52 protein-coding genes (1 of these 52 running past the window's edge) are annotated in these 57671 nt (G+C 56.9%); 40 read left to right on the top strand and 12 right to left on the bottom strand.

Annotated features, from left to right (window positions below; all coding sequences use genetic code 11):
* The 4 genes from gltB to EDB94_RS19020 all read left to right on the top strand — a co-directional run.
* Positions 1–1807, top strand: partial view of a glutamate synthase large subunit gene (gene gltB / locus EDB94_RS19035; RefSeq protein WP_108019248.1) — the final stretch only. 2642 nt of this gene lie to the left of the window's left edge; 1807 of the gene's 4449 nt are visible here — the last part of the coding sequence; the start codon falls outside the window, past its left edge; it ends in the stop codon at positions 1805–1807.
* 72 nt (positions 1808–1879) lie between these two features.
* Positions 1880–3298 (top strand): FAD-dependent oxidoreductase, encoded by a 1419-nt coding sequence (locus tag EDB94_RS19030; protein WP_008170781.1) that lies wholly within the window; start codon positions 1880–1882, stop codon positions 3296–3298.
* A 126-nt stretch (positions 3299–3424) separates the two neighbouring features.
* A complete protein-coding gene (gene hemE / locus EDB94_RS19025; protein WP_108019247.1) occupies positions 3425–4489 on the top strand; it encodes a uroporphyrinogen decarboxylase in 1065 nt (354 codons plus the stop codon).
* Positions 4490–4758: 269 nt separating this feature from the next.
* Positions 4759–5127 (top strand): PilZ domain-containing protein, encoded by a 369-nt coding sequence (locus EDB94_RS19020; RefSeq protein WP_108019246.1) that lies wholly within the window; start codon positions 4759–4761, stop codon positions 5125–5127.
* Positions 5128–5379: 252 nt separating this feature from the next.
* On the opposite strand, the gene radA is transcribed toward EDB94_RS19020, so the two are convergent.
* Both radA and ettA read right to left on the bottom strand, forming a co-directional pair.
* Positions 5380–6756: a DNA repair protein RadA gene (gene radA / locus EDB94_RS19015; RefSeq protein ID WP_062786491.1), complete on the bottom strand. Its 1377-nt coding sequence runs from the start codon at positions 6754–6756 to the stop codon at positions 5380–5382.
* Positions 6756–8417, bottom strand: coding sequence for an energy-dependent translational throttle protein EttA (gene ettA, locus EDB94_RS19010; protein WP_108019245.1), 1662 nt, complete (start codon positions 8415–8417; stop codon positions 6756–6758). The genes radA and ettA overlap by 1 nt, the downstream gene beginning before the upstream one ends.
* Positions 8418–8685: 268 nt before the next feature.
* Here ettA and glyA point away from each other — a divergent pair, with 268 nt between their 5' ends.
* From glyA to EDB94_RS18970, 8 genes are all read left to right on the top strand, one after another.
* On the top strand, positions 8686–9939 hold the full coding sequence (gene glyA, locus EDB94_RS19005) for a serine hydroxymethyltransferase (protein WP_014576041.1): 1254 nt from the start codon (positions 8686–8688) through the stop codon (positions 9937–9939).
* 77 nt (positions 9940–10016) lie between these two features.
* A complete protein-coding gene (gene nrdR, locus EDB94_RS19000; protein WP_008170769.1) occupies positions 10017–10535 on the top strand; it encodes a transcriptional regulator NrdR in 519 nt (172 codons plus the stop codon).
* Positions 10532–11647, top strand: a complete 1116-nt coding sequence (ribD, locus tag EDB94_RS18995; RefSeq protein ID WP_014576043.1) for a bifunctional diaminohydroxyphosphoribosylaminopyrimidine deaminase/5-amino-6-(5-phosphoribosylamino)uracil reductase RibD — start codon at positions 10532–10534, stop codon at positions 11645–11647. Before nrdR ends, ribD begins: the two co-directional genes overlap by 4 nt.
* A 64-nt stretch (positions 11648–11711) precedes the next feature.
* A complete protein-coding gene (ribBA, locus tag EDB94_RS18990; protein ID WP_108019244.1) occupies positions 11712–12827 on the top strand; it encodes a bifunctional 3,4-dihydroxy-2-butanone-4-phosphate synthase/GTP cyclohydrolase II in 1116 nt (371 codons plus the stop codon).
* A 47-nt stretch (positions 12828–12874) separates the two neighbouring features.
* The gene (gene ribE / locus EDB94_RS18985) at positions 12875–13351 is read left to right on the top strand and encodes a 6,7-dimethyl-8-ribityllumazine synthase (RefSeq protein WP_008170762.1); all 477 of its coding nucleotides are present in this window, start codon (positions 12875–12877) and stop codon (positions 13349–13351) included.
* Positions 13351–13827: a transcription antitermination factor NusB gene (nusB, locus tag EDB94_RS18980; protein WP_008170760.1), complete on the top strand. Its 477-nt coding sequence runs from the start codon at positions 13351–13353 to the stop codon at positions 13825–13827. The genes ribE and nusB overlap by 1 nt, the downstream gene beginning before the upstream one ends.
* A gap of 3 nt (positions 13828–13830) precedes the next feature.
* Positions 13831–14787 (top strand): thiamine-phosphate kinase, encoded by a 957-nt coding sequence (thiL, locus tag EDB94_RS18975; RefSeq protein WP_108019243.1) that lies wholly within the window; start codon positions 13831–13833, stop codon positions 14785–14787.
* A complete protein-coding gene (locus EDB94_RS18970) occupies positions 14784–15311 on the top strand; it encodes a phosphatidylglycerophosphatase A (RefSeq protein WP_008170757.1) in 528 nt (175 codons plus the stop codon). Before thiL ends, EDB94_RS18970 begins: the two co-directional genes overlap by 4 nt.
* Positions 15312–15328: 17 nt before the next feature.
* Here EDB94_RS18970 and EDB94_RS18965 read toward each other — a convergent pair whose 3' ends face one another.
* Positions 15329–15532 (bottom strand): DUF6316 family protein, encoded by a 204-nt coding sequence (locus tag EDB94_RS18965; protein ID WP_008170755.1) that lies wholly within the window; start codon positions 15530–15532, stop codon positions 15329–15331.
* A 404-nt stretch (positions 15533–15936) separates the two neighbouring features.
* Between EDB94_RS18965 and EDB94_RS18960 the strand changes: the two genes are divergently transcribed.
* Complete coding sequence (locus EDB94_RS18960; protein ID WP_404935316.1) at positions 15937–16497, top strand: DUF2057 family protein; 561 nt, start codon at positions 15937–15939, stop codon at positions 16495–16497.
* Between the two features lie 33 nt (positions 16498–16530).
* Here EDB94_RS18960 and EDB94_RS18955 read toward each other — a convergent pair whose 3' ends face one another.
* Positions 16531–18060 (bottom strand): wax ester/triacylglycerol synthase family O-acyltransferase, encoded by a 1530-nt coding sequence (locus EDB94_RS18955; RefSeq protein ID WP_108019242.1) that lies wholly within the window; start codon positions 18058–18060, stop codon positions 16531–16533.
* 116 nt (positions 18061–18176) lie between these two features.
* Positions 18177–19088, bottom strand: coding sequence for a LysR substrate-binding domain-containing protein (locus tag EDB94_RS18950; RefSeq protein WP_053114494.1), 912 nt, complete (start codon positions 19086–19088; stop codon positions 18177–18179).
* A gap of 115 nt (positions 19089–19203) precedes the next feature.
* On the opposite strand from EDB94_RS18950, the gene EDB94_RS18945 reads away from it, so the two are divergent.
* Positions 19204–20190, top strand: a complete 987-nt coding sequence (locus tag EDB94_RS18945; protein ID WP_053114496.1) for a glutathione S-transferase family protein — start codon at positions 19204–19206, stop codon at positions 20188–20190.
* Here the strand turns inward: EDB94_RS18945 and ispB are convergent.
* Positions 20183–21151 carry an octaprenyl diphosphate synthase gene (gene ispB / locus EDB94_RS18940; protein ID WP_108019241.1) on the bottom strand — a complete coding sequence of 323 codons (969 nt, stop codon included), beginning with the start codon at positions 21149–21151 and terminating at the stop codon, positions 20183–20185. The two genes, EDB94_RS18945 and ispB, sit on opposite strands and share 8 nt — an antisense overlap.
* A gap of 243 nt (positions 21152–21394) precedes the next feature.
* Here ispB and rplU point away from each other — a divergent pair, with 243 nt between their 5' ends.
* The 4 genes from rplU (at position 21395) to proB (ending at position 24502) form a co-directional block, all read left to right on the top strand.
* The gene (rplU, locus tag EDB94_RS18935) at positions 21395–21706 is read left to right on the top strand and encodes a 50S ribosomal protein L21 (RefSeq protein ID WP_008170744.1); all 312 of its coding nucleotides are present in this window, start codon (positions 21395–21397) and stop codon (positions 21704–21706) included.
* Positions 21707–21742: 36 nt separating this feature from the next.
* Positions 21743–22003 (top strand): 50S ribosomal protein L27, encoded by a 261-nt coding sequence (rpmA, locus tag EDB94_RS18930; protein WP_008170742.1) that lies wholly within the window; start codon positions 21743–21745, stop codon positions 22001–22003.
* Between the two features lie 144 nt (positions 22004–22147).
* Positions 22148–23341 (top strand): Obg family GTPase CgtA, encoded by a 1194-nt coding sequence (gene cgtA, locus EDB94_RS18925; RefSeq protein WP_008170740.1) that lies wholly within the window; start codon positions 22148–22150, stop codon positions 23339–23341.
* Positions 23342–23377: 36 nt separating this feature from the next.
* Positions 23378–24502: a glutamate 5-kinase gene (proB, locus tag EDB94_RS18920; RefSeq protein WP_008170737.1), complete on the top strand. Its 1125-nt coding sequence runs from the start codon at positions 23378–23380 to the stop codon at positions 24500–24502.
* A gap of 62 nt (positions 24503–24564) precedes the next feature.
* Here the strand turns inward: proB and rpsT are convergent, their stop codons facing one another.
* Positions 24565–24834, bottom strand: a complete 270-nt coding sequence (rpsT, locus tag EDB94_RS18915; RefSeq protein ID WP_008170735.1) for a 30S ribosomal protein S20 — start codon at positions 24832–24834, stop codon at positions 24565–24567.
* Positions 24835–25095: 261 nt separating this feature from the next.
* On the opposite strand from rpsT, the gene murJ reads away from it, so the two are divergent.
* The 12 genes from murJ (at position 25096) to EDB94_RS18855 (ending at position 39179) form a co-directional block, all read left to right on the top strand.
* Positions 25096–26676 carry a murein biosynthesis integral membrane protein MurJ gene (gene murJ, locus EDB94_RS18910; protein WP_082814068.1) on the top strand — a complete coding sequence of 527 codons (1581 nt, stop codon included), beginning with the start codon at positions 25096–25098 and terminating at the stop codon, positions 26674–26676.
* Between the two features lie 81 nt (positions 26677–26757).
* The gene (ribF, locus tag EDB94_RS18905) at positions 26758–27729 is read left to right on the top strand and encodes a bifunctional riboflavin kinase/FAD synthetase (protein ID WP_108019240.1); all 972 of its coding nucleotides are present in this window, start codon (positions 26758–26760) and stop codon (positions 27727–27729) included.
* 74 nt (positions 27730–27803) lie between these two features.
* Positions 27804–30623 carry an isoleucine--tRNA ligase gene (ileS, locus tag EDB94_RS18900; RefSeq protein ID WP_108019239.1) on the top strand — a complete coding sequence of 940 codons (2820 nt, stop codon included), beginning with the start codon at positions 27804–27806 and terminating at the stop codon, positions 30621–30623.
* Positions 30623–31147, top strand: a complete 525-nt coding sequence (lspA, locus tag EDB94_RS18895) for a signal peptidase II (RefSeq protein ID WP_108019238.1) — start codon at positions 30623–30625, stop codon at positions 31145–31147. Before ileS ends, lspA begins: the two co-directional genes overlap by 1 nt.
* 5 nt (positions 31148–31152) lie before the next feature.
* Complete coding sequence (fkpB, locus tag EDB94_RS18890; protein ID WP_053114507.1) at positions 31153–31605, top strand: FKBP-type peptidyl-prolyl cis-trans isomerase; 453 nt, start codon at positions 31153–31155, stop codon at positions 31603–31605.
* A gap of 18 nt (positions 31606–31623) precedes the next feature.
* Complete coding sequence (gene ispH, locus EDB94_RS18885; RefSeq protein WP_108019237.1) at positions 31624–32577, top strand: 4-hydroxy-3-methylbut-2-enyl diphosphate reductase; 954 nt, start codon at positions 31624–31626, stop codon at positions 32575–32577.
* 194 nt (positions 32578–32771) lie between these two features.
* The gene (locus EDB94_RS18880) at positions 32772–33218 is read left to right on the top strand and encodes a GspH/FimT family pseudopilin (RefSeq protein WP_181259071.1); all 447 of its coding nucleotides are present in this window, start codon (positions 32772–32774) and stop codon (positions 33216–33218) included.
* A 39-nt stretch (positions 33219–33257) separates the two neighbouring features.
* Positions 33258–33647, top strand: coding sequence for a type IV pilus modification protein PilV (gene pilV, locus EDB94_RS18875; RefSeq protein ID WP_108019235.1), 390 nt, complete (start codon positions 33258–33260; stop codon positions 33645–33647).
* Entirely contained in the window at positions 33644–34699 is a 1056-nt protein-coding gene (locus tag EDB94_RS18870; protein WP_108019234.1) for a PilW family protein, read from the top strand. Before pilV ends, EDB94_RS18870 begins: the two co-directional genes overlap by 4 nt.
* A gap of 4 nt (positions 34700–34703) precedes the next feature.
* Positions 34704–35228 (top strand): PilX N-terminal domain-containing pilus assembly protein, encoded by a 525-nt coding sequence (locus EDB94_RS18865; RefSeq protein WP_108019233.1) that lies wholly within the window; start codon positions 34704–34706, stop codon positions 35226–35228.
* Between the two features lie 21 nt (positions 35229–35249).
* On the top strand, positions 35250–38720 hold the full coding sequence (locus EDB94_RS18860) for a pilus assembly protein (protein WP_108019232.1): 3471 nt from the start codon (positions 35250–35252) through the stop codon (positions 38718–38720).
* Between the two features lie 63 nt (positions 38721–38783).
* Positions 38784–39179 (top strand): type IV pilin protein, encoded by a 396-nt coding sequence (locus EDB94_RS18855; RefSeq protein WP_108019231.1) that lies wholly within the window; start codon positions 38784–38786, stop codon positions 39177–39179.
* Positions 39180–39191: 12 nt separating this feature from the next.
* On the opposite strand, the gene EDB94_RS18850 is transcribed toward EDB94_RS18855, so the two are convergent.
* The 3 genes from EDB94_RS18850 to EDB94_RS18840 all read right to left on the bottom strand — a co-directional run bounded on the left by EDB94_RS18850 (position 39192) and on the right by EDB94_RS18840 (position 42975).
* Positions 39192–39797 (bottom strand): GspH/FimT family pseudopilin, encoded by a 606-nt coding sequence (locus EDB94_RS18850; protein WP_181259070.1) that lies wholly within the window; start codon positions 39795–39797, stop codon positions 39192–39194.
* A 77-nt stretch (positions 39798–39874) separates the two neighbouring features.
* The gene (locus EDB94_RS18845; RefSeq protein ID WP_108019229.1) at positions 39875–41263 is read right to left on the bottom strand and encodes a sigma-54 dependent transcriptional regulator; all 1389 of its coding nucleotides are present in this window, start codon (positions 41261–41263) and stop codon (positions 39875–39877) included.
* Between the two features lie 56 nt (positions 41264–41319).
* Positions 41320–42975, bottom strand: coding sequence for a PAS domain-containing sensor histidine kinase (locus tag EDB94_RS18840; protein WP_108019228.1), 1656 nt, complete (start codon positions 42973–42975; stop codon positions 41320–41322).
* A 93-nt stretch (positions 42976–43068) separates the two neighbouring features.
* On the opposite strand from EDB94_RS18840, the gene EDB94_RS18835 reads away from it, so the two are divergent.
* Positions 43069–44739 (top strand): NAD+ synthase, encoded by a 1671-nt coding sequence (locus EDB94_RS18835; protein ID WP_108019227.1) that lies wholly within the window; start codon positions 43069–43071, stop codon positions 44737–44739.
* A gap of 52 nt (positions 44740–44791) precedes the next feature.
* Here the strand turns inward: EDB94_RS18835 and EDB94_RS18830 are convergent, their stop codons facing one another.
* On the bottom strand, positions 44792–45625 hold the full coding sequence (locus EDB94_RS18830) for an outer membrane protein assembly factor BamD (protein ID WP_041644956.1): 834 nt from the start codon (positions 45623–45625) through the stop codon (positions 44792–44794).
* Between the two features lie 134 nt (positions 45626–45759).
* On the opposite strand from EDB94_RS18830, the gene rluD reads away from it, so the two are divergent.
* The 3 genes from rluD (at position 45760) to clpB (ending at position 50393) form a co-directional block, all read left to right on the top strand.
* Positions 45760–46737 (top strand): 23S rRNA pseudouridine(1911/1915/1917) synthase RluD, encoded by a 978-nt coding sequence (rluD, locus tag EDB94_RS18825; protein ID WP_108019226.1) that lies wholly within the window; start codon positions 45760–45762, stop codon positions 46735–46737.
* Positions 46727–47485, top strand: a complete 759-nt coding sequence (pgeF, locus tag EDB94_RS18820) for a peptidoglycan editing factor PgeF (protein ID WP_108019225.1) — start codon at positions 46727–46729, stop codon at positions 47483–47485. The genes rluD and pgeF overlap by 11 nt, the downstream gene beginning before the upstream one ends.
* Before the next feature lie 331 nt (positions 47486–47816).
* Positions 47817–50393, top strand: a complete 2577-nt coding sequence (clpB, locus tag EDB94_RS18815) for an ATP-dependent chaperone ClpB (protein WP_108019224.1) — start codon at positions 47817–47819, stop codon at positions 50391–50393.
* A 51-nt stretch (positions 50394–50444) separates the two neighbouring features.
* On the opposite strand, the gene EDB94_RS18810 is transcribed toward clpB, so the two are convergent.
* Positions 50445–50906, bottom strand: coding sequence for a DUF4124 domain-containing protein (locus EDB94_RS18810; RefSeq protein ID WP_104271781.1), 462 nt, complete (start codon positions 50904–50906; stop codon positions 50445–50447).
* Between the two features lie 520 nt (positions 50907–51426).
* Between EDB94_RS18810 and EDB94_RS18805 the strand changes: the two genes are divergently transcribed.
* The 6 genes from EDB94_RS18805 to EDB94_RS18780 all read left to right on the top strand — a co-directional run bounded on the left by EDB94_RS18805 (position 51427) and on the right by EDB94_RS18780 (position 57321).
* On the top strand, positions 51427–53145 hold the full coding sequence (locus EDB94_RS18805) for an acetolactate synthase 3 large subunit (RefSeq protein WP_008170695.1): 1719 nt from the start codon (positions 51427–51429) through the stop codon (positions 53143–53145).
* 2 nt (positions 53146–53147) lie between these two features.
* The gene (gene ilvN / locus EDB94_RS18800) at positions 53148–53639 is read left to right on the top strand and encodes an acetolactate synthase small subunit (protein ID WP_008170692.1); all 492 of its coding nucleotides are present in this window, start codon (positions 53148–53150) and stop codon (positions 53637–53639) included.
* 64 nt (positions 53640–53703) lie between these two features.
* On the top strand, positions 53704–54720 hold the full coding sequence (gene ilvC, locus EDB94_RS18795) for a ketol-acid reductoisomerase (RefSeq protein WP_008170689.1): 1017 nt from the start codon (positions 53704–53706) through the stop codon (positions 54718–54720).
* A gap of 89 nt (positions 54721–54809) precedes the next feature.
* Entirely contained in the window at positions 54810–55628 is an 819-nt protein-coding gene (gene pssA / locus EDB94_RS18790) for a CDP-diacylglycerol--serine O-phosphatidyltransferase (protein ID WP_041644958.1), read from the top strand.
* Positions 55629–55723: 95 nt separating this feature from the next.
* Positions 55724–56698: a protein-methionine-sulfoxide reductase catalytic subunit MsrP gene (gene msrP / locus EDB94_RS18785; RefSeq protein ID WP_108019223.1), complete on the top strand. Its 975-nt coding sequence runs from the start codon at positions 55724–55726 to the stop codon at positions 56696–56698.
* Positions 56698–57321 carry a sulfite oxidase heme-binding subunit YedZ gene (locus tag EDB94_RS18780; protein WP_108019222.1) on the top strand — a complete coding sequence of 208 codons (624 nt, stop codon included), beginning with the start codon at positions 56698–56700 and terminating at the stop codon, positions 57319–57321. Before msrP ends, EDB94_RS18780 begins: the two co-directional genes overlap by 1 nt.
* Positions 57322–57671 lie beyond the last annotated feature (350 nt).

Below are 57671 nucleotides of genomic sequence, written 5' to 3'. Positions count from 1 at the left end.
TACCTTGGGCAGCCGGTCCAATTCGGGCGAGGGCGGTGAAGATCCCGCTCGCTACGGCACTGAAAAACGCTCGAAAATCAAACAGATCGCGTCCGGACGTTTTGGCGTTACAGCCGAATACCTGCGTAGTGCGGATGTCATGCAGATCAAGGTGGCCCAGGGTGCCAAGCCAGGCGAAGGCGGCCAGTTGCCCGGTGGCAAGGTCAATGAACTGATCGCCCGCCTGCGTTATTCGGTCCCGGGCGTAACGCTGATTTCACCGCCGCCGCATCACGATATCTATTCCATCGAGGATCTGGCCCAGCTGATTTTCGACCTCAAACAGGTCAATCCGCAGGCTCTGGTGTCTGTGAAGCTGGTCTCTGAGCCCGGCGTCGGTACGATTGCCGCAGGTGTGGCTAAGGCGTACGCCGACCTGATCACGGTGTCCGGGTACGATGGCGGTACAGCGGCGAGCCCGCTGACGTCGATCCGCTACGCCGGTTCTCCCTGGGAGCTGGGGCTGACCGAAACCCAGCAGGCGCTGCGAGCCAATGACCTGCGTGGCAAGATTCGCCTGCAGACTGATGGCGGCCTGAAAACAGGTCTGGACGTGGTAAAAGGCGCGATCCTTGGTGCCGAGAGCTTCGGTTTCGGTACCACCCCGATGGTGGCGCTGGGCTGCAAATACCTGCGTATCTGTCACCTGAACAACTGCGCGACCGGTGTGGCTACCCAGAACGACCACCTCCGTGAAGAGCACTTCAAGGGCACGGTGGAGATGGCGATGAATTTCTTCCGCTTCGTGGCCGAAGAGACCCGGGAGTGGATGGCCAAACTGGGCGTGCGTACCCTGGAAGAGCTTGTGGGTCGCGTTGACCTGCTGGAGCGCCTGCCCGGTGATACCGAGCGTCAGAAGAAGCTGGATCTGAGTCGCCTGCTGTCTAACGACCATATTCCTGCGGACAAGCCGCAGACCTGTCAGGTCGAACGGAATCACCCGTTCGATGAGGGCAGGCTCGCGGAACAGATGGTTCAGGATACCGCTGCGGCGATCAATGAGAAGAGTGGAGGCGCCTGGTCCTATCGGGTCACCAACTGTGATCGCTCTATTGGCGCCCGCCTCTCTGGCGAAATCGCCCAGATCCATGGTAACCAGGGTATGGTGGATGCACCGATCACCCTGGACCTGACCGGTACCGCTGGCCAGAGTTTTGGTGTCTGGAACGTGGGTGGTCTCAACCTGATCCTTGAAGGGGATGCCAACGACTACGTGGGTAAGGGCATGACCGGTGGCAAGCTGGTTGTGAAGCCGCCCCGCGGCAGCGCGTTCAAGACCCAGGAAACCTCTATCGTCGGCAATACCTGTCTCTACGGTGCAACCGGCGGCAAACTCTTTGCTGCCGGAACCGCGGGTGAGCGATTTGCAGTTCGTAATTCCGGTGCCCATGCCGTTGTGGAAGGCGCCGGAGACCATTGCTGTGAATACATGACCGGTGGTCTGGTGACGGTGCTGGGCTCTACTGGCCACAACTTCGGTGCTGGTATGACTGGTGGCTTTGCTTACGTCATGGATATCAACAACACGTTCGTGGACAAATACAACCACGAGCTGGTGGAAATTCAGCGGATTTCCAGCGAGGACATGGAGTCCTACCGCAATCACCTGCGTGGTGTTATCCGGGAGCACATCTCGGAAACCGGCAGTGAGTGGGCAGAGCACATTCTTGAGAATTTCGACGACTACATTGGCCGCTTCTGGCTGGTGAAACCCAAGGCTGCGAATCTGCGCAGTCTGCTGGCCAGCACCCGGGCGCGTCCGGAATAAGAGGCTGAGAGGGTTTGGGGCGAGCAGCCTGGCTGCCGCCCTTGTCGAAATCGAGTTGATGAGAGCATCCAGATGAAAGAACGACTGAGTAATGACTTCCAGTTTGTCGAGGTTGGACGTGTCGACCCGAAAAAGGTCCCGGCCAAGAAGCGGAAGAAAGAGTTTGGTGAAATTTACCACCCCTTCACAGCAGATAACGCGGCGTCCCAGTCCCATCGCTGTCTTGAGTGTGGTAACCCCTATTGCGAGTGGAAGTGCCCGGTTCACAACTATATTCCGAACTGGCTCAAGCTGGTGTCCGAAGGCAATATCATGCGTGCCGTCGAATTGTGTCACCAGACCAACTCCCTGCCTGAAGTTTGCGGCCGCGTTTGTCCGCAGGATCGCCTGTGTGAAGGTGCCTGCACCCTGAACGACGGGTATGGCGCGGTTACCATCGGGTCTGTCGAGAAGTACATTACCGACACCGCCTTTGCCCTGGGCTGGAAACCGGATATGTCCGCCGTGAAGTGGACAGACAAGAAGGTTGCCGTCATTGGCGCAGGGCCTGCGGGTCTGGGCTGCGCGGACGTTCTGGTTCGCAATGGCGTCAAGCCGGTTGTATTCGACATCTATCCGGAAATCGGTGGTCTGCTGACCTTCGGCATTCCCGAGTTCAAGCTGGAAAAATCCGTTATGACCCGCCGCCGCAAGGTGTTCGAGGAGATGGGCGTGGAATTCCGCCTGTCTACCGAGGTGGGCAAGGACGTTCAGCTGCAGGAGATCATTGACGAGTACGATGCCGTTTTCATGGGCATGGGCACCTACACCTACATGAAGGGTGGTTTCCCGGGTGAGAATCTGCCGGGCGTGTACGATGCACTGCCGTTCCTCGTTTCGAACGTCAACCGTCGTCTCGGCTTCGAGAAAGACGAAGCAGACTTCATTGACATGAAAGGCAAGCGGGTTGTTGTCCTCGGTGGCGGCGATACGGCCATGGACTGCAACCGCACCTCGATCCGTCAGCAGGCCGAGAGCGTCACGTGTGCCTACCGCCGGGATGAAGCCAACATGCCGGGTTCTCGCCGGGAAGTGGCCAACGCCAAGGAAGAGGGCGTTAAGTTCCTCTTTAATCGTCAGCCCATCGCCATTATTGGTGAAGACCGGGTTGAGGGTGTGAAGGTGGTTCAGACCCGTCTGGGCGATCCGGACGAAAATGGTCGTCGCCGTCCGGAAGTGGTCCCGGGTAGCGAGGAGGTTATTCCTGCGGACGCGGTTCTGGTCGCCTTCGGTTTCCGTCCGAGCCCGGCCGACTGGTTCGATGAGCTGAAAGTGAATACCGACGATTCGGGCCGGGTAACTGCTCCGGAAGGCGCAGAGTTCATGTTCCAGACCAGCAACGAGAAAATCTTTGCGGGCGGGGACATGGTCCGCGGTTCGGATCTGGTCGTAACCGCTATCTGGGAAGGCCGTCAGGCTGCCGAAGGCATCATGGATTACCTGGATATCTGATTGCACGGTTGATCCTGATGAGAAGGGCGGTTTCCTAAGGGAAAGCCGCCCTTTTTTATTCCCGCAAACCGGGTATTATGGCCTCCATCCAATTTTCCCCTTTGTACAGAACACGCTGGATTTTCTATGACCGAGCTGAAGAATGATCGTTTCCTGCGCGCCCTGATGCGCCAGCCCGTGGACCGCACACCGGTTTGGATGATGCGACAGGCAGGGCGATACCTGCCGGAGTACCGTGCGACCAGGGCAAAAGCCGGCGACTTTCTCAGCTTGTGCAAGAACACGCCGTTGGCCTGCGAGGTAACTCTGCAGCCTCTGGAACGTTTCCCACTGGACGCGGCGATCCTGTTTTCAGACATCCTGACGATTCCGGACGCTCTGGGTCTTGGTCTGTACTTCGAGACCGGTGAAGGCCCGAAATTCCGGAACACGATCCGCTCCGAAGCCGATGTTGCGGCTCTGCCGAAGATCAACGCTGAGGTGGACCTGGACTACGTTATGAACGCGGTTTCCACCATCCGCGGAGCCCTGAACGGCAGCGTTCCCCTGATCGGTTTCTCCGGCAGCCCCTGGACCCTGGCGACTTATATGATTGAGGGTGGCTCGTCCAAGGATTTCCGGGAGGCCAAGAAGCTCATGTACGGTCAGCCGGAGGTGATGCATCGCCTGTTGGACCATCTGGCGGATGCGGTCATTGATTACCTCAACGGCCAGATCAAGGCCGGTGCCCAGGCTGTACAGATTTTCGATACCTGGGGCGGCGTTTTGAGCAGCTGGGCGTACGAAGAGTTCTCGCTCCGCTACATGAAGAAGATCGTTGACGGCCTAATTCGTGAGAGTGAAGGCCGCCGGGTGCCGGTGATTCTGTTCACCAAGAACGGCGGTCAGTGGCTGGAATCCATTGCCGATTCGGGTGCCGATGCCGTTGGTCTGGACTGGACTACCGATATCGGTAATGCCCGGGCCCGGATTGGTGATCGAGTCGCCCTTCAGGGCAACATGGATCCGGCGATGCTGTATGCACCGCCTGAGCGGATCCGGCAGGAAGTGGCTGATATCCTCAAGCGCTTTGGTTCCGGCAATGGTCATATCTTCAACCTTGGCCATGGCATTACGCCGGATGTGGATCCGGAGCATGCCAAGGCGTTCATTGAGGCCGTGGTAGAATTAAGCCCGGAATATCACCGCTAATTTGGAAGTCATGTCTCTCCTAGCCTGCTGATCTGGCGGGCTGGGTCGTTGTGGGAGCCTTTCCAAAAACCGCTCCGAGCACGTCCATGTGGCTTGTCCTCGGCCGTCCCTGGCCTCCGACATTTTTGGAAAGGCTCCCACAACGACCCGCATCAGACGATGGAGATATATCCTGCCAATTACCCTCGATTACTCACAAATCCTCTGGATGCAATCTCCTGTCCGGTCTATAGTCAGGTGAAACAAGACCGGTAAACAGGAGTAACCACTTGCCCCCCAAGAATCCCGAAAAACGCCGGTTCCACCGGATCGAATTCGATGCGCCCTGCGAGCTTCACTGCCAGGAATTGGTCTGGACGACGGAGGTGCTGGATATTTCGCTGAAAGGTGTTCTGGTTAAGCGGCCGGAGGGTTGGCAGGTCCCCTTAAAGCAGCCCTGCGAAGTGATTATTCATCTGAATGATCATGAGGCAGGTATTGTTATGGCGGTAGAGCTTAGGCACGTGGAGCCGCACCGGCTAGGTTTCAAATGTCAGTACATTGACCTTGATAGCGCCACGCATCTTAAACGCCTAGTGGAACTGAACTTGGGCGACCAGGCGCTGTTGGAAAGAGAGTTTGCACATCTGATTGATTGACCTTAAAGGGACAGCGAATCACTGACTGTTACCAGTTTTCGACTTTTGGGATCCGTCTTCTAGAGTTTTAAAAGTCAGAGTTCTCCACTGCAGTGAGCAGGATGGACTGGCATAGGTGCTTCCAAAAATGTCGGAGGCCAGGGATGGCCGAGGACAAGCGCACATGGACGTGCTTGTAGCGGTTTTTGGAAGCACCTATGCCAGTCTAGCCGTTAACTCCCAAACTGGCCGATAACTTAAGAAAGTGCAGGTCTAGAGTTCCTCGAGGGCCGTCAGCGCATCACTGAGCTTGGTCACCGGAATCACCTTCATGCCGTCGATGGTCTTCCTTGGGGCATTGGATTTTGGCACCAGGGCCCGGGTGAAGCCGTGTTTGGCGGCTTCGTAGATGCGTTCCTGGCCGCTGGGCACCGGGCGGATTTCACCAGAGAGGCCGACTTCGCCGAAGATCACCAGGTCCTGGGGTAGGGCGCGGTCTCGGAAGGAGGAGACGATGGCGGCCAGCAGGGCCAGGTCGGCGCTGGTTTCGTTTACTTTTACGCCACCAACCACGTTTACGAACACGTCCTGGTCGGAAACGTGCATGCCACCATGGCGGTGAAGAACGGCGAGGAGCATGGCCAACCGGTTCTGGTCCAGGCCAACGGCAACTCGTCGCGGGTAGCCGCCCTGGGCCATATCGACCAGTGCCTGGATTTCCACCAGCATGGGGCGGGTGCCTTCCCAGACGACCATCACCACGCTTCCCGGGGCCGCGTCTTCGCCGCGGTTCAGGAAGATCGCGCTGGGGTTCTTCACTTCCTTTAGCCCCTGTTCCAGCATGGCGAACACGCCCAACTCGTTCACCGCACCAAACCGGTTCTTGATCCCCCGAAGGGTTCGATAACGGCTGTCGCTGGAGCCTTCCAGCAGGATTGAGCAGTCAATCATGTGTTCCAGAACCTTCGGGCCGGCCAAGCTGCCGTCTTTGGTGACATGGCCGACCAGGAACAGGATGGTGCCGGTCTGCTTGGCGAAACGGGTCAGGTAAGCGGCGCTTTCGCGTACTTGGGAGACACTGCCAGGGGCGGACTCGATATCCGCCATGTGCATCACCTGAATACTGTCCACCACCAGAATCCGGGGTTTTTCGGCCTCGGCCACCTGCATGACTCGTTCGACACTGGTTTCAGACAGCATCTTCAGGTCTTTGGTCGGAAGGCCGAGCCGTTTGGCGCGCATGGCCACCTGCTGCAGGGATTCTTCACCGGTGACGTACAAAGCGGGGACGCTTGCAGCCAGATGGCAGACGGCCTGGAGTAGAAGGGTACTCTTGCCCGCGCCCGGATGGCCGCCCATCAGAACAGCCGAGCCCTCGACGAGACCTCCGCCCAGAACCCGATCAAACTCCTGCATGCCGGAGCTGATGCGAGGCTGCTCTGCCAGGCTGACATCATCCAGGCTCTGGACCTCGGACAGGCTGCCGGCAAAGCCCTCAAAGCGGCCACCGCGGGCGCCTTTGCTGTTGCTGCTGACGCCGCGGACTTCGCTGATGGTGTTCCAGGCCTGGCAGGCCGTGCACTGGCCCTGCCATTTGGAATAGTCTGCACCGCATTCGGTGCAGACGTAGGCGGTTCTGGTTTTCGCCATCAGGCCAGCTTCTTGTACTTCATGCGCTGCGGCTGCATCGCCGAATCACCCTTGCGCTTCTTGAAGTCCTCGTCGTACTCGGTGAAGTTGCCTTCGAAGTACACCACCTCGCCATCATCTTCGAACGCCAGGATGTGGCTGGCCACACGGTCGAGGAACCAACGGTCGTGCGAGATAACCAGGGCAGAGCCAGGGAAATTCAGCAGGGCTTCTTCCAGGGCGCGAAGGGTTTCCACGTCGAGATCGTTGGTCGGCTCATCCAGCAGCAGCACGTTGCCGCCCTGTTTCAGCAGCTTGGCGAGGTGCAAACGGTTGCGCTCACCGCCTGACAGGTCGCCAACCCGCTTCTGCTGGTCGCTGCCCTTGAAATTGAAGCGGCCAACGTAGGCCCGAGAAGGGGTTTCGTAGTTGCCGACCTTGATGATGTCGTTGCCGTCGGAGAGTTCCTCCCAGACGGTTTTGCTGCCATCCAGATCGCGCATCTGGTCTACATAGGCCAGTTCCACGGTTTCCCCGACGGTGATGCCGCCAGAATCCGGCTTGTCGAAACCGGCAATCATCTTGAATAGAGTGGATTTACCGGCACCGTTACCACCGATAATGCCCACGATGGCGCCGGGCGGCACGCTGAAGGACACGTCTTCGTACAGCAGGCGGTCACCGAAGGACTTGCTGATGCCGTCAACCTCGATCACCTTGTTGCCCAGGCGGGGGCCGGGTGGAATGTAAAGCTCGTTGGTTTCGTTGCGCTTCTGGAATTCCTGGGAACTCATCTCCTCGAAACGGGCCAGGCGGGCCTTGCTCTTCGACTGGCGGCCCTTGGCGTTGCTGCGAACCCATTCCAGTTCCTGTTTGATGGCTTTCTGGTGAGAGGCTTCCTGCTTGGATTCCATCTCCAGCCGCTTCTCCTTGTTCTCCAGCCACTGGCTGTAGTTGCCTTCAAACGGAATACCGTGGCCACGGTCCAGTTCCAGAATCCAGCCAGCGACATTGTCGAGGAAGTAGCGATCGTGGGTGATGGCCACCACGGTACCTTCGTAATCGTGCAGGAAGCGCTCGAGCCAGGCGACAGATTCGGCATCCAGGTGGTTGGTGGGCTCATCGAGCAGAAGCATGTCAGGGCCGGACAGCAGCAGACGGCACAGGGCTACCCGGCGACGTTCACCACCGGAAAGTACGTTCACTTTCTGATCCCAGGGTGGAAGACGCAGTGCGTCCGCGGCAACTTCCATCTTGCGCTCGATATCGTGGCCGTCAGTGGCCTGGATGTAGGCTTCCAGCTCGCCCTGCTTCTTGGCCAGGGCATCAAAATCCGCATCCGGTTCGGCGTAGGCGGCGTACACCTGGTCCAGTTCGGCCAGGGCGTCATGCACACCGGAAACCGCTTCATCGACGATTTCCTTGACGGTTTTCTCTTCGTCCAGCTCGGGCTCCTGGGGCAGATAGCCCACGTTGATGCCGGGCTGCGGGCGGGCTTCACCGATGTAATCCTGGTCCACGCCCGCCATAATGCGGAGCAGGGTGGATTTACCGGCACCGTTGAGACCCAGAACGCCGATTTTGGCGCCAGGGAAGAAGCTCAGTGAAATGTCCTTCAGAATCTCGCGCTTGGGCGGGACCACCTTGCCCACGCGGTTCATGGTGTAAACGTATTGGGCCATGTTGGCGTACACCTCTTGATATAACAGGTTCGTGAATTCGGAAACTGACGGCTCGGGCTAATTGCTATTGATCCGGTAAGGTATCGAAACCTACCTTTGATAGCAATTGAGCAGAAACCGGAGTTGGCCGCATGCCGGTATCTGCGGACGGTATAAAGGATGATTTTTCACCCGTTTGTAAGATAGAATAGCGGCCCAATTTTTCAGGGAGCCTGCGGAGATCGCCAAAGCTCTCCGGGCCAGCCAAGCACACAGGGGCAGCGCATCCATGTTTAATCGTGAAATGAAAATCGCCGGCTTTGACGACGAACTCTGGAACGCCATGCAGGCGGAAGAGAAGCGCCAGGAAGCTCACATCGAGCTGATCGCGTCCGAGAACTACACCAGCCCCCGGGTGATGGAAGCCCAGGGCAGCGTGCTGACCAACAAGTACGCGGAAGGCTATCCGGGCAAGCGCTACTATGGCGGCTGCGAGTTCGTGGATATTGCTGAAGAGCTGGCGATTGAGCGTGCCAAGGAGCTGTTTGGAGCTGCCTATGCCAACGTCCAGCCGCATTCCGGCTCCCAGGCCAACTCGGCTGTCTTCATGGCCCTGCTCAAGCCAGGTGACACCGTTCTGGGCATGAGTCTCGCCCATGGTGGACACCTCACGCACGGCGCCAGTGTCAACTTCTCGGGCAAGATCTACAATGCCGTGCAGTACGGTATTAACACCGACACCGGCCTTCTCGACTACGATGAGATCGAATCGCTGGCTCTCGAGCACAAGCCAAAAATGATCATCGCCGGCTTCTCCGCTTACTCCCAGGAGCTGGATTTTGCCCGCTTCCGTGAGATTGCCGACAAGGTGGGTGCCTATTTGTTCGTTGATATGGCCCACGTAGCGGGTCTCGTAGCCGCCGGCGTTTACCCGGATCCGGTTCCCCACGCCCACGTTGTTGCAACCACGACCCACAAGACCCTGCGCGGTCCCCGTGGTGGGCTTATCCTGGCCTGCGATGACGCTGATCTGCAGAAGAAGCTGAACTCTGCGGTATTCCCGGGCGGCCAGGGTGGCCCGCTGATGCACGTGATTGCCGCGAAGGCCGTGTGCTTCAAGGAAGCCATGAGCGACGATTTCAAGACCTACCAGCAGCAGGTTGTGAAGAACGCCTCCGCCATGGCCCAGGTGTTTGTGGATCGTGGCTATGATGTGGTTTCCGGTGGCACCAAGAACCATCTGTTCCTGGTCAGCCTCATCAAACAGGACATTACCGGAAAAGATGCGGATGCGGCGCTCGGTCGTGCCCACATCACCGTTAACAAGAACGCGGTTCCCAATGATCCGAGGTCTCCGTTTGTCACCTCCGGTCTTCGCATTGGCACCCCGGCAATCACCACCCGTGGTTTCGGCGAGTCCGAGTGTCGCGACCTCGCTGGCTGGATCTGCGACATCCTCGATAACCTGGACGACGAGGCGGTCAACAGCCGGGTTCGTGAGCAGGTAAGTGCACTCTGCGCCCGTTTCCCTGTCTACGGCTAATCGGTTTATAGCTAGACTACAGGCATGACCTGCCGGGCCGACTTTTCGGCCCGGCTTCCTCTTCGGAGCTCCTGACTATGCATTGTCCCTTCTGTGGTGAAGCAGATACCAAGGTGATTGACTCCCGGCTGGTGGCCGAGGGTGATCAGGTGCGTCGCCGCAGGGAATGTCTGTCCTGTCGGGAGCGTTTTACCACCTTCGAATCTGCCGAGTTGGTGATGCCAAGGGTGGTCAAACAGGATGGTACCCGACAGCCGTTTGATGAGGAAAAGCTGCGCGCCGGGCTGATGAAAGCGCTGGAAAAGCGGCCCGTGAGCATTGAACAGATTGATGCCGCTCTCAATCGGATCAAATACCGGTTGCGGGCGACCGGAGAGCGGGAAGTGAAGTCCATGCAGTTGGGTGAAGAGGTGATGACCGAATTGCGCCAGTTGGACAAGGTTGCCTATGTCCGCTTCGCCTCGGTATATCGCAGCTTTCAGGATATCAACGAATTCAAGGAAGAGATCGAGAGGTTGTCGGCCAGCAACGGTGAGGCGGCCGTGGATGTTGCCAAAGCGCTGGCGGATAACCACGCCCCGAAAGGCAAGGCATGATCGAGAACCGCGACAGGGCCATGATGGCGCGGGCTGTCCAGCTTGCCTGGCGCGGTCGGTACTCTACCCACCCTAATCCCCGGGTTGGGTGTGTCATTGCCCGGGGAGATCTGGTCCTTGGCGAGGGGTGGCATGAACGTGCCGGAGAAGCCCACGCCGAGACCCGTGCCCTGAGCCAGGCCGGTCCGGATGCCCGGGGTGCGACAGCGTATGTAACACTGGAGCCGTGTAGCCATTTTGGCCGGACGCCGCCCTGCGCCAGGGCGCTGATTGATGCTGGTGTTGCCCATGTCTACGCCGCAACCAAGGACCCGAACCCCTCGGTGTCTGGCCGGGGGCTGGATATGCTCAGGGAAGCTGGCATCCGGGTTACTGAAGGCCTGCTGGCGGAAGAAGCTGCCCGCCTGAATCCGGGCTTCATGAAACGCATGAACACCGGCCGCCCCTGGGTGCGGCTCAAAATGGCGGCAAGTCTTGATGGCCGTACCGCCATGGCTTCCGGCGAGAGCCAGTGGATTACCGGTCCTGAGGCACGTCGGGATGTCCAGCGTCTTAGAGCGATCAGTGATGCCATTCTGACCGGTGTCGGAACCGTGCTCGCCGACGACCCCTCATTGACGGTCCGCCGCGAGGAACTGGGGGATATTGGCGACGCGACGGAGCCGTCCAGGCAGCCGCTTCGGGTGATTGCCGACCGCGACGCGCGCACACCGTCGTCTGCGAAGATCCTTCAGGGCGGTAACGTGCAGGTGTTCTGTGCGTCATCCACGCTGGCCACTGCGCCGGCCCAGGACCTCGCGGCCCTGGGCATCAGCCTTACCGGTGTCGCCTGGAAAGATAACGGGATCGACCTGGCCGAACTGCTGGACTCGCTCGGCGAGCTCGGAATCAACGAGCTGCTGGTCGAGGCGGGGCCCACTCTGGCCGGCACCTTTATTAACGAAAATCTGGTCGACGAACTCTGGCTCTATCAGGCGCCGGTTTTCCTCGGCAGCACGGGACGTCCGACCGCACATCTGCCACTGGAGACCATGGCAGACAAGGTACAATGGAAGGTGCTGGACCGACGTCAGGTAGGTGAGGATCAGCGTCTGATCCTCACCCGCCGGTAATCCATAAACTCAGGTTGTTCCGGCAGCAATTATTTGCCGGAGCGCCGCAAGGGTGCAAAACCATATGGCACTGAACAGCATTGAAGACATCATTGAAGATATTCGTCAGGGCAAGATGGTCATACTGATGGATGACGAAGATCGCGAGAACGAGGGCGATCTCGTGATGGCTGCTGAGCATTGCACGGCCGAAGCCATCAATTTCATGGCCCGTTTTGGTCGTGGCCTGATCTGTATGCCGATGACCCGGGATCGCTGCGAGCAACTGGGTTTGCCGTTGATGGTCCAGCAGAATGCCTCCGGGTTCGGAACCAAGTTTACCCTCTCGATTGAGGCTGCCGTGGGTGTGACCACTGGCATCTCGGCGGCAGACCGTGCACGCACGGTGCAGGCAGCGGTCGCCCGCAATGCCAAGGCCAGTGATCTGGTTCAGCCTGGCCATATTTTCCCGTTGATGTCTGATCCCGGTGGTGTTTTGAGCCGCGCGGGGCACACCGAAGCATCCTGTGACCTCGCCGCACTGGCAGGTTGCGAGCCGGCCGGCGTGATCTGCGAGATCATGAATGACGACGGCTCTATGGCCCGCCGCGAAGACCTGGAGCGATTCGCCGAAGAGCACGACCTGAAGATTGGCACCATTGCCGATCTGATCCACTACCGCACCATGAACGAGCGAACCGTTGAGTGTGTGGAAGAAAACGACCTCGACACCGAGTACGGCGTGTTCAAGCTTCGGACATACCGCGACAATATCCAGGGAGCCACCCATCTGGCGATGTTGATGGGAGACATTTGTCCCGATGAACCGGTCTATGTCCGGGTCCACATCACGGACACTCTTCGGGACCTCCTCGGTGCGCGCCGCAAGGATTCTCGCAGCTGGCCCCTGCATCACGCCCTTGAAAAGGTGGCAGAGGAAGGCCGGGGCGCGGTCGTCCTGCTGAACAGCGCCGAGGACAGCTACAACCTGGAAGACCGGATCCAGGAATTCTTTGATGAGGGTAAGGGCTCCTCCGGCAAGGGAAGCTCCGGCGTTTACTTCACGGTTGGTACCGGCTCCCAGATTCTCCGGGATATTGGTGTTGGCAAAATGCGCCTGCTGAGCCCGCCGATCAAATTTTCCGCCATTTCCGGTTTCGATCTGGAAGTGGTCGAATACGTTCCCTACACCCCCGAATGATAAACCCGGTCGTGGCCCCGATGCCGCGACACGTGAAGGAGCCATCGATGGCAGATATCAGAGTAATTGAAGGTGATTTTACCGAGTGCAGCGGGCGCTATGCGCTTGTAGTGGGCCGTTTTAACGGCTTTGTTGTGGAAAGCCTGGTAGAGGGCGCGCTGGATACCCTGCGCCGTCACGGTATTTCCGATGACGACGTCACCATCGTCCGCGTGCCGGGAGCCTATGAAATGCCCCTGGCCGTCAAGCGCGTTGCCGAAACCGGTGAGTACGATGCGATTATTGCCCTGGGTGCAGTTATCCGTGGCGGCACTCCGCATTTCGAGTATGTTGCCGGCGAGGCCTCCAGCGGCCTTGGCGCGGTCAGTCTTGATACCGACGTGCCGGTAACCTTCGGTGTGCTGACGGTGGATTCCATCGAACAGGCCATCGAGCGTTCCGGAACCAAGGCCGGTAACAAGGGTGCCGAAGCGGCAATCACCGCCCTTGAAATGGTCAGCCTGTTCAAGAAGCTGGGTGAGTAATGAGCGAAACCGAAGGTACATCACCGCAGCCGGCTCCGTCTGGCCAACCGAAAGCCGGTGATCGACGCCGTGCCAGGGCCCTCGCCATGCAGGGGCTCTATCAGCGTCATTTCAGCAAGACGGCGATTTCTGACATTGAAGCCGAGTTCATGGTCGACAATGACATGAGCAAGGTCGACCTGCTGTATTTCCGGGATCTGCTCCGTGGGGTACATCGCGAGCAGGGCGAACTGGACAAGCTGATCGAGCCGTTCCTGGATCGGCCTATTAAAGAGGTTGATCCCGTGGAACTGGCGATTGTCCGACTGGGAGCCTATGAGCTCAAGCATCGGCTTGATGTGCCCTACAAGGTGGTCATTAACGAGGGCATTGAAATGGCCAAGCGCTTTGGTGGCACCGAGGGTCATAAATTTGTTAACAGCATTCTCGACAAGCTGAGCGGCCGACTCCGGCTTGCCGAGACCCGCGCTCGCTAGTCGATGGGCGAATTCGAGCTGATTCGCCGTTACTTTCTGCCGCTTGCCGGGCGGCAGGAATCCGGATCCCTGATCCTGGGCCCAGGGGACGATTGCGCGATTCAGCGTATTCCCGCAGGCCGGGACCTTGTCTTTTCTGTGGACGCCCTCGTGGAGGGTGTCCACTTTCCCCGAAAATACCGTCCCGATTATCTGGGCTGGCGAGCACTTGCCGCCGCTGCCAGCGATCTTGCTGCCATGGGTGCCGACCCGGAATGTTTCACGCTTGCACTGACGCTGCCAGCCGTGGATGAGCAGTGGCTTGAAGACTTCTCGATGGGATTGCGAAAGGCCAGCGATGCGTTTGGTCTGGAGCTGGCCGGCGGGGATACCACCTCCGGGCCGCTCACCCTGAGCCTGCAGGTGCATGGCACTGTAGAGCAGGGAGCCGGGATTCGACGCTCCGGCGCCCGTCCCGGAGATCTGATTGCCGTGTCCGGAACCCTGGGGGATGCCGGCGCCGCTTTAGACTATCTTTCGGAGCCTGCCCCTTCCGCTGACATGCTTGCCGTGCTCGAACGCTATCACCATCCCTGGCCGAGACTGGATCTGGCAGGTGCTATACGCCAATATGCCACTGCGGCGGTTGATATCTCTGATGGCTTGCTGGCAGATCTCGGGCACATTCTTTCCGCATCAGGGGTCGGTGCCCAGATCGAGAGTGCCAGGATGCCTCTTTCGCCAGCGCTTGTTCGGCTGAAGGGTGAGAAGGCCCTGGACTGCGCACTGCGCTCCGGAGACGATTACGAACTGTGCCTGTGTTTCTCGCGAGAAAACTGGGAGCGTGCCCCGGAATCACTGAAGCGCCAACTCACCGTGATCGGCTTCGTTGAAGCTGAGCCGGGCCTGTATCTCGACGGTGTCGATTGCGGTTTGGAAGCGGTGCCCGCCGGGTTTGACCATTTCAGGAGTGAACTATGAGTCAGGAAGGCGAGACCCCGGAACCGGAGGCGCCGGCAGTCATACTCCCGCCGGGATTCTTGCGTAACCCGGTGCATCTGCTCGCTTTTGGTTTTGGCAGCGGTGCAACGGCGAGGGCGCCCGGCACCTGGGGCAGCCTGGCCGCCATTCCGCTCTGGTACGTCTTTGCCTGGTTACCGCCCGTGGGCTACTGGCTGGTGGTACTGGCTGCTTTTATCGTGGGTATCTGGCTCTGCGGAAAGACGGCTGAAGACCTGAAGGTTCACGACCATGGCGGCATTGTCTGGGACGAATTCGTCGGGATGTGGATTGCCCTTGGCCTCTTCCCTGACACTATCTATGGGGTTCTGGGGGCGTTCGCTCTGTTCCGGCTTTTTGATATTGCAAAACCGTGGCCCATCAGTTGGCTGGACCAGCACCTGCCTGGCGGTTTGGGTATCATGGTTGACGATGTTATTGCCGGCGTCATGGCCCTGATCTGCCTGTGGGCAGTAGACGTGTGGCTTGTGCCCGTCATGGTTTAGACGGGCACGAAGGCCTGTCAGTGAAGCTGTTGTTCTTCCGGCAGCATACGGACCACGTGCAGAAAGCGCTTGAGGCCTGTTTCCGCCCGCTCCCGTGAAGCGAACGGGCCACTGTCAAACCCTTCCCGGGTGGTAAAGTACCATTTGCTCCCTACGCAGAAGAATCGACTACTGCGAAAGGGAACCGGCCCTTCTTCTCCGGTCCTGCGATGGGTGTCCATGGCGTCTCCTGTACTGCCCGCTTTTCGTTCTTGCTTCTCGGGCGCCGCGTTAATATCTGCCGATCTGTTTAAAATTAACCCAATTCGGGGCGAATTCAACATTTTTTTACAATTTTACGGGTTGCGTCTCAATCGGGATCAGCAATGAAGAATCCGGAATGGGCCGCCAAAGCGCGCTGTTGTCTTGCCCTTGTCAGATGCACTCGTCAGAATGCTACGAAACTGGCGCCAGCCTGACGCCATTTCCATCCTCATGCCAAGGAGACTAAATGAACATTTCTCATGTGATCCGTGTTTTTCAATCAACAGGACAGGGTTGGCGTCGAGCTGTCGCACGCGTTCGCGCTGGACTGGTTGCAGTGGTTGTATTGTCTCTGGCGGGATGTGCTTCCAGTGTCAGCGTTGTGGAAACCTGGGAAGGCAACCCGGCGGCAGCGTCCAATGCCGCCACGCTTGAGGCGCCAGGCGAAATCCGGGTGACCCGGGTGAATGGCCGCGTTATGACCAACTTCCTGATGGACGACCTGGCGCTCGACTACGCTTTGCTTCCCGGCGAAAACGAGGTTGTTTTTGTCTACAAGACGATCTGGGCGAAAAGCACCGTGGTCAGAAACGGAGAATCGAAAGTTCACGTGATTGAGAGCGAGCCCCAGGTTGTTCGTTTCGAAGCAGAAGCCGGTGAAACCTATCGTTTCGACTTTGATCAGCCGGAGTCTCGTCAGGAAGCCGAGCAGGAAATGCCGGACTTCGCCGCTGCTATCGTTTCTTCTGCCGGAATGACCGTGGCAAGCTCAACCGTTTGGGATGGGGAAGAGCAAATGGCCGCTTCCCGCACGCCGATTCCGGCGTCTTCGTCCGACGGCACGCCGGTTAGCGGTGATAATGCGCTTGAACAGCTCAAAACCATCTGGGAAACAGCGAGTGATGAGGAGAAGAAGGCGTTTCTTCGTTGGGCGTTCGAATAATCTGAGACGTGCTTGAGCGTTTCCGGGGCCCGTTCAGGCCCGGAAACGTTTCAGGGCTTTCTTGAGAAGCCCCTCCATCGCGGTCATGGCATCATCTGCGAGGGTCTGTGTTGGGGAGGCTGCGATGGGTTCTTTGGTTTCCTCTGTTCCGAGCCGTTCCATGGCCGCTTCAATGGCGTTGAGGCTTTCATCCACGTGAGCCTGCAATGACTCTCCGTGGGCCACCACATCGGGGCAGGTGGTGAAATTCAGTGTCAGCCTTCCCTCATAGCTCACCGCTACAATCACAAGTCCCATACTGTCGAACAGCGGCGCCGTATTGTATTGCTGAACCAGGCGTGCACCCTGCAGATACAGTGGAACCTGTGGTCCGGGAACGTTGGTGATTGGCAGATTGAATACCGGCTGGTAACGCTGGGCAATTTGCAATTCCGAATAAAGTCTCGCGGACAGCGCCAGCATGGTTGAAGGCAGCAGTTCCGTCAGCCGATCTGCAGCAATAGCCTCCCGGTAGGGCTCCGAAGCAACCGCGTTCCAGTGTATGCGCCGTATCCGCTGGGCGGGATTGGTTTCATCGGTCGCCAGATCCAGCAGCATGGCAGACATCTGGTTCCCGGTGGCTCGGCGCAGGCTGTTGGAACGAACCGAAATCGGTGTCATTGCCACCAGGGACTTGTCGGCATTGGCGCCCTCGCTGATCAGATAGCGCTTCAGGGCCTCGGCACAAAGGCCCAAAACCACATCGTTCAACGTTACGTCCCCGAGAAACGCCTTGATCGCCTTCAGGCGCGAAAGCTCCACGCTGGCGGCGACAATCTGCCGATTTGCCGTAATCTGCCGATTGAAAGGGCTGTTTGGGGCGGAAAACAGGGGCAGCGGGAGTGGCAGTTTGTGTAATTGCTTCTGGATCAGTCCCCGGGCTGTAGCCTCGGCTGCGTTGAACGCCAGAGAGGTGAACTGCAGTGGCGTGCGAATGATGTTCGCACCGGCCTGGAGCATGATCCGTTCTTCCGAGGGTTCTGGTCTGGGCTGCCAGGGTCGAGGTGGCGCAATCGGGCTGGGCTCGGGCGTATACTCCAGCAGTTTGCCAATAATCTCCTCGCCACTGAATGCGTCGATGGCAGCGTGGTGCAATTTGACGATCAAAGCGAAGCCATCACTGCCGGTGTCCTGCTCGTCCAGTTTGAAACCGTCTACGAAGGTGATGTGCCACAGCGGGCGGTCCCTTTTCAGAGGTTCTTCCAGAATCCGTGAGGCCAGCGTCATCAGGCTTGCCTTGCGGCCGTGTTCGCCCAGATTAACGTAGGCAAGGTGGCGCTCGATGCTGAAATCGGGGTCGTCAATCCAGTAGGGGCGGCCCAGGCGCAGGGGAATTTCTTTCAGGCGTTGCCGGAAAACCGGCACAACATGCAGGCGGCTTCGAAGGTAGGCGACAAAGGTGCTGAAGGCCAGCGGTTTCTCCCGTTCGGAAGCATCGAAGAGGTAGATGCCTCCGATGTGCATCGGTGTGGTTTCCGACTCGAGATACAGGAACGAGGCATCCAGTTCCGACAGTTGCCGCATCAGAGAGCTCCCTTCGGCGTTGGTTTCAGCTGCAGTATAAACGAAGTGCCCGCGCAAACGGTTGACTCATTTGCCTGGTATGACTTCGAGTTGGAGTCATACCATTTGCTTTATTTTCAGCCTGTTAGCCAGTCTGAAACGGCTCCCTCCGCGCTGAGTCGGTCCCAGAACCACATCAGGGCCTTGCCCTGATCCTCGGCATGCCTGGCCAGGTGCAGTTTGATTGGTTGGCGCGATTCCTGAACTTCCTTGATGACCAGCTTGCCTTCCTTCAGTTCTGCGCTGATTCGTGCCCTTGGTAACCATCCCACGCCGAGGCCGGCTACCTGTATGGCGATCTTCTGGTCAATGTTGGCCACCGTCAGGGTTCGCTGGCGGTGGAATATGCCGGCGTGGCCCGGGGGCAAGGACCTTGATGTGTCTGCAGCGACGGCTGCCGGATAACGGGAGATATCTTCCTCGGAAAGCGGGGCTTGGGCATCGGCCAGGGGGTGATCGGCGGCAACGGCGAATACGAATGTCATGTCGCCCAGGGATTGGGTTGTGTAGTTTCCCGCAGGCTTGCTGAAATTATCGGCGCCGATGATCAGATCCACGCGGCGGCTTTGCAGGGCATCCCAGGTGCCGGCAAAGACCTCTTCCACAATTTGTACATCTACCGGTACGCCCAGCTCATAGAATTCCTCGATTGCCGGAAACAGGCATTCCGCCGGCAGCAGTGAGTTGAACCCGATCCGTAACCGCGTTTCCCAGCCCTGGGCGACCTGGCGCGTGGTGTGCGCGAGGTTTTCTGCCGCCTCGAGCAGTGTGCGGCCCTCTTCCAAAAGGTAGCGGCCGGCCGGTGTCAGTCGGGCGCGGTGACCGGTTCGGTCGTAAATGGCGACATTCAGGTCTTCTTCCAGCTTCTGCACGGTGTAACTGATGGCGGAGGGAACCCGGAACAGTTCGTTGGCGGCACCGGCGAAACTGCCTTTGCGGTCAATGGCATCAAGGACTTTGAGGGCGTCAATGGTGATGGCTGTATGCATGTTCGAATTATCTGAGGTTGTTGGCCAGAAATGCTTGTTTGAGAGCGTAGCAGGGTCCCCGGTATTCTGCCTGTATTGATTTCATCATGTTCAGGAATTTTAACGGGAGGGCTTTATGGGCCTGCTGATTGATGGCAAATGGCACGACAAGTGGTATGACACCGACAAGACCGGTGGCAAATTTGAACGGGAAGCGGCGCGTTTCCGGAACTGGGTGACCGCCGATGGCTCGCCGGGGCCGGATGGCGAAGGCGGTTTCAAGGCGGAATCCGGGCGCTATCATCTGTATGTCTCAATGGCCTGCCCCTGGGCGCATCGGACGTTGATTTTCCGGAAGCTCAAAGGTCTGGAGAAGCACATTTCAGTGTCAGTGGTGCACCCTGACATGGTTGAAAACGGCTGGGAATTCCGGCCCGACAGCGAGCAGCACCGGGACCATCTCCATGGATTCCGCTTCATGCATCAGGTCTACACCAAGGCTGCACCGGAATATTCTGGCCGGGTAACAGTGCCGACCTTGTGGGATAAAAAGAAAGAAACGATTGCGAGCAACGAGTCGGCCGAAATTATCCGGATGTTCAATTCGGCATTTGATGGCCTTGAGGGTGTTCGTACCGATCTGGATTTCTATCCCGGGGAGCTGCAAGAAGAGATTGACACTGTGAACGCCCGGGTTTACGACACGGTTAATAATGGCGTTTACAAGGCGGGCTTTGCCACTGCGCAGGATAAGTACGAGGAAGCCTACAATGCGTTGTTTGATTCTCTCGACTGGCTTGAGGAGCGGTTGTCTTCTCAACGGTATCTGGTCGGTGGCCGGCTGACCGAGGCTGACTGGCGGTTGTTCACCACGTTGATCCGGTTTGATGCAGTGTATTACAGCCACTTCAAGTGCAACCGCCAGCGGATCAGCGATTTCCCGGCGCTTTCTGCCTACGTTCGGGACCTCTACCAGGTGCCAGGCGTGGCGGAGACCGTGGATATTAATCAGATCAAACGCCACTACTACGTAAGCCAGAGAACCATCAACCCGACTCAGATAGTACCGGTTGGTCCGGAGCTGGACTTTGACTCGCCCCACGGGCGTGAGTCGCTTAGCTAACTCTCGCGACTGCGACCTCGGTCAGCAGTTCCATCGCTTCTTTATGGCCTGAGTCTGGAAGGGGTTGAAGGCAGGTCTGGGCCAGTTCCGCCTGCTCCCGCGCTTTTGCCATGGTGTATTCGATTGCGCCTGAGCGCTCAACAATATCCAGGATGCGGGGCAGATCGTCCAGGCCGCCCTTGCGGATGGCCTGACGGATCAACTGCCGTTCTTCCCCGGTGCCATGGTTCATGGCGTGGATTAGCGGCAGGGTGGTCTTGCCTTCAGCCAGATCGTCGCCCACGTTTTTGCCCATGGCTTCGGCGTCGCCGCGGTAATCCAGGACATCGTCCACCAGCTGGAAAGCCAGGCCCAGATGCTTGCCGTAGTCTTTCAGGCCCAGCTCCTGCTCTGCATTGGCGTTGGCAAGCAGTGCGCCGGTGTGGGAGGCGGCTTCGAACAGCATGGCAGTCTTGTTGTGGATGACCTTCATGTACTGCTCTTCGGTGAGGTCCGGGTTTTTCACGTTCATCAGTTGCATAACCTCGCCCTCGGCGATTACCGCCGTGGCGTGGGACAAAACGTCCATGATTCGCAGGCTTTTAAGCTCCACCATCATCTCGAAAGCACGGGCGTAGAGGAAATCACCTACCAGAACGCTTGGCGCGTTGCCCCAGCGGGCGTTGGCGGTGCTTCGGCCGCGGCGCATGTCCGAGGTGTCTACTACATCATCGTGCAGCAGGGTGGCGGTGTGCAGGAATTCGATCACGGCTGCGAGCTTGAGGTGGTCGTTTTCCTCGTAGCCGGCGGCCTGGCTGGAAAGCAGAACCAGTAGCGGTCTCAAGCGCTTACCGCCGCTTTCAATAATGTACTGAGCGATTTTCTCCACCAGGGGAACATCTGAGGAAAGCCGCTGGATGATCAGATCATTAACGCGGCTGAAGTCGTCGGCCACGGTGTCGTAAATGCGCTGGGCTGTCATGCGGCTTGTGGATCCCTTGCTGGTGTTATCGTCGTTACGATTGTTGATATTAAAGGCAGGTCGCGGCAATGCTAGGTATTGCCGAAGGTAGTGTCAACTTGGCTTGTGTTGCGGTGCGTCTTTTCGTACAATCACGCGCCCAACTCATCCCAACCTGCGCTCCCTGCTATAGGGTCGCCAGAGCGCCTCCCTTAGAACCAGGTGGATAAGAGCAGGGATGGGTCAATCGTGGAGAACGAGTGAATGTACGCAGTTATTGTTAGCGGTGGCAAGCAGCACCGTGTAAAAGAAGGCGAAACCCTGAAGCTGGAAAAGCTGGAAGTTGAAACCGGCGGTAACGTTGAGTTTGATCGCGTTCTGCTGATCGCCGACGGCGACAAGGTTCAGGTAGGCGCGCCGGTAGTTGATGGTGCCAAAGTGACCGCAGAAGTGGTTAGCCACGGCCGTCATGACAAGGTTCAGATCATCAAGTTCCGTCGTCGTAAGCATCACATGAAGCGTCAGGGCCACCGTCAGTGGTTTACTGAAGTCAAGATCACGGGTATCAAGGGCTGAGGCTCTCGAATTACCCCTTAAATAAGGAGGCTGGTAATGGCTCATAAAAAGGCAGCAGGTAGTACCCGTAACGGTCGCGATTCCGAGTCTAAACGACTTGGTGTGAAGCGCTTTGGCGGCGAGACTGTATCTGCAGGCAGCATCATCATCCGTCAGCGTGGCACTCGTTTCCACGCTGGTAGCAATGTTGGCATTGGCAAGGACCACACCCTGTTTGCGAAAGCAGACGGCCAGGTGAAGTTCGAAACCAAAGGCCCGCAGAGCCGTAAGTTCGTGAGCATCGTTCCGGCTGCGTAAGCAGCGGCGATCCGGTTCTGTCGAACCTTGGGTGGCGCTGATACCCTGATATTATCAGGTGCTCAGAACCATCCGGAGCCCCGCAAAGCTTCCTAGAGGCTGCGGGGCTTTTTAGTTTATGCGCATGGCGCAAAGGGTTGATTCATGAAATTCGTAGACGAAGCCACCATCATTGTGGAAGCCGGCAAGGGCGGTCACGGCTGCCTGAGCTTCCGGCGAGAAAAATACGTTCCCAAGGGTGGCCCCGATGGCGGCGACGGGGGCGATGGTGGTTCCGTATATCTGGAAGCCGAGGAGTCGCTGAACACGCTGATCGACTACCGGTTCCAGCGCAAACACAAAGCCCAGAACGGCGAGCCCGGTTCTGGCCGCAACTGTACCGGTAATAAAGGCGAAGATCTGGTTCTGCCGGTTCCGGTCGGTACCACCGTTGTTGATATGGATACCCATGAGGTCCTGGGAGATCTGACCCACGCCGGCCAGCGCCTCAAGGTGGCCCAGGGCGGGTTTCATGGTCTTGGCAACACCCGTTTCAAATCCTCGGTGAATCGCGCCCCGCGCCAGACTACCAAGGGTTCCGAGGGCGAGTTGCGTAACCTGAGGCTGGAGTTGAAGGTGCTGGCGGACGTGGGTTTGCTGGGCATGCCCAATGCTGGCAAGTCTACCTTTATCCGTTCGGTGTCGGCGGCTCGCCCGAAGGTTGCGGACTATCCGTTTACCACGCTGGTACCCAATCTTGGTGTTGTCAGTGTACAGGCGCACCAGAGTTTCGTGATTGCCGATATCCCGGGTCTGATTGAAGGTGCCGCCGAAGGTGCCGGCCTGGGTATCCGCTTCCTGAAGCATCTCGTGCGCACCCGTCTACTGCTGCACCTTGTGGATGTGGCACCGTACGATGGCTCGTCGCCCGCCGATGCGGTTAGAGCGATCGAGCATGAGCTTGAGAAGTTCAGCGAAACTCTGGCCAACCGTCCGAGATGGCTCGTACTGAACAAGGTCGACATGGTGGCCGAAGAAGATCGCGATGCTCATTGTCAGGCCATTGTCGATGAGCTCGGATGGGAAGGGCCGGTTTTCTGGATCTCTGCGCTCAGTGGCGAGGGCACCAAGTCCCTGGCTCAGGCCGTCATGCGCTGGATCGAAGAGCAGGCTGAGGAAGAGGCCCAGAATCCGGAATTCGCGGAGCGGGAGGCCCAACGTCGCCGGCAGATGGACGACGAAGCTCGCGCCCGTATTGAAGCCGAGCGTCAGGCACGCCGCGCGGCCCGCGAAGAGGACGATGACGACGACTTTGACGATGATGATTACGATGTCGAAGTGGTCTACGCCCCGGAGTAAACGAAGGACTGATACCAGAGAGATCGCTCAAGCACCATGACTGAACGCCTACAGTTGCGCCAGGCCCGTCGCCTGGTTATCAAGATCGGAAGCGCTTTGCTGACCAACGATGGCCGTGGCCTGGATGTGGCGGCCCTGGGTTTGTGGGTGGATCAGATCGCCGAGCTTATTGAAGATGGCGTGGAGGTGGTTGTGGTTTCCTCTGGTTCCGTCGCCGAGGGAATGAGTCGTCTTGGCTGGACTGTCCGGCCAGAGCAGCTCCATGAGTTGCAGGCTGCTGCGGCGGTTGGTCAGATGGGGCTGGTGCAGACCTGGGAGGCCCAGTTCAAACGGCACGATATCCATACCGCCCAGATTCTGTTGACTCATGATGACCTCTCCGACCGCAAGCGCTATCTGAATGGCCGGGGAACCCTCAGGGCCCTACTGAACCTGGGTGTCGTGCCCATTGTGAACGAAAACGACACTGTGGTTACCGACGAGATCCGGTTTGGCGATAACGACACCCTGGGCGCCCTGGTTGCCAATCTGATTGAGGCGGATGGCCTGATTATCCTCACTGACCAGCTGGGCCTCTTTGACAAGGATCCCAGGAAGCATTCGGATGCCTGTCTGGTGACCGAGCGCAGGGCCGGCGATCGCGAACTGGATGCCATGGCGGGTGGCGGCGCCGGTGTTCTCGGGCGCGGCGGCATGCAGACAAAGTTGCGTGCTGCGCGGCTTGCTGCCCGGTCCGGGGCTTTCACCGTCATCGTTGGTGGTCGCATTGAGGGCGTGATTGGTCGCCTGCGGCAGGGTGATGTAATCGGTACTCTGTTATTGCCGGAGCAGGGCCGGATTGCTGCCCGAAAGCAATGGCTCGCCAGCCACCTGCAGACCCGTGGCAGGCTGACTCTGGATGATGGTGCGGTGAAAGTGCTGTGCCTGGGTGGCCGCAGTCTTCTGCCGGTGGGTGTTAAAGGTGTGTCGGGGCAGTTTCGCCGTGGCGAGATGGTGTCCTGCTTCGACCAGAGTGGTCGTGAAGTCGCCCGGGGGCTGGTTAATTACGACGCCGACGAAGCCAGGGCTATTGCCGGCCGCTCCAGTGACCGGATTACCGAGATCCTTGGCTATATGTCAGGCGAGGAGATGATCCACCGGGACAATCTGGTGATTGTGTGATAATCGCTCGTCCATAAAAAAACCGGCCAGATGGCCGGTTTTTTTTGCCTGAATCGAGCTAATTAGGCGCTCTTCAGGGCCTTGATCTTGGCGCTCAGGCGGCTCTTGCTACGAGCAACCTTGTTCTTCGCGAAGATGCCTTTGTTGACCATGCTGTCCAGAATCGGCTGAGCCTGCTGGAAAGCGGCCTGAGCTTCTTCGTAGTTGCCGGCTTCGATCTTGGATTGGATCTTTTTTACATAAGTACGAGCCATGGAACGCAGGCTTGCATTGTGCTTGCGGTTCTTCTCGTTCTGACGTGCGCGCTTCTTGGCTTGCGGGGAATTTGCCACCGTAAAACTCCTGAAAATCTCAAATTCGTTGCTGAATGATTCGTTACATCGCGGGCGCGCCAAAACAAGCGCGTCGAAATAAATGACGCAGAACTATGCCGCTCAAACCTTCAAATGTCAAGGCTAAAACCCATTTCATGCCCCGACACAGAAGGCCTGTGGTAAACTCGCTTCTCACTGAACGCGGGCTTGACCGGGAAGCAGGTAATTCCCGAAATACGAGCGCCAAAAGGATATCCAGAATGCCAAGCAAGGGCCTGCATGTCGTCGGAACCTGAATCAACGCCTGAACAGAAGCAATTACCCAAGCCGCCAGGACTGCTCAGATCGTCGGGGCTAGTCGGTATCATGACCATGCTGTCCCGGGTGCTGGGTCTGGTTCGGGATATGGTCATTGCCCGCTATTTTGGTGCCGGTGCCGGTGCCGACGCTTTTTTCGTGGCGTTCAAGATTCCGAATTTCCTGCGTCGGCTATTTGCAGAAGGCGCCTTCTCCCAGGCGTTTGTGCCTGTCCTGTCATCCTATCGGGAGAATCAGTCGCTCTCGGACGTTCAGCGGCTGGTCAATGCGGTGGCTGGCTCCCTCGGCTTGGTGCTGTTGGGCGTCACGCTGGTGGCCATTCTCGGGGCGCCGGTGCTGACGGCGGTCTTTGCCCCTGGTTTCCTGGATGATGAGGTGAAATTTGCGCTGACCAGCGACATGTTGCGCATCACCTTTCCGTACCTGTTGCTGATATCCCTGACGGCCTTCGCCGGCGGCATCCTCAACAGTTACGATCGCTTTGCGGTACCCGCGTTTACCCCGGTTCTTCTCAATCTGGCGATGATTGCGGCAGCCATCTGGTTGACGCCGCTGATGGATGAGCCGGTGATGGCTCTGGCCTGGGGTGTTTTCATTGCCGGGGCACTGCAGTTGTTTTTCCAGTTGCCGTTTCTAATGCGATTGGGCCTGCTGCCACGGCCTCGTGTGGATTATCGCCACGAAGGTGTCAGCCGGATTCTCAAGCTGATGGCGCCTGCGCTGTTCGGGGTGTCCGTCAGCCAGATCAACCTGTTGCTTGATACGGTTCTGGCGTCCTTTCTCCAGACCGGCAGCGTTTCCTGGTTGTATTACTCTGATCGGCTCTCGGAATTGCCCCTCGGCGTGTTCGGGATAGCCATTGCGACGGTTATTCTGCCGAGCCTTTCCCGTAAACACGCAGCGGCGTCAGCGGACCAGTTCGCCGCCACCCTGGACTGGGCGGTTCGGGCGGTCCTTTTGATTGGTCTTCCGGCTGCCCTGGCGCTTGCTCTGTTGGCCGAGCCGCTGATTGCCACCCTGTTCCACTATGGCGCGGTTACCGACCGGGATGTGGCCATGTCGGCCCAGAGCTTGCGAGCCTATTCTGCAGGATTGCTGGCGTTCATGCTCATCAAGGTTCTGGCGCCGGGGTTTTTCGCAAGAGAAGACACCAAAACCCCGGTCAAGATCGGCATCATTGCCATGGTGGCAAACATGGTGTTCAACCTGATTCTCATTTTCCCGCTGGCCCACGCCGGCCTCGCGCTGGCCACCTCAATATCGGCCTGGTTGAATGGCTACCTTCTTTGGCGCGGACTGCGTAAGGAAGGGGCCTGGCAGAGCCAGCCCGGCTGGCCCCGGTTTCTGCTACAGCTGCTTTTTGCCAACGGTGCCCTGGCGGCCGTCATTGTCTGGCTCAACGCCCCGGTGTCGGTGTGGCTGGCAAACGGAGGCTATCAGCGTGCAGCGGACATGGCGATGCTGGTAGGGGCGGGTGTCGCCGTCTACTTCGTTGCACTGGCGCTGGCCGGGGTTCGGGTAAGACATTTCCGCCACAGGTAAGGTATAATCGCGCGTTTTCTCACCAGCGTTGCGGTAAAAGTGAGCGCTGAAAGCTAGCTGGCAATTGAAGGTTCGCATTGCATGCGTCTGATCCGGGGCCTGACCAACCTGAAAATGCTTTCCCGTCGGGAGGATTCACCGCTCGCCAACGGGTGTGTCGCCACCATCGGTAACTTCGACGGTGTGCACCTTGGGCACAAAACCATTATTGATCAGGTCAAAAGCAAGGCCAAGGCTCTGGGCGTGCCCTCGGTGGTGATGATTTTCGAGCCCCAACCCCGGGAGTTTTTTCAGGGCAGGGAAGCGCCGCCAAGGCTGATGGGATTTCGTCAGAAGTTCGAGGCCCTGCTGGCGGAAGGTATCGATATTGTGCTGTGCCTGCGCTTCAACCAGGCGTTCCGTAGTTATTCGGCCATGGGCTTTATCGACGATGTTCTGATCCATGGATTGGCCGTTCATCACCTGGTGGTCGGCGATGATTTCCGTTTTGGCTGTGATCGGGCGGGCGATTTCGCGCTTCTCGAGAAAGTTGGATACGACGCCGGATTTTCCGTCGAGAATACCCTGACAGTAACCGTCGACGGCGAGCGAGTAAGCAGCACACGTGTCAGGGATTTACTCACGGTGAATGGGCTCGAGAAAGCCGAATCGCTGCTGGGCCACCCCTATCGAATCCGGGGAAGGGTCGTGTATGGCCGCCAACTGGGGCGCCAGATTGGTGCGCCAACCGCGAATATTTTGTTACATCGGACACCCGCCCTGCGCGGTGTCTATGTGGTTGCCGCCACCCTGGACAATGGCGCCCGATTCGATGGTGTTGCCAATATTGGTGTACGTCCGACCGTTGACGGCAAGCGGCCCTCACTGGAAGTGCACCTGTTTGACTTTGCTGGCACACTTTATGGCCAGCACCTCGAGGTTGTGTTCCGGCATGGCCTGCGGGACGAGGAAAAATTCGGTTCTGTGGATGAGCTGAAAGATCAGATTGCCCGGGATTTTGACCAGGCCCGAGCGTGGATTGCCGAAAACGGCTCTGTGAAGAGCGCGGATTGAAACGCCCGGCTGCGCCCCAACGAATAAATGACTGACTCAAACTGACCAAGACCAAAAGAGTACGCACACAAACCATGAGCGACTACAAGCACACCCTGAATCTGCCGGAAACCGCCTTCCCCATGCGCGGCAACCTGGCCAAGCGCGAGCCGGAAATGCTCAAGCGCTGGCAGGATCTCGACGTCTACGGCAACCTGCGCAAGCAGCGTGAAGGGCGGGAGAAGTTCATCCTTCATGATGGCCCTCCTTACGCCAACGGCAGCATTCACATTGGTCACGCGGTCAACAAGATTCTCAAGGACATGATCGTCAAGTCCCGCAGCTTTATGGGCTACGACGCGCCTTACGTGCCGGGCTGGGACTGTCATGGTCTGCCGATCGAGCACAAGGTGGAGCAGGAGATTGGCAAGGCCGGTGTGAAGGTGGATTATAAGACCTTCCGCCAGGCCTGTCGCGACTACGCCACCAAGCAGATTGCCGGTCAGAAAACCGATTTCATCCGTCTGGGCGTCATGGGGGAGTGGGACAAACCCTACCTGACCATGGATCCCAAGGTTGAGGCGGGCATTGTTCGCGCGCTCGGCAAGATCGTTGCCAAAGGGCATCTGGTGCGTGGTTACAAGCCGGTTTACTGGAGTGTGGTGGGTCAGTCCGCATTGGCAGAAGCCGAGGTTGAGTACCAGGACAAGACCTCGACCCAGATCGATGTGCGCTTTACCGCGGTTGACCAGGCAAAAGCCCTGTCACTGTTCGGCACCGATAATGGCAATGGCGATGTGTCCGTGGTTATCTGGACCACCACGCCCTGGACCATTCCGGCTAACCAGGCCGTTTCCCTTAATGCCGATCTGGACTATGCATTGGTACAGACCGATGTCGGGCACGGCCCGGAGCGGATGATCCTGGCTGCCGACATGGTCGATGGCATCATGGCCCGCTGGCAAGTTGAGAGCTACGAAGTGCTGGCAACCTGTGCTGGCGCGGCTCTTGAGAATCTGGTTCTCCAGCACCCGATCTACGACAAGCAGGTCCCTGTTATCCTGGGCGACCATGTGTCCACGGACGCCGGTACTGGCGCTGTTCATACCGCGCCCGATCACGGTATGGAAGACTTTGAGGTAGGCAAGGCCTACAACATTGGCACCATCAACCTCGTTCAGGCGGATGGCACCTACACTTCGGCCGCCGGTGAGCTGGCCGGTGTACACGTTTACAAGGCCGATGAGCCGGTTTGTAGCGCGCTTGAGCGCGAGGGCAAGCTGGTGCGCTCCGAGAAATTCCGCCACAGCTATCCCCATTGCTGGCGCACCAAGACCCCGCTGATCTACCGGGCCACACCCCAGTGGTTTATCAGCATGGATAAGGAAAACCTGCGCGCTGATGCCCTTGAAGCGATCCAGGGTGTACGTTGGGTGCCGTCCTGGGGTAAGAACCGTATCGAAGCCATGTTCAACCAGTCGCCGGACTGGTGCATCTCCCGTCAGCGGACCTGGGGCGTGCCAATCACCCTGTTTATCCACAAGGAAACCCAGGAGCTGCACCCGGACACCCAGAACCTGATTGAGCAGGTGGCCCAGCAGATCGAAGAGGGCGGTATCGATGCCTGGTACGAGCTGGACGCGTCTTCCCTGCTGGGCAGTGATGCCGAGCAGTACGAGAAGGTAACGGATACCCTGGATGTCTGGTTCGATTCCGGTGTCACCCACGAGTCAGTCCTGCGGGTTCGCGAGGAACTGGGCCAGTTCCCGGCGGATATGTACCTCGAAGGCTCAGACCAGCACCGTGGCTGGTTTCAGTCGTCCCTGAAGACCTCCATTGCCATGAATGGCGTGGCGCCTTACAGGCAGGTTCTGACCCACGGCTTTACCGTCGATGGCAAGGGCCACAAGATGTCCAAATCCCTGGGCAATGTCATCGCGCCCCAGGAAGTCATGAACGAGCTGGGCGCCGACATTCTGCGCTTGTGGGTGGCCGCAACCGACTACAGCGGCGAAATGACCGTGTCCAAGGACATCCTGCGCCAGACCGCCGATGGTTACCGCCGGATCCGGAACACCTCCCGCTTCCTGCTGAGCAACCTGACCGGATTCGATCCGGAGCAGCACATGGTCGCGCCGGAAGACATGATCGCGCTGGATCGCTGGATGGTAGACCGTGCACTGCAATTGCAGGAAGAGCTGCATGAGGACTATGGCAACTACGCCTTCCTGCGGATTTACCAGAAGGTGTACAACTTCTGTGAAGCCACCCTGGGCGGCTTCTATCTGGATATCATCAAGGATCGCCAGTACACCACCCAGGCCGACAGTCTGGCGCGTCGTTCCTGCCAGACAGCCCTGTACCATGTGGCCGAAGCGCTCGTTCGCTGGATTGCCCCGATTCTCAGCTTCACCGCTGATGAAATCTGGCAGCATCTGCCGGGTAAGCGCGGCGATACCGTGTTCTATGAAACCTGGTACGAAGGCCTCACAGCACTGCCGGACAACGCCGAGCTTGGCCGCGACTACTGGCGCGAGATGTACAGTGTTAAAGAGGCCGTCAACAAGTGCCTGGAGGAAGCCAGGGCTCGGGGTGAAATCAAAGGTTCGCTCAGTGCCGAGGTGACTCTGTTCTGCGAAGGCGACCTGGCTGCCGATCTGAAGCACCTGGGTGAGGAGCTGCGGTTTGTTCTGATTACCTCCGAGGCTAGCGTTAAGCCAGTTTCAGAAGCGGGCGATGCGGAAATGACCTCCCATGAAGGTCTCCGGGTGAAGGTGACACCTGCCGCTCACACCAAGTGCGAGCGCTGCTGGCACCACCGGGAAGATGTCGGACGTAATGCCAAGTACGACGATCTCTGTGGTCGCTGTGTGACCAACGTGGAAGGGCCCGGCGAAGCCCGCGCCTACGCCTGATGGAAGCGACCATGACGGAGCAGGTCACCGGAAGCAAACTGAAGTGGCTTTGGCTGGCGGTACTGGTGATCGTTCTGGATCTCGGCACCAAGGCCATGGCCACCGCTATGCTGACCTATGGCGACCCTGTGCCGGTCATACCCATGTTCAATCTGACGCTGCTCCACAACACCGGCGCAGCGTTCAGCTTCCTGGCTGAAGCTGCCGGCTGGCAACGCTGGTTCTTTGTAACCCTGGCGCTGGTGGTCAGCGTGGTACTGATCTACTGGCTGAAAAACCTGCAGCGTCATGAGACCTGGACCGCCATTGCCATCGTACTGATACTCGGCGGCGCCTTGGGCAACGTCTATGATCGGGTGGTGCATGGCTATGTGGTCGATTTCCTGCACTTTTACTGGCAGGACTGGCACTTTCCCGCCTTTAACCTGGCAGACACCGCGATCACCATCGGTGCCGCCATGATGATACTTGATATGTTCCGCAAACCCGCCGATTCGGACGGGGATGCGCAAAGGAGTGAGTAACTCTTATGAATGAACTGCCTGTCGACAAGGGTACCCGGGTAAAACTGCACTTCGCCCTGAAGTTCCCGGATGGCGAAGTGATTGACTCGACCTTTGAGAAAGAGCCGGCCTCCCTGGAAATCGGCGATGACAACCTCCCGGAGAATTTCGAAGCTTACCTGATGGGTATGAAAGCTGGTGATAAAGACAGCTTCCAGGTCCCGCCCGAGAAAGCCTTTGGCCAGCACAACCCGAATAACGTACAGACGTTCAAGCGCCATGAGTTCAGCCCCGATATGGTGCTGGAACCCGGCGTAATGATTTCCTTTGCCGACGCGCGCCAGAGCGAGTTGCCCGGTGTTGTCAGCCGTGTGGAAGGTGACGAAGTGGAGGTGGATTTCAATCACCCCCTGGCAGGGCGTACACTGACGTTTGAAGTAGAAATCATCGACGTGGAACCGGCAGGCCCGGCCCACTAACCAGAATAGCAGGTTGATATGCAGATCCGACTCGCCAATCCCCGAGGTTTTTGTGCCGGCGTGGACCGCGCCATCGAAATTGTAAACCGGGCGCTGGACGTGTTCGGAGCGCCCATCTACGTGAGGCACGAGGTGGTCCACAATAAATTCGTGGTGGATAACCTGCGCAACCGTGGCGCCATTTTCGTGGACGAGCTGGACGAAGTTCCAGACGACAAGCTCGTTATCTTCAGCGCCCACGGCGTTTCCCAGGCGGTACAGACCGAAGCCGCCCGCCGCGGCCTGAAAGTCTTCGACGCCACCTGCCCGTTGGTTACCAAGGTGCACCTGGAAGTCATGCGCTACAGTCGCGATGGCAGGGAATGCGTGCTGATCGGCCACCACGGCCATCCGGAAGTAGAAGGCACCATGGGGCAGTACGACCATAGCAATGGTGGCGAAATCTACCTCGTCGAAGACGAGGAGGACGTGGCTAACCTGGAGGTTAAAGACCCCGGTAAGCTCTCTTACGTTACCCAGACCACCCTGTCCATGGACGATACCGCCCGCGTCATTGACGCGCTCCGCGCAAAGTTCCCGGAGATCCAGGGCCCTCGCAAGGACGATATCTGCTACGCCACCCAGAACCGCCAGGATGCCGTGAAGCAGTTGGCCGGCGACTGCGACCTGATGCTGGTGGTTGGCTCGCCGAACAGCTCCAACTCAAACCGCCTGCGCGAGCTCGCGGAGAGAATGGGCACGCCGGCCTATCTGATTGATGAGGCCTCCCAGATCGATGCTGCCTGGCTGGAAGGTAAGACTTCGATTGGGGTTACTGCGGGAGCTTCTGCCCCCGAGGTTCTGGTGAACGAAGTTATTACCCGTCTGCGAGAGCTTGGCGGCAGCGTTCCGGAGGAAATTGCCGGGCGTGAGGAGAATATTGTGTTTTCTATGCCAAAAGAGCTTCGGATAGATGTGGTAAATGTTTCCTAAAAGTTAGTGTTCACCTACTGCCTTCCTTCTTGAGGCGGCTTAAAGATTATGGCCACCTCCAAAAATGCGAATGTCTTCTCGAAATTTCCCTATCTAATTGCCGCTCGTCCGCTTTCGTGCGCCGCTAGTCAGATACTGCTGGCGAGCTCTGCTCCAAGCTTTTAATTTAAGGATAGTTAATGTGGGATAAGACTATGTACCTGACGACGAATAACAGAGGCTTCACTCTCGTTGAGTTGATGATTGTGATTGCACTTATCGCAGTTATTGCAGGCTTTGCCATACCCCAATTTGGAAGGATTATTGATAACAATCGGGTGGTATCTACCACTAACTCAATCGTTGGCTTGTTGAATTACTCGCGAAGCGAGGCTGTTCGCAGGGGGGAGCGGGTGACGGTTACATCGGCCGCAGATACTTTGACCACTACTTTGGCATCGAACGGTAATGTCATCAGGCAGATTGAAGAGTCTGATGGTGGTCTGAGCATTACGGCGGGAGCAGTAACATTTCGCGCAAACGGCCTAACAACCAGCGCAGGCAATGTTGCATTTAATGTCTGTGCAGGCGTCAGTGACGGCAGAACCATAACGGTGACGCCGGGCGGGCGTGTGGACACAACCGATTTTAACTGCCCGTAACAACGGGCTGCGTACACAAGATTCCCGGAGAATAAATGCATGGCTTTCGTAACCGGTTCGACTCCCCACAACGGTTTTACGCTTATTGAAGTGTTGGTTGCTTTGTTGGTACTGCTCGTTGGCTTGCTAGGGGTCGTCGGGATGCAGTATCTGTCTCTTCAGCAGGTCAATAACTCCAATTTGCGCTCTCAAGTTAACCTTCACGCGCTGGAAATGGTGGAGATGATCAGAGCCAATGACAACAACGCGCTGGTTGCTGCTGACGTCGACGCTTGGGAGGCGGCCTTGGACCGGGATATACCCGGTGCAGAAGGTGCGGTGGCATTCAATGCCAATACAGTTAACGTCACGATTACGTGGGATGAACGCCAGTACGGAAGTGATGCCGCCGAGCAAACGTACACCATGACTGCGAGGTTGGAGCAATGAGGATTTCTGCAAGCCAGGCTGGCCTCTCTATTATCGAGGTGATAGTGGCATTGGCCCTGTCTCTCATTATTACTCTCGGGCTCACCCAGATATTTACGTCCAATAGTCAGAGCTTCCGAGTTTCAGAGGCGAGCGCGCGGATTCAGGAAACGGGGCGCCTGGCAACGTCTATCATTGGCCGGGAAATTCGAAATGCTTCCTATTGGGGGTGCCTGGGCAGCCAAGGCGTTCGCGATGGTCGTCTTAACAGTATTCTCAATGACACTGGTTTTGATGTTGGTGCATTGCTTCGCGGGTTGGATGCTGAAAACGATTCGGGTGTTGATAATTCGGATATCTTGTACCTCGGTGGAGTTAACGGGAATTCCCAAATTAGTGTGACGTTCCAACCGAGCCAGCAAGCAGCCAACCTGCAAGTTGACGACAGTGATTCCTTCAACCTTAACGATATTCTTATCGTTACAAACTGCAGTCAGGGAGATATTTTTCAGATCACTAATCTGAATACGAATAATGAGGTCGTTGTCCACAATTCGGGAAACGTTAGTGACGGTCCTGGAAACTCCACGCAAGCGTTATCGACTAATTACAATGACGATCCAAATGGAGCGTCTGTATTTAGGCCCCGTCAGCAGCGCTTTTACCTGCAGGATAACGGAAATGGAACCCGAGAATTGGTGACTGATGGAGTTGGTATCTCGGGTAGCGGTATTGGCAACTTTTCCACACCGGTTGCTCTGCTACAGGATGTTATCGACTTTCAGATTCAGTTCGGGGTGGATAGCAATCAAAACGGTCAGGTCAATAATTGGGAAGACCCCATTGGTCTGACTGTTGCTGGTAGGACACAGGCTGATAATACCATAGCTGTGCGTATCAGCGTTCTGGTTCGCTCGCCTAACGATGGGGTGACGGATGGTGAGCAGGAATATTGTTTTCCCGGGTGGCTGGATTGCGTGGCGAATGCCGGCTTGCTAACCACCAGCAATGCCAATGACACATTTTTGTATCGGGTTTATTCGACGACTATCTCGATGAGAAACAGGATCTGAGATCATGAGCAAGATCAAGAGCCACAGACAGACCGGAGCGGCACTCATTCTTTCGCTTCTATTGTTATTGGTTTTAACGCTTCTGGCGGTTTCCAGCATGCAGGGAACGATCATGCAGGAGCGAATGGTTTCGGGGGAAAGAGAGGGAATGCAGTCTCTTGAGATTGCAGAGTCTGCGCTCAGGGACGCAGAAGTAACTTTGGAAGGAATTAACGTTCTCTCGGTGTTTGATGGTAGTGACGGATTGTTTGGCCAGGACGACGCAGTGCCTGATCCTTTGGCGCTAGACTGGGCGGCGAGTGAAGATGTCATCGCTGGTACGGCTGTGGATGGGATAACTCCACGCTATTTTATCCAGCACATGGGCGATGCTTACGAACCTGAAAAGCTCACCGATATTGTTGTGGAAGGTTACACCAACGATACTGGGGCCACCAACGCCCAGGCTTTCAGAATTGTAGCCTGGAGCCCCGGGCCGACAGGCGAATCCCGACGGGTAATCGAATCTTATTATGCCCGTCAGTTCTGACGGCGCATCAGGAGGTACAGTATGACTTTACTCAGAGAAAGACTGCCCGCTTTTGTGATCGGGCTTCTCGTGATTGCACCTACCAGCGGCTACTCGGCGCCGGGGCCACTATCGGATGAACCCCTGTATCTGGCCTCTGTGATTGAGCCTAACATCATGTTCATCAAGGATGATTCGGGTTCGATGCAGTTTGAGGTCATACCAGATGGAATAGCTGGTGGCACGAACTATCTATTTCCTCCGGCAGATAATATGTATGGGGGAGGGACATACTCGATTCGCATCCCATCATTTGAAGACAACAACACGTTCAACATAGCAGGTAGGGCCAGCGCGAATAATTCATTGTTTTATAATCCGCTGGTGACTTATCAACCCTGGTATAAAGAAGATCGAACCCAGTGGCCATCCGTCGCCCCGGATGCTGCGCCGTATAATCCTGGCAGGAGCGCTGCTGGCACGCTGGATCTTACGTCATCACATCAGCATTTTTTCTGGCGTAGTAATAGCTCAGGAAACTTTAACGAATGGCGCACATATTACCCCATGACTTTTTATGTCATCGAGGATGCTTCAGGCAATTTGGTTTTAGACCCGAGCGGCGGCACTTATCACAGAATCCAGTTTCGAAGCGGTACGGCGTATAAAAAGAATCTGGTGACTGGAGCGGAGCAAACTATAAGTTCCTTCGACTGGTCCTCTGATATATCGAGGACAGTCGCGCAAGAAGAGCAGAACTTTGCCAACTGGTTCAGCTATCACCGTTCTCGTACCCTTGCGGCACGAGCAGGTATCGGGGATGCTTTTTCGCGTCAGCCGGAGAATCTCAGAATCGGTTACGGAAGTCTGAACAAAGGTAGTTCGAGCGTGGATGGTGAAAATACCTCGGTGATTTCAAGTGGGGTGAGAAGCTTTTCTGGAACCGATCGAGCCGCGTTCTTCAACACACTTTACACATCTGATGTTCCGGCAGCAGGAACTCCTTTGAAGGGAGCGCTGGATGCAGCGGGGGAGTATTTTCAGCGGACTGATAGCAAGGGCCCATGGGGAGCAACGCCTGGCACATCAAGCGCTGAGGCTCAGTTGGAGTGTCGACGTGCCTTCACGATACTGATGACTGATGGTTATTACGGCGACTCTGTATCTGGCTTTAATAATGTAGACGGCACGGACGGCCCCACAATTGGAGAATTCAGTTACGAGGCTGTTTCTCCATTTACGGACGAGCGCAATAACACGCTTGCAGATATCGCGATGTATTACTGGAAAAACGATCTACGGACAGATCTGGATAACCGCGTCCGGCCAACCGAACTGAACCCTGCTTTCTGGCAGCACATGACCACTTATGGTGTCGGGCTGGGTGTTACGGGTTCCATAGACCCGGATGATGCCTTTGCCGCCATTGAAAGTGGCGACGATATAACCTGGCCTAGTACCGGGACCAACGCTGGAAAGATCGATGACCTGCTTCACGCGTCTGTGAATAGTCGAGGTGGGTTCTTCAGTGCCGCCGATCCTGAGACCTTTGCCACGGACCTGTCTGGCGTTCTCTTCGATATTGTGAATATTGAAGGGACCTCAACAGGTGTAACGTTCAATACAGCAACGTTGGAAACAGATACCTTGCTATTTGGCGCTCAGTTTGATTCCACCTCTTGGACGGGTGACCTTTTTGCTTTCGGTTTGACCGAAAACGAGAGCGGCCCTCCCACTATTAACGAAAACGAGTCCTGGAGCGCTGCCGGGTTATTGGATAGCAGGAACCTTACAAATGACCCACGTGATTTGATCACCAGCAATGGCACCAGCGGTGTCTCATTAAGCTGGGATGAACTTAACTCAGATCAGCAGGCCGATCTGAGTTACGGGGGCGATGCTACCACCGGACAGCAGAGGATTAATTATCTGCGAGGTGGCGATATCGCTGGAATGCGTGATCGGGACAGCCTGCTTGGGGATATTGTGAACTCCACTCCGGTTTATGTGAGCCGTCCATCGCTTACTTGGCCAAATGCTGAACCTTTCGGGGTATCGACAGACACCTACGCGGATTTCAGGGCTGCCAATCAAAATCGGAAGCCTGTCGTTTATGTGGGTGCGAACGACGGTATGCTTCACGCATTCTCAGCTGACAGCAGTGATGGTGGTAAAGAGCTGTTCGCCTACATCCCGGAATTTCTTTTTTCCAATGAGTCGGACCAGGGTCTCCACTATCTGACAAATCCGGATTATTCACATCGATTCTACGTCGATCTCTCACCGGTAGTGTCGGATGTCTATACCCAGGGCGCTGGAAGCACAGGAGCTGATTGGCGCACTATTCTGATCGGTGGCGCCAGGGCCGGTGGACAGGGTATTTTTGCCTTGGATGTGACCGATCCGACCCAAATCAGTGAGAGCTCCGCTGCCAACCTGCTTATGTGGGAGTTCACCAGCGAAGACGATTCTCGGATGGGTTATATCACAGAGCCGCCGACCATCGGTCTCGCCCGGTGGGGTAACAATGAATATAAATGGACAGCTTTCTTCGGCAATGGCTATAACTCCCAGACCCCTGCTACTGGTTTGTTCATGCTCGACATTGAAGGAGGGCTTGATGGTGACTGGAGCGATCCTGGCGATTATCGATTCATCGCCTTTGATACCAGTGCGGGTGCCGCGGGGCTTTCTCCGGTGCGGCAATTGGATCTGGATGGAAACCGCATAATCGACAGGGTTTATGCCGGAGATCTTGAAGGTAATATTTGGGCTGCTGAAGTGCAAAGCAATGGATCTTGGACATCCGTGCACGGAAGCACCAATAACCCAGCTCCTTTGTTTACGGCGACCGATGGCACTAATGCGCAGCCGATAACCGCTGCACCCATGGTGGTTCGTAACCCCCTGGCAGATCCAACCAATACCGATCCCGGTTTGTTGGTTCTGTTTGGTACCGGACAGTATCTCACGGTTGATGACACCTCCAGCACTGCCACGCAGTCGTTTTACGGCATAATTGACGATGGAACCTCGAATCTGGATCGTGATGATCTGTTGTCTCGAACCCTGAGTGAGAGCAACATCACTGTGGAGGGGCAAGCTTACGAGGTGCGAGAATCAGACGGCGAAGTCCTAGACGGAGAAAACGGTTGGTATGTGGACTTCACTACGGAAGCCGGCGAGCGAATTATCCAGTCTCCTCAGGTTCGCGGTGAGTACGCGTTCGTCAACTCCACAATCCCCTCTGACGATCCATGTTCTGTCGGTGGAAGCGGCTGGTTGATGGCGTTTGGGCTTGATGGGCGCACCCCCGACCGAGTTGTCTGGCCAAAACTTGGTGATGAGTTCGTTGGCTATAAAACCGAGGGAGGATTGCCGAACCGGCCAGGCTTCCTTGGCGATTTTATGTTCACAACTCGCTCCGACAACGAAATCCTGACGGATGAGGTTGATGTTGGCGGAGACCAATCTTCGCTGGGCAGGATGAGCTGGCAGGAACTGTACGATTGATTTGATATTGATTCGCCGGGGCCTGGAAAGGCCCCGACAAAATGAAAACGGCTGGAATGAAAAATGAATGTGATCAGGCGACAATCGGGTATTACCTTGATCGAACTAATGATCGTGGTGGCCATTATCGGCATCATTGCGGCCATCGCTTTGCCAAGCTATAACCGCTATGTGGAAGATGCCAGAGCAGCGGATGCCAAAAGCGCTTTGATGTCCTTGGCAAACGCATTAGAGCGTTACCACACTCAGAATATGTCATATGTTGGTGCCACTATCGGTGCTGATGCAGATGACATTTTTCCAAATGAAGCGCCTTTGGATGGCAATGCCAAATTCTATGACCTCGTGATCGACAGTCAGTCTGCAACTGCGTTTCGCATTGAGGCCCAGCCCAAAAATGGCCAGGGTGGCGGTACCATTGCTTTACTGTCGAATGGGCAGAGAGTTAATTGGGATTAGAGTCCTCATCTGTCAGATGCCTTCGCAAGTTATCGGATCTCCGGAGGCATCTTCTACCACTCCGTCTCCATCATAATCCCTGGCTACCTGTGGTCGTCCTCCCATATTAATTCTTACCTGAGCCGCGTGCCGATCGTCATCTGAGTCCGGGCACCAGATAAAGTGGCCCAAAGTGCCTCTTGACCAACCGCTGCTTTGAAATCGAAAGTAATTGTGGATCCCGGATCGAACAACCAAACGGCCAGCTTCCACTGAGTGCATGACCCGCACGATTTGAGTATCGTTTGTGATCTGTCTGGAGCGAGTGGGGTCACGAAATGCGACGATCGGAAATGACCAATCATTCGCACATTTTGAATCATTGCCGATCGCGCAGAGAGTAACCGTTGTCTGCTCATTGATCGCGGTATTTCGGGCAAGATTCAGAGTTGCGATGAGATCCGCAAGGGCCGCATGGCGACCTGAGTGGTTGATGAGGTTTGCGGTTCCCGGAATGGCGAAGGCAAGAATGATTGAGCTCAATGCCAATACTATAGCGAGCTCGACCAGCGTGAAGCCGCATTTCGAGTAAATGTTCAACTGATACTTCCTTGTAATAATGTCTTGGGTTTCATTCACAGGCAGATGGAACTTCCTGTTCCATTTTCTGCCCTGCAAACCATATCAGATTCTTTGATTCCGTAAATGTGACCGGGTCACTCCATCCCCAACTTCTTCAACCGATACCGAAGCGCCCGAAAACTGATTCCCAGTCGTTTCGCAGCCGCCGTCTTGTTCCACCTCGTCGCCTCAAGCGCTTTCTCAATCGCCTGTCGTTCTATCTTCTCCAGGTATCCCTCCAGATCGATTTCTCCATCAGGCACAGCAACGCCCTCTCCCTCGCCAGCCTGTCCTTCGGCGATAATCTGGGTTGCTGAGGCCGCATGCTGTACTCCATTACCCAGATGAAGATCATCCGCATCTATCTGGTCGGCGTCGCACAAGGTAAACGCTCGTTCCAATACATTCTCCAGTTCTCGAACGTTGCCAGGGAATTCATAGCCGCACAGCCGCTCGACCGCCGCTGCCGTTAACGAGGCAGGATCACACTCGTACTCCTTCGCGATCCGTTCAAGAATATGGTTTGCGAGTAGGGGGATGTCGTCGGGCCGCTCTCTCAGGGGGGGTACTGCCAGTTCGATCACGTTAATCCGGTAGAAAAGATCCTGGCGGAAACTGCCCTCCTGAACCAGGTCCGGCAGGTTCTTGTGGGTGGCGCTCAGTACCCGAATGTCGACGGGCACTTCCTTGGTATCCCCGACTGGCCGCACGGCTTTTTCCTGTATGGCACGGAGTAGTTTCACCTGCATGGCCAGGGGCAGGTCTGCCACTTCATCAAGAAACAGTGTGCCGCCGTTTGCAGAGCGGAACAGACCGTCTTTGTTCTCCACGGCCCCGGTAAAGCTGCCTTTTTTGTGGCCAAAGAATTCGCTTTCCATGAGTTCCGAGGGTATCGCACCGCAGTTGACTGCAATGAATGGGCCTTCGCGACGGGGCCCCTGGAGGTGGATCATTCGGGCCACCAGCTCTTTACCACTGCCAGATTCGCCACTGATAAACACGGGGGCCTGGCTTCGGGCCAGTTTTCGGGTCTGGTTCCGGAGTTTTCGAATCTCTGGTGATTTGCCGAGTAGCAGGCCTGGCTCGTCGGCTGTATCTTCCGCGTCTGCCTTGGGCTCAGCGAGTTTGAGGGCGCTATTGACCAGTTCCCTTAGTCGGGGCAGCTCCACCGGTTTGGACACGAAATCAAAAGCCCCGGCTTTGAGCGATTCAATCGCGGTGTCCATGTTGCCGTACGCTGTGATCACCGCAACAGGCGTGGCCGGAGAGTGTTTCTGAATCCACTGGACCAGTTCAATGCCATTACCGTCTGGCAGGTTCATGTCGGTCAGGCAGAGGTGGGTGGTGTCCTGTTCCAGCAATTTCCGGGCGCTGGTGAGGTCGGGGGCCGTGAGGGTTGTTATGCCCATCCGGGTGAGGGTGATCTCAAGTAACTCCCGGATGTCCGGTTCATCATCAACGATCAGCGCTGTGTATTTGGTCATCTTGTGTCGTCGGTTCCATGTCGTTGTTCAAGCGCCCGATATCCGCCGGCGCCGGTTCAGATCATCCGCCCCGGATGAGCAAATGTAATGCGAAAACAGCAGCCGGGTTTGTTATCTTCTACCAGCGAAAGATGGGCCTGATTAGCCTCGCACAGTTCCCGGGCCAGATAAAGCCCGAGCCCGGTTCCGGTCTTGTCTGTGGTGAAAAAGGGTTCGAACACAGAATTTCTGTGCTCGGGTGCAATGCCAGGGCCCTGGTCGCGGACATCAATATAGGTTCGCTCTCCGTCCTCAGTTGCCCCCGCATGGATGCCGATTCTTCGCTGCCCCGAGTGCTGTTCACTGTAGCGTAGCCCGTTGTCGCAAAGATTCACCATGACCTGTTCAATCTGGCTCTTGTCGAATCTCGCAGATGGCAGTTGGGGATCGATTTTAAGAATGATTTCGGCCTCAGCGCGGCCTTCATTCTGCGTTTGCAGAAAGTCTTCTTTGAATTCCTGTAGCCATGGAGCAACTTCGATCAGATCTGCGTTGGCAGCTCGACGCCTGGAAAGATCAAGCACGTTCTCGATGATGCCATTCACCCGCCGCGAATGGCGCCGGATGATCCCGAGCATCTGATGATCACCGGGGTCGAGGTTAGGAGATTCCTCCATGAGCTGGGCCGCGTGGCTGATCGCCCCCAGCGGATTGCGGATTTCATGGGCAATGCCGGCCGTGAGTCGGCCCAGCGATGCCAGCTTCATTTGCTGGGCCTGCTGGGTGACTTTGCTCATATCTTCGATGAATACAAGGATCTGGTCGCCTCGCTCCTGGTCCAACTGAGTAAAGTTGGCCTGCAATAGCGGCGAGGTGGGTGAGGGTTGAAAGGGTTCGATGCGCTGTGTCGGGTCCTTCAGCCATGCGTCCAGGCCCTGTTTGAGTGGCTTTGGCAAAACGGTCGCTCGCTCGTGAATCGGTGCCGAGACTTTTGGGGCGCCGTATAAAAGCTCTTCGGCGGCGGCGTTGGCAAGGCGGATCTGGCCGAAACGGTCGAGCACCAGAATGCCGGTGCGCATGCGTTGAATGATCTGCTGGTTGATTTTCTCAAGTTCAGCGATGCTCCGGGCGCGGCTGGTAGCCAATGCCTCGCTGCGCATCATTCGCCGGGAGATGCTTTGCAGGACGAAAGCGGCTGCAAAGTAGAGGATACCCAGTGAACCGGCTCGAACAATATCGTCAGCCGACTCTCCGAGGGTCAGAACTGCCCATCCTGAGATCCCGAGGGAGCAGATGGCTGCCAGCGCTGCATAGAAGGTTCCCATGCGGCTTGGCGTCAGAATGTTGCCCGCGGCCACCGAAACAATCACAAGGTTGGCAAGGCCGTTGGTAATGCCTGTGCTGGCGAGCAACAGGCCATGCATGATCAGAATGTCCAGCAGGATTGAAAGTGTTATGTGGCGCTGGCTGGGGTGAAATCCGGCGATCAGAAGCAACGCAATAAACGCGTTCAGGCCGAGGTAGGCGGAAACGCCGGCCTGATAATAATCCAGCAGTCGGAAGCGCATATCAAAGTTGACGGGATCCACGAATAGCAGTGCCACCAGCATCAGGCTCACCACTAGTCGGTAGTGGTTGTAGATCCTGAACAGCTTGGCCTGTTGGATTCCGGACGGTGTCGAAGGGGCCGGGCCGAGCGCTTCGGCCGATCGTACTGGTGTATCTGCTGCCATGATTTACAGGAATCCGCTGTTGTTCGGAAGAAATCCACGCCTATGCGGGGTTATAATAGCCTTTTCATGGCAATGAGTTACAGGAGCCGATTTATGTCCGTGTCCGGAAACCAGGCAGCGTCCGGGGAGTCTCCAAGAAAATTGCGGGTGGTGATGGCCCAATTGGATTTTCTGGTAGGCGATATTCCTGGCAATACCGAGCTAGTTCTGGACGCAGCCCGCCGGGCATCGTCCGAGCATCAGGCGGACGTGGTGGTGTTCCCGGAGCTTTGCCTGACTGGCTATCCACCTGAAGATTTGCTCTTGCGGCCCAGCATGGAAGTTCGCGTTAATGAGGCGCTGGAAAGGCTGCAGGCGGAAAGGCTGGATCCGGTGATCGTTATCGGTGCTCCCCTTCGCCATGGCGCGCTGCTGTATAACGCGGCGGTGGTCATAGACGCCGGCGAAATTACCGGTCGGTATTTCAAGCGTTTCCCGCCCAACTATCAGGTCTTTGACGAGAAGCGTTATTTTGCCGAGGGCCGGGATGTCCTGACTCTGGATATCCGGGGCGTTCCGGTGGGAATTACTGTGTGTGAGGATTTATGGAAGGAGGGGCCTGTGGAGGACAGCGCCGCTGCAGGCGCCCGTCTTATCCTGAACCTCAATGCCTCGCCCTACGATATCGATAAACAGGCACGCAGGAAGGCGTTGCTTGAGCGGAAGTCACGGGAGAATCTGGTCAGTATCGTTTATGTGAATCTGGTGGGCGGTCAGGACGAGCTGGTTTTTGACGGTGGCTCCATGGTGTTTGACCATTCCGGTGTGCTGACTGCAGAGGCCCCTCAGTTTGGTGAAGGATTATATGCGGTCGACTTTCTGTGCGAGCACCACTGTCAGCCGGTATCCCAGGCTTTGCCGGAAGAGCCGACGCTGGAGGCCAATGTCTACCGCGCCCTGGTGACCGGTGTACGGGATTACGTCAACAAGAACGGATTCAAATCGGTGGTTCTCGGGCTTTCAGGCGGTATCGACTCGGCAGTGACTCTGGCGGTTGCCGTCGATGCACTGGGCAAGGATCGGGTACGCGCGGTGATGATGCCGTTTCGCTACACCTCCAGCATGAGCCTTGAGGATGCCGAAGCGGAGGCCGTTGCCCTGGGCGTGCAGTACGACGTGTTCTCGATTGAGCCCATGTACGACGCCTTTATGGAAACTCTGGCCGGGCCTTTTGAGGGCACTACGCCGGATACAACCGAGGAAAACCTGCAGGCGCGACTGCGTGGCGTCTTGTTGATGTCCCTGTCCAACAAGTTCGGTTCCCTGGTGCTGACCACCGGAAACAAGAGCGAGATGGCAGTGGGCTATTCAACGCTCTATGGCGATATGGCGGGCGGCTTTGACGTTCTCAAGGATGTGCCCAAAACCCTGGTGTTCCGTCTGGCCAAATACCGCAACACGCTTTCGGAGGGCGAAGTGATCCCCGAGCGGGTGATCACCCGTCCACCCTCGGCAGAGCTGGCGCCGGATCAGAAAGACGAGGACAGCCTGCCCGGTTATGACGTGCTCGATCAGATCCTGAATCTGTATGTAGAGCGGGATTTCAGTGCCGATGCGATCGTTGCGGAAGGTTTCGAGCGAGTCGACGTTGAGCGGGTTATTCGCCTTGTAGATATCAACGAGTATAAACGCAGGCAGGCACCGATCGGCGTCCGTATTACGGAGCGCGGGTTTGGGAAAGACCGGCGCTATCCGATCACAAATGGCTGGAAAAGCGGGAAGTAGACGCGGGAGTTTGGGGTCAGATGGCATTACCACCTGGCCCCGATTTCAGACTTTATTCGTCGCCCATCAAACCAAAGGTTACGACGTTCGTCAGTGACCGGTTTTCGCCCTTCAGCAGGTCCACATCAAACTCGCCGTCGGCATTGAAGGCGTCACTCTCCGGAAAGTTGGTGCGCAGCATGGCAATGGCATCCTGCGATCCTTTTCTCAGTTCGAGGAAGCGGAAGGTTTCCGCGAGGATAATCAGGGCCTCTTCGGTGACCGTCGCTGTCGGGTAATTCTCGATGATGTATCTTGCCCGGTTGTTGGCTGCGACATAGGCCTGGCGTTTCACATAGTAGCGGGCCGCGTAGAGTTCCAGTTCGGCCATGCGATTGCGCACCGCGATCATTCGCTGGCGGGCATCCGCGACGTACTGGCTGTCCGGATAGCGGTTCAGAAGTTCAGAAAAATCGCGGAAAGACTGCAACTGCTCACCGGGATCCCGAGCCGCGACATCAATCGGGAAATAGCGGGCCGCAAGGCCGATATCGAGGTTATAGGAGGCCAGGCCGCGCATGTAGAGTGCGTAGTCTGCATGGTCGCTTTGAGGGTTAAGACGCAGGAACCGGTCGGCGGCCGCACGGGAGCCCTCGAGGTCGAGGTTCTGGTAGCGGGCATAGATCAGGTCAAGCTGGGCCTGCTCTGCGTAGCGACCGAAGGGGTAATAGGTTTCCAGGGCGTCCAGGTTCTGCTCTGCCTCATTGAAGTTTCCAGAGGTCATGGCCTCGCGTGCGTTCTCGTAATAGGTCTTCTCCGGAAGCACTTCCTCCTGCTTGTTGGAGGCGCAGGCACTGACCAGAACAACCAGTGTGGAAAGTAGGAGCAAACGAAGACCTGATCTCATTCCGGAATCCCGTATAATGTCGATTGATTCAAGGGCAGTCATTGTAGCGGGGAAGTGACGCCATGTGCAGAGCAATGCCCCGCTGTTTCCAATAATCTGACCGAAACGTAACACACACAGGCCCTGGGGGCTTAATGTCATCTGAAAAACGAATCCTCGCCAACTTCGTTGTGCCGCCGGAATTGAGCGACAGGCGCCTGGATCAGGCCGCAGCAGAGCTGATGCCCGAACACTCCCGTTCCCGCCTGCAATCCTGGATCAAAAGCGGCGCGCTAACAGTAAATGGCGAGGTGCGAAAACCTCGGGACAAAGTGATGCTGGACGATCGCCTGGCGCTGGATGCCGAGCCGGAAGCTCAGGTGAGCTGGCAGGCCGAGGAAATCTCGCTCGATATCGTCTATGAGGACGAGCACTTGCTGGTCATCAACAAGCCCGCGGGCCTGGTGGTGCACCCGGCCGCCGGCCATGCCGATGGAACCCTGGTCAATGCCCTGCTGAACTACGCACCTGAGGTCGAGAATCTGCCGAGGGCGGGTATCGTACACCGCCTCGACAAAGACACCTCGGGCATTATGGTCGTGGCTCGTAGTCTGATTGCGCATACGTCCCTGGTCGATCAGCTGCAAACCCGAACCATGGGTCGTGAGTACGAGGCCGTCGTCGTTGGCACCCTCACCGGCGGCGCAACGGTTGATGCGCCCATCGGCCGGCATCCTCGGGAGCGCAAGAAAATGGCGGTCGTCGCCTCCGGCAAACCGGCGGTCACCCATTATCGCCTGGTGGAACGTTTTGCCGCCCACACTCACGTCCGCTGCAAACTGGAAAGCGGCCGAACCCATCAGATCCGGGTTCATATGGCCCATGTAAAACACCCGCTGGTCGGAGATCCGCTCTATGGAGGTCGGCTGAGACTGCCCAAGGGAACCACTGACGAGCTTCGAGAGGCCCTCTCGGCGTTCAACCGCCAGGCTCTCCATGCCCGGCAGCTCACCCTGGAACACCCGGAAACCGGTGAAATCATGACCTGGGAGGTTCCCCTGCCTGAGGATATGGTTGCCTTGATCGAAGCTCTCCGCAAACACGCCCGGGAACTGGAAACCCGTGACTATTGAAGGTGATGCCCTCAAACCGGACTGGCCTGCGCCCGATAGAGTGCGGGCCATCAGCACAACCCGCGTCGGCGGTGTCAGCGCTCAGCCATGGAAAAGCCTAAACCTCGGTGTTCATGTCGAAGACAATCCTGAACACGTGCAAGAGAATCGGCGAAGACTCGCCGAGTCCTTGAAGCTGGATAGCGCCCGTATTGGTTGGCTCAACCAGGTACACGGTGCCGCGGTCGTTGAGCTAACGCCGAACAACGTCGGACAAACGGCCGAGGCTGACGCCAGCTACACCCGTCATCCGGGCATCGCCTGCGCCATTCTCACTGCTGACTGCCTGCCCGTTATCCTTGCCGATCGCGAAGGAACAGTTGTTGGCGCCGCCCACTGTGGCTGGCGAAGCCTGTGTGGTGGTGTTATCGAGAATCTGGTGAGCGAGATGGCGGTTGCGCCCGAAACCCTGCAAGCCTGGCTCGGCCCGGCCATCGGTCCGGACAGCTTCGAGGTCGGCCCGGAAGTGCGTGAAGCCTTCCTTGACCATGATCCCAAAGCGGTCCACGCCTTCAGAGCGGGAGGCGCTCAGCCGGGTCATTTCATGGCAGATATCTATGCACTTGCCACTTTGCGGCTGAATCATCTCGGTGTTTCCAGCGTGACTGGCGGTGGCCTGTGTACCGTTCAGGATTCAGATCGGTTTTTTTCTTACCGCAGGGATGGCCGGACCGGGCGGATGGCAACGTTAATCTGTCTAACAGACTGACTATTATTGTCTTTTATTGTCTTTTATTGTTTGGCTCTGGTTGTAATCGAGAATTTCGGGGGCTGGTGCAGGGCTACTTTCCAGAACTGTCTGCAGCATGGATGCTGCAGCCAAGCCTACAGGGATGTATTCACGGCGTGTTCTGGAAAGTAGTCCTGCACCAGACCTGCACCCAAGTCCCAATCTCAAAATGACGGCCGTCAATTTTCTGACGAATACACCGCCGCCCCGCTTGAAGTCCCTCTACTTGCCCCTACATTAACTGTCAAAGCAATCGAATATCCGCCACCCAAGGCACCACGGTATTCGCAGAAATTTGGGGAAAGTACACATGAGAATCGACAAGCTGACCAGCAAGTTGCAGACCGCCCTCGCGGACGCACAGTCCATCGCGGTCGGAAAAGATCACAACTTCATTGAGCCGGTGCACCTGATGCAGGCACTGCTTGATCAGGAAGGCAGCGCGATCAAGCCGCTGCTCAAGCAGGCCGGCGCAGAGCCCGGACGCATTCGCCAGGCGATCGCCCGGGAAATCGAAAACCTGCCGGAAGTGCAGGGATCGGCCGGCGACGTCTCCATGTCCAATGACATGGGCCGGCTGTTCAACATTGCCGACAAGCTCGCCCAGAAACGCAAAGACCAGTACATCTCCAGTGAGCTCATGTTGCTGGCCGCCCTGGAAGACCGGGGTACACTGGGCCGGGTGCTCAGGGAGCAGGGCGTTGATAAAGCTGCCCTCGAAAAGGCCATTGACGACGTTCGCGGCGGCGAAGCCGTCAACGACGCCAGTGCCGAAGAAAACCGTCAGGCTCTTTCCAAATACACCATCGACCTTACCGAGCGAGCGGAGGCCGGCAAGCTGGACCCGGTGATCGGCCGCGATGATGAAATTCGCCGCACCATCCAGGTATTGCAGCGTCGCCGGAAGAACAACCCGGTCCTCATCGGTGAGCCCGGCGTTGGTAAAACCGCCATCGTCGAAGGGTTGGCCCAGCGTATCGTCAACGGCGAGGTGCCCGATGGCCTCAAGGACAAGAAAGTCCTGTCACTCGATATGGGTGCCCTTATTGCCGGCGCTAAGTTCCGGGGTGAGTTTGAAGAACGCCTGAAAGCTGTTCTGAACGAACTGTCCAAGCAGGAAGGTCAGATCATCCTGTTCATTGACGAGATTCACACCATGGTTGGTGCCGGCAAGGCCGAAGGCTCCATGGATGCGGGTAATATGCTCAAGCCGGCGCTCGCTCGTGGCGAGCTGCACTGCGTGGGCGCGACCACCCTGGACGAATACCGTGAAAATATCGAGAAGGACGCGGCTCTTGAGCGTCGCTTCCAGAAAGTACTGGTCAGCGAACCCAGTGAGGAAGATACCATCGCCATCCTGCGGGGCCTGAAAGAGCGTTATGAAGTTCACCACGGGGTTGAGGTGACAGATGGCGCCATTATCGCCGCCGCCAAACTGTCGCATCGTTACATTGCCGACCGTCAGCTGCCGGACAAGGCCATTGATCTGGTAGATGAGGCGGCTTCCCAGATTCGTATGGAAATGGATTCGAAGCCGGAGGCGCTGGATCGCCTTGAGCGTCGCCTGATTCAGCTGAAAATCGAGCGTGAGGCTCTGAAGAAAGAGACCGATGCTGCCTCGAAAAAGCGCCTGTCGGAGCTGTCTGACGTGATCACCGGTGTCGAGCGCGAATACGCCGATCTGGAAGAAGTCTGGAATACCGAAAAGGCCGCGCTGCATGGTTCCCAGAAGATCAAGAGCCGTCTGGAGCAGGCTCGCATCGATCTGGAGAATGCCCGTCGTGCCGGTGATCTCGGCAAGATGTCCGAGCTCCAGTACGGGCAGATTCCTGAGCTTGAGCGCCAGCTGGATATGGCCAGCCAGGCAGAAATGATGGAAATGAAGCTGCTTCGCAACCGGGTAACCGACGAGGAGATCGCCGAGATTGTCTCGAAGTGGACCGGCATCCCGGTGTCCAAGATGCTCGAAGGGGAGCGGGAAAAGCTGATGCGCATGGAAGAAGCGCTCCATGGTCGGGTTATCGGCCAGGATGAGGCGGTTGAAGCTGTGTCCAACGCCGTGCGCCGTTCGCGGGCGGGGTTGTCCGATCCCAATCGCCCCAACGGTTCGTTCCTGTTCCTTGGCCCGACCGGCGTGGGTAAAACCGAGCTGTGCAAGGCCCTGGCGTCCTTCCTGTTTGATACCGAGGAAGCCATGGTGCGCATCGATATGTCCGAGTTCATGGAGAAGCATTCCGTGGCCCGCCTGATTGGTGCGCCTCCGGGCTATGTCGGCTACGAGGAAGGTGGCTACCTGACCGAAGCGGTTCGCCGCCGGCCGTATTCCGTCTTGTTGCTGGATGAGGTGGAAAAAGCCCATCCGGATGTGTTCAACATACTTCTGCAGGTACTTGAGGATGGTCGCCTGACGGACGGGCAGGGCAGGACCGTCGACTTCCGGAACACGGTCATTGTCATGACCTCAAACCTCGGCTCGGACATCATCCAGCAGAAGGCCGGCGAGGAGAACTACGAGGTCATGAAGAATGCCGTCATGGAAGTCGTCGGCACTCATTTCCGCCCCGAGTTCATCAACCGCGTGGATGAAGTGGTGGTGTTCCACCCGCTGGCGGAGAGTCAGATCCAGGGCATTGCCCGGATTCAGATCGAGTCTCTGAGCAAGCGCCTTAAAGAACAGGATATGAAGCTGGAGCTGGATGACGCTGCGATGGAGTTGCTGGCCGAAGTCGGCTACGACCCGGTATATGGCGCGCGGCCTTTGAAGCGGGCTATTCAGCGAATGATCGAGAATCCGCTGGCTCAGCGTTTGCTACAGGGAGAGTTTGTGCCGGGTGATGTCATCAAGGGTACGGTGGAGGACCACCACCTGGCATTCGCCAAAGCTTGAACTTGAAACCGGGGTCAGATGAAAGCTTTCATCTGACCCCTTTTTTTCGTCTTACTGTTCTTCCGGTCCGCAGTTCTCTTCCGCAATCCGCTCAAATTCTGCCCGCTTTTCGGCAATTTCCTCTGGGCTGAGGTAGCGTTGCTCGCCATTTTCTTCAATGCGGATTCGTGCGTTACGGTCAATCACGTCCAGGTTGGAGCGTGCGGTCGCGCAGTTCGCCTCACGCTGTTTTCTGCGGGCCTCCTCAACTGCCGTTTCCTGGCGCTGTTCCGCCTGCTCGTTCTGCTGTTCCTGCATATTCTGCAGACGCTCCTGAGGGCTTTGCCGGTTGCCAGAAGCATCGGTAGAAGTGCCGGAACGCACATTGACCCGCTCGGCCTTCGAGCCCGTGGGTTGTCGGTCGCCAAAGTGGGTAACTCCGTTTTCATCGGTCCATTTATAGACAGAGGCGCTCGTGGCGACACCTGGTACAACGGCCAGCAATAAGGTCAGCGTCAGGATTTTTCTGTTCATGGCTCAACTCGCGTATGTTCACTGCTCCCGGGCAGGCAGACAACCTGGATAGACCGGGCCCGTTTTTTTAATCTCAATGTTGCCTATCATGCCATCGCTATGGCGGATTTTCTTCTGTCTGGTTCAAATCTTTGTATCGGATTTGTTCCAAGCATGGCAGACCTTCGGCCAGTATAGGCACAGAAACCTGCAGCGGCTATTGACAGGGAGTTTCGCGCTGTCAGAATTACCGATTGCCTGAAGACTGGGGTCAATACGGCAGGCAATCCCGAGCGAGTATCCCCCATCAATTACCACACTGAACGCGCCGCGCATCCGTCGCGGGATGGTTGTTGCTTACGTGCAACCCGTTGATTGGCCGTTCTCCGCAACCCTCAGGAGGGCGGCTGGCCAGGAGACAACCTCTTAACAAGGTGTGGAGGAGCAGCCGGTTCCGCTTTCAAAAGAAGCATGGACACCGTGAATCCAGGCAACCGGGAGCCTTCCCGGCTCATTCACTCGTAGAAGAGGGTAGAAAATCGTGGAGTTATTGTCTGGCGCCGATATGCTGATCCGGTCCCTTCAAGATGAAGGCATCGAATACATATACGGCTATCCGGGTGGTGCAGCCCTTCATATTTATGATGCGCTGTTCAGGCAGGACAAAGTCAAGCACATTCTGGTAAGGCACGAGCAGGCGGCGGTCCACATGGCCGACGGTTATGCCCGCGCGACCGGAAAACCAGGTACCGTACTGGTGACCTCGGGTCCTGGAGCCACCAACACCATCACTGGCATTGCCACCGCATTCATGGATTCCATCCCCATGGTGGTTCTGTGCGGCCAGGTTGCGTCCACCCTCATCGGCGAGGACGCGTTCCAGGAAACCGATATGATGGGTGTCTCCCGTCCGGTGGTTAAGCACAATCTCAGTGTCCGTCATCCCGAGGAAATCCCGGAGATTATCCGTAAGGCGTATTATATTGCCGCGACCGGTCGCCCCGGTCCTGTGGTCGTGGATATTCCCAAGGATATGACCACGCCGAACGAGCGTTACGAGTACGCCTATCCCAAGAAGGTCAAACTGCGCTCCTACAACCCCGCTATTCGCGGCCATGCCGGTCAGATCAAGAAAGCGGTCGACATGATGCTGGCGGCGAAGCGCCCAATTATCTACGCAGGCGGTGGGGTTGTTCTGGGCAAGGCATCGGATCAGCTGACTGAGTTGGTACGGCTGCTGGGCTATCCGATCACCAATACCCTGATGGGCATTGGTTGTTACCCGGCCAGCGATAAACAGCACCTGGGCTGGCTTGGCATGCACGGCACGTACGAAGCCAACATGGCCATGCACCACTCGGATCTCATTCTCTGCGTGGGAGCCCGTTTTGATGATCGGGTGACCAATGCTACCGAGAAGTTCTGTCCGGGCGCGCGCATCATCCATATCGACATCGACCCGGCCTCGATTTCCAAAACCGTGGATGCCGATGTGCCCATCGTTGGCCCGGTTGACGCTGTGCTCAAGGAAATGCTGTCGCTGGTGAAGGAAGCCAAGGAAAAGCCGGACGCGGACGCAATTGCTTCCTGGTGGAAGCAGATCGACGAGTGGCGAGCATTCCATGGCATGCGCTATGAGACCAGCCCGGATGTGATCAAGCCCCAGGAAGTCATCGAAATGCTGTGTCGCTTGACCAACGGCGAAGCCTTCGTGACTTCCGATGTTGGTCAGCATCAGATGTTCGCGGCCCAGTACTACAAGTTCGATAAGCCCAACCGCTGGATCAATTCCGGTGGTCTCGGCACCATGGGCTTCGGCCTGCCGGCGGCCATGGGGGTAAAACTGACCCATCCGGACGACGAAGTGCTGTGCATTACCGGTGAGGGCAGTATCCAGATGAACATCCAGGAGCTGTCGACCTGCAAGCAGTACAACCTGCCGGTTAAGATCATTAATCTGAATAACCAGGCTCTGGGTATGGTCAAGCAATGGCAGGACATGAACTACGAGTCCCGCCATGCCGAGTCCTACATGGAGTCCCTGCCCGACTTCATCAAGCTGGCGGAAGCCTACGGCCACAAGGGTGTCCGGATTGAGAAGAAGGAGGACCTGGAGACCAAGCTAAAAGAAGTGCTGGCCATGAAAGACGAGCTGGTATTCGTGGATATCTACGTGGATCGCTTTGAGCACGTGTATCCGATGCAGGTTGCCCGGGGTTCCATGAAAGATATGTGGCTCAGCAAGACGGAGAGGGTCTGATCATGCGTCGAATCATTTCTGTTTTGCTTGAAAACGAACCTGGCGCCCTGTCGCGGGTGGTGGGTCTGTTTTCCCAGCGCAATTACAACATCGAAACACTCACCGTGGCGCCAACCGAGGACGAGACGTTGTCCCGTCTGACGGTGACCACCACGGGTTCTGACAAGGTGATCGAACAGATCACCAAACAACTGAACAAGCTGATTGAAGTCGTCAAGCTGGTGGATCTCACCGAAGGCGCCCATATCGAACGCGAACTGATGCTGGTCAAGCTGAAAGCCACGGGTTCCCAGCGTGCTGAGATCAAGCGTACGGTAGACATTTTCCGCGGCCAGATCGTGGATGTGACCAGTTCCGTTTACACGGTTCAGTTGGCAGGTGACAGCGAAAAGCTGGACGGCTTTATTCAGGCTGTTGGCACGTCGGGCGTACTGGAAGTGGTGCGCAGCGGTGTATCCGGTATCGCCCGGGGCGAGAAGGTGCTCAGCCTTTAACGATTTCAAACAGGGTTTGAACAATATGGCTCTTCGGGGCCATCACAAATAACAGAGGTTTCTCATGCAGGTTTACTACGATAAGGATTGCGATCTTTCCATCATCCAGGGCAAGAAAGTTGCCATCATTGGTTTCGGCTCCCAGGGCCACGCTCACGCGTGCAACCTGAAAGAGTCCGGCGTTGACGTGACCGTGGGCCTGCGCCCGGGTTCTTCTTCCATCGCCAAGGCGGAAGCCTATGGTCTGAAGACCAGCGACGTGCCGTCTGCCGTTGCCGCCGCCGACGTTGTCATGGTCCTGACTCCGGACGAATACCAGGCCCAGCTGTACAAGGCGGAAATCGAGCCGAATCTGCAGCAAGGCGCCACCCTGGCGTTCGCCCACGGCTTTGCTATCCACTACAACCAGATCGTTCCGCGTAAGGATCTGGACGTCATCATGATTGCTCCCAAGGCACCGGGCCACACCGTGCGCACCGAGTTCGCCAACGGCGGTGGTATTCCCGACCTGATCGCTATCTTCCAGGATTCCTCCGGCAACGCCAAGAATCTGGCTCTGTCCTACGCCAGCGGTATCGGTGGCGGCCGTACCGGCATCATCGAAACCACGTTCAAGGATGAGACCGAAACCGATCTGTTCGGTGAGCAGGCCGTTCTCTGTGGTGGTACCGTGGAGCTGGTTAAAGCGGCGTTCGAAACGCTCGTGGAAGGCGGTTACGAGCCGGAAATGGCGTACTTCGAGTGTCTGCACGAGCTGAAGTTGATCGTCGATCTGATGTACGAGGGCGGTATAGCCAACATGAACTACTCCATCTCCAACAACGCGGAGTATGGCGAGTATGTGACCGGTCCCGAAATCATCAACGAGCAGTCCCGTGAAGCGATGCGTAACGCACTGAAGCGCATCCAGAGCGGCGAGTACGCCAAGATGTTTATCTCTGAAGGCGCTCTGAATTATCCGTCCATGACGGCGCGTCGTCGCCAGAACGCTGCCCACGAAATCGAAGTGGTTGGTGAAAAACTGCGCGGCATGATGCCCTGGATCTCCGCGAACAAGATCGTGGATAAGGACAAAAACTAAGCGGAATTCCGCCTGGTTTTGAAAAACGCGGCCCGGGTGGCCGCGTTTTTCGTATATACTCCGCCCAAACGCTTTCCGGAGTAATGGGAATGACTGAAGAAAGAAAATCCGCCGACGGCAAGCAGAACCCGGACTATGAAGTCGAGGCCGGGGAAGTGGTTGAAGAAGAGCTGGTAGGAGGTGCGCCCGTGCGCCGCAAGGGGATATACCTGCTTCCCAATGCGCTCACAACCGCTTCGCTGTTCTCAGGTTTTTACGCCATTGTTTCTGCCGCCAACGGCGTCTTTGACAATGCCGCCATCGCTATTTTTGTGTCGATGATTCTGGACGGTCTCGACGGCCGGGTCGCCCGGATGACCAATACCCAGAGTAAATTCGGTGAGGAGTACGACAGTCTGGCCGACATGGTGGCCTTCGGCGTCGCTCCCGGGCTGGTAGCCTTTTTCTGGTCACTGAACGCCTTCGACAAGGTTGGTTGGGCTATCACCTTTATCTACGTGGCTGGCGCCGCTTTGCGCCTGGCACGGTTCAATACCCAGATTGGCTCGGTCGATAAGAAGTTCTTTGTCGGCTTGCCGAGTCCGGCTGCGGCTGCCTGTGTCGCGGGCCTGGTCTGGTGTTTCCATCTTTTCGAACCGTCTACCTGGCTCACCTTGTTGACCATGTTTGTGGTCGGAGGTGCCGGTGTTTTGATGGTGAGTAATATTCTGTACCGCAGTTTCAAGGATCTGGACCTGCGTGGCCGTGTACCGTTTGCCGCCATTCTGCTTGTGGTGCTGGTTTTCGTAGTGATCGCGCTGGATCCTGCAACCGTATTGTTTACTGGATTTCTGATATACGCGTTGTCCGGCCCTGTTCGTGCGCTTTTCCGTGGCAAGCCACGGAAAGCTCCAGGCGCCGCTGACTGAGCACCCCTTCCGGGCCTCCTCAGTGAGGTCCGGGAATTTTCAAGACAGTCTCCGGTCAACGCCTTTGCTGGCTGATGCCCCGACGGAGACTTTCCATGCTCATCAAGAAACGCCCTTCCTGGGCTTTGCCTCATTCTGAAGTTACGCCCGAGTCTGTTTACCTGAACCGACGTCAATTTATGTCCGGCACCCTGGCTGTGGCCGCTGGCCTTTCAGTGCCCGGTCTGTTGTCGGCAGCGAAGCTTCCTGTCCCGGGAGAAGCGCTGGATTTTGTTCCGATGCCCGGCTTTTCCACCGACGAGGAAAAAACCCCTTTTGAGGACGTAACCCGTTACAACAACTTTTACGAGTTCGGCACTGGAAAAGGGGATCCGGCGAAGTACGCCGATGAGATGACCGTTGATCCCTGGTCCGTGGTTGTTGAAGGCGAATGTGATCGGCCCGGTGAGTATGCGTTGGAAGATCTGCTGAAACCTCACGAGTATCAGGAACGGGTGTATCGGCTTCGTTGTGTCGAGGCCTGGTCGATGGTGATTCCCTGGATCGGGATCCCCTTGGCCGACATTCTCAAGCGGCTCGAACCGACTTCCAGGGCGAAGTACGTCTATTTCGAGACCCTCTATGATCCGGACCAGATGCGAGGTCAGCGCTCGCTGTTCAGCACTATCGACTGGCCTTATCAGGAAGGTCTTCGCATGGACGAGGCAATGAACGAGTTAAGCTTCCTGGCTGTTGGGCTCTACGGCAAGACCATGCCAAATCAGAATGGCGCGCCTATCCGGCTGGTCGTGCCCTGGAAGTACGGTTTCAAGAGCATCAAGTCGATCGTCAAGATTCGCTTTCAGGAGGAGCGCCCCAAGACTACCTGGGAAATGCTTGCGCCCCAGGAGTATGGCTTCTATGCCAACGTGAACCCTGAAGTCGACCATCCGAGGTGGAGCCAGAAGCGGGAGCGCAGGCTGCCCTCTGGCTTGCTCTCTCCCAACTACATGGAAACCGTCAAGTTCAATGGCTATGAAGAACAGGTTGCCGATCTGTACAAGGGCATGGATTTGAGCAAGTTCTATTGATGAATGAGAAGCGTGTGCTGAACCAACCGGGGTTTGTGCTGGCGTTTCGCCTGCTGGTAGCGCTGCTCGCCAGCGTTCCCCTGTTGGTGCTGATTGCCAGCATTGCCAGCCAGTCCCTCGGCCCGGATCCCGGGCAAGAAGTAACAGAGTCGCTGGGCATCGCGGCATTTCAGTTATTGATTGCTACCTTATGCATGACACCGCTCAAGCGTTGGACAGGGTGGGGAGCGTGGATTCGGGTCCGCCGGATGCTTGGCCTGTTTGCGTTCTTTTATGCGGTGTTGCATGTATTGGCGTTTCTGCAGTTCATTCTTGGCTGGAGCGATCTATGGGCCACGTTCACCAAGCGGCCATATATCCTGGCGGGGGCGGTGTCTTTCCTTATGCTTGTGCCACTGGCGTTAACCTCAACAAAGGGGATGATGAGGCGGATGGGCCGGCAATGGAAAGGCTTGCATAAGCTGGTGTACCCGATTGCGATAGCGGCATGGGTTCATTTCATCTGGCAGTCCCGCAGTGACGTTGGAGAAATGGTGGTGTACGGCCTGATAGTCGCAGTTCTGCTGGCGCTTCGCTGGAAATGGAACGGGAGTCGCGCTCTGATTCCGTTTGTCAGAGGCTGATTTTGAGTAAAAAGAAGACGATCTGATCACTGAATGATCAGGCGGGTACGTGGAAACCGATACCGCTATAAATTAATTCAAAAACCTCGTTGACAGTTTTCCTGACGCCTGTAGAATGCGCACCACTTCTGAGGGACAAGCCACTTACAGCGGTTTTCCAGGCAGAAGTAACCGTTTGAAAGTGCTGAAGAAAATGAGCTTTAAAATTCTTCGGATTAACGGTTGACAAGGTGGCGCTACGATGTAGAATACGCGGCCTTGATTGAGCAACAGCTCAAACGCTCTTTAAAAAGTTGACCAAGTAATTCGTGTGGGCGCTGGCCGAGGTATTTCGGATATGAAATATCAGG

This window comes from Marinobacter sp. 3-2, assembly GCF_003751355.1.
GTDB classification, from domain to species: domain Bacteria; phylum Pseudomonadota; class Gammaproteobacteria; order Pseudomonadales; family Oleiphilaceae; genus Marinobacter; species Marinobacter adhaerens.
The sequence above is the reverse complement of the archived record's forward strand: the minus strand, read 5'-3'. Positions and strand labels throughout refer to the sequence as shown.

Excerpts from the sequence above, each read along its gene's own strand:
- ilvN (WP_008170692.1), top strand. The coding sequence starts at position 53,148 with ATGCGTCGAATCATTTCTGTTTTGCTTGAAAACGAACCTGGCGCCCTG.
- ispB (WP_108019241.1), bottom strand. The coding sequence starts at position 21,151 with ATGACAGCCCAGCGCATTTACGACACCGTGGCCGACGACTTCAGCCGC.
- EDB94_RS18965 (WP_008170755.1), bottom strand. The coding sequence starts at position 15,532 with ATGGACACCCATCGCAGGACCGGAGAAGAAGGGCCGGTTCCCTTTCGC.
- pilV (WP_108019235.1), top strand. The coding sequence starts at position 33,258 with ATGGCTTTCGTAACCGGTTCGACTCCCCACAACGGTTTTACGCTTATT.
- ribF (WP_108019240.1), top strand. The coding sequence starts at position 26,758 with ATGCGTCTGATCCGGGGCCTGACCAACCTGAAAATGCTTTCCCGTCGG.
- murJ (WP_082814068.1), top strand. The coding sequence starts at position 25,096 with ATGTCGTCGGAACCTGAATCAACGCCTGAACAGAAGCAATTACCCAAG.
- EDB94_RS18830 (WP_041644956.1), bottom strand. The coding sequence starts at position 45,625 with ATGAGATCAGGTCTTCGTTTGCTCCTACTTTCCACACTGGTTGTTCTG.
- EDB94_RS19030 (WP_008170781.1), top strand. The coding sequence starts at position 1,880 with ATGAAAGAACGACTGAGTAATGACTTCCAGTTTGTCGAGGTTGGACGT.
- ileS (WP_108019239.1), top strand. The coding sequence starts at position 27,804 with ATGAGCGACTACAAGCACACCCTGAATCTGCCGGAAACCGCCTTCCCC.
- EDB94_RS18870 (WP_108019234.1), top strand. The coding sequence starts at position 33,644 with ATGAGGATTTCTGCAAGCCAGGCTGGCCTCTCTATTATCGAGGTGATA.
- thiL (WP_108019243.1), top strand. The coding sequence starts at position 13,831 with ATGGGCGAATTCGAGCTGATTCGCCGTTACTTTCTGCCGCTTGCCGGG.
- nusB (WP_008170760.1), top strand. The coding sequence starts at position 13,351 with ATGAGCGAAACCGAAGGTACATCACCGCAGCCGGCTCCGTCTGGCCAA.
- rluD (WP_108019226.1), top strand. The coding sequence starts at position 45,760 with ATGTCATCTGAAAAACGAATCCTCGCCAACTTCGTTGTGCCGCCGGAA.
- EDB94_RS18950 (WP_053114494.1), bottom strand. The coding sequence starts at position 19,088 with ATGCATACAGCCATCACCATTGACGCCCTCAAAGTCCTTGATGCCATT.
- ribBA (WP_108019244.1), top strand. The coding sequence starts at position 11,712 with ATGGCACTGAACAGCATTGAAGACATCATTGAAGATATTCGTCAGGGC.
- ribD (WP_014576043.1), top strand. The coding sequence starts at position 10,532 with ATGATCGAGAACCGCGACAGGGCCATGATGGCGCGGGCTGTCCAGCTT.
- EDB94_RS18880 (WP_181259071.1), top strand. The coding sequence starts at position 32,772 with ATGTACCTGACGACGAATAACAGAGGCTTCACTCTCGTTGAGTTGATG.
- EDB94_RS18845 (WP_108019229.1), bottom strand. The coding sequence starts at position 41,263 with ATGACCAAATACACAGCGCTGATCGTTGATGATGAACCGGACATCCGG.
- ilvC (WP_008170689.1), top strand. The coding sequence starts at position 53,704 with ATGCAGGTTTACTACGATAAGGATTGCGATCTTTCCATCATCCAGGGC.
- hemE (WP_108019247.1), top strand. The coding sequence starts at position 3,425 with ATGACCGAGCTGAAGAATGATCGTTTCCTGCGCGCCCTGATGCGCCAG.
- fkpB (WP_053114507.1), top strand. The coding sequence starts at position 31,153 with ATGAATGAACTGCCTGTCGACAAGGGTACCCGGGTAAAACTGCACTTC.
- glyA (WP_014576041.1), top strand. The coding sequence starts at position 8,686 with ATGTTTAATCGTGAAATGAAAATCGCCGGCTTTGACGACGAACTCTGG.
- EDB94_RS18945 (WP_053114496.1), top strand. The coding sequence starts at position 19,204 with ATGGGCCTGCTGATTGATGGCAAATGGCACGACAAGTGGTATGACACC.
- proB (WP_008170737.1), top strand. The coding sequence starts at position 23,378 with ATGACTGAACGCCTACAGTTGCGCCAGGCCCGTCGCCTGGTTATCAAG.
- EDB94_RS18780 (WP_108019222.1), top strand. The coding sequence starts at position 56,698 with ATGAATGAGAAGCGTGTGCTGAACCAACCGGGGTTTGTGCTGGCGTTT.
- nrdR (WP_008170769.1), top strand. The coding sequence starts at position 10,017 with ATGCATTGTCCCTTCTGTGGTGAAGCAGATACCAAGGTGATTGACTCC.
- msrP (WP_108019223.1), top strand. The coding sequence starts at position 55,724 with ATGCTCATCAAGAAACGCCCTTCCTGGGCTTTGCCTCATTCTGAAGTT.
- EDB94_RS18955 (WP_108019242.1), bottom strand. The coding sequence starts at position 18,060 with ATGCGGCAACTGTCGGAACTGGATGCCTCGTTCCTGTATCTCGAGTCG.
- EDB94_RS18970 (WP_008170757.1), top strand. The coding sequence starts at position 14,784 with ATGAGTCAGGAAGGCGAGACCCCGGAACCGGAGGCGCCGGCAGTCATA.
- cgtA (WP_008170740.1), top strand. The coding sequence starts at position 22,148 with ATGAAATTCGTAGACGAAGCCACCATCATTGTGGAAGCCGGCAAGGGC.
- radA (WP_062786491.1), bottom strand. The coding sequence starts at position 6,756 with ATGGCGAAAACCAGAACCGCCTACGTCTGCACCGAATGCGGTGCAGAC.
- EDB94_RS18835 (WP_108019227.1), top strand. The coding sequence starts at position 43,069 with ATGTCCGTGTCCGGAAACCAGGCAGCGTCCGGGGAGTCTCCAAGAAAA.
- EDB94_RS18840 (WP_108019228.1), bottom strand. The coding sequence starts at position 42,975 with ATGGCAGCAGATACACCAGTACGATCGGCCGAAGCGCTCGGCCCGGCC.
- pssA (WP_041644958.1), top strand. The coding sequence starts at position 54,810 with ATGACTGAAGAAAGAAAATCCGCCGACGGCAAGCAGAACCCGGACTAT.
- ispH (WP_108019237.1), top strand. The coding sequence starts at position 31,624 with ATGCAGATCCGACTCGCCAATCCCCGAGGTTTTTGTGCCGGCGTGGAC.
- EDB94_RS18865 (WP_108019233.1), top strand. The coding sequence starts at position 34,704 with ATGAGCAAGATCAAGAGCCACAGACAGACCGGAGCGGCACTCATTCTT.
- rpmA (WP_008170742.1), top strand. The coding sequence starts at position 21,743 with ATGGCTCATAAAAAGGCAGCAGGTAGTACCCGTAACGGTCGCGATTCC.
- ettA (WP_108019245.1), bottom strand. The coding sequence starts at position 8,417 with ATGGCCCAATACGTTTACACCATGAACCGCGTGGGCAAGGTGGTCCCG.
- rplU (WP_008170744.1), top strand. The coding sequence starts at position 21,395 with ATGTACGCAGTTATTGTTAGCGGTGGCAAGCAGCACCGTGTAAAAGAA.
- EDB94_RS18810 (WP_104271781.1), bottom strand. The coding sequence starts at position 50,906 with ATGAACAGAAAAATCCTGACGCTGACCTTATTGCTGGCCGTTGTACCA.
- EDB94_RS18860 (WP_108019232.1), top strand. The coding sequence starts at position 35,250 with ATGACTTTACTCAGAGAAAGACTGCCCGCTTTTGTGATCGGGCTTCTC.
- lspA (WP_108019238.1), top strand. The coding sequence starts at position 30,623 with ATGGAAGCGACCATGACGGAGCAGGTCACCGGAAGCAAACTGAAGTGG.
- ribE (WP_008170762.1), top strand. The coding sequence starts at position 12,875 with ATGGCAGATATCAGAGTAATTGAAGGTGATTTTACCGAGTGCAGCGGG.
- EDB94_RS18855 (WP_108019231.1), top strand. The coding sequence starts at position 38,784 with ATGAATGTGATCAGGCGACAATCGGGTATTACCTTGATCGAACTAATG.
- clpB (WP_108019224.1), top strand. The coding sequence starts at position 47,817 with ATGAGAATCGACAAGCTGACCAGCAAGTTGCAGACCGCCCTCGCGGAC.